The sequence below is a fragment of the Bacteroides sp. AM16-13 genome, assembly GCF_003602705.1.
Taxonomy (GTDB): domain Bacteria; phylum Bacteroidota; class Bacteroidia; order Bacteroidales; family Bacteroidaceae; genus Bacteroides; species Bacteroides xylanisolvens.
Map to the genome: position 1 here is coordinate 1 of NZ_QTLK01000021.1, position 57,671 is coordinate 57,671.

Here is a 57,671-nt window from a genome sequence, read left to right on the forward strand (position 1 = left end):
TTGACTTTCTTATTTACCGGGCGTAAAAAATCTGTTTTTTTATATACCTTTGTCTACATTTCAATTTTATAAGAATAGGCATTATGGATACTACTGATACTACTTTCAGAATATACCCGATAGGGATACAGAATTTTGAAGACTTACGCAATAATAACAACGTTTATGTAGATAAGACGGAGTTGATTTATCGTTTGGCTAATACCAATAAGGTTTATTTTTTGAGTCGTCCCCGTCGTTTTGGAAAAAGTTTGCTGGTGTCCACTCTTGATGCTTATTTTCGGGGGAAGAAGGACTTGTTTCAAGGTTTGGCAATGGAGCGTTTGGAGAAAGAGTGGAATGTCTATCCGGTGTTGCACCTTGATTTCAGTATGACAAAGTACACAGCACTTTCCGACCTTTTGGGACAGTTGAATCTGAACCTATACGATTGGGAAAAACTCTATGGAAAGGAAGAAGTAGAAGGTACGCCTGCGGAACGTTTCCGGGGAGTGATTCGTCGTGCTTATGAACAGACGGGCAAACCGGTAGTAGTACTTATCGACGAATACGATGCTCCTTTATTAGACAGTAACCATTTGCCGGAACTGCAAAATGAACTTCGAGAAGAAATGCGGAAATTCTTTAGTCCCTTGAAAGCGCAAGGAGAATATCTTCGTTTCCTTTTCCTGACAGGTATTAGCAAATTCAGTCAAATGAGTATTTTCAGTGAACTGAATAATTTGCAGAATATCAGCATGAGAGATGATTATAGTGCTATCTGTGGCATAACCGAACGGGAATTGCGTACACAATTGAAAACTGATATTGAAATGATGGCACAGGCTAATAATGAAACCTACGAGGAGGCTTGTACGCATTTGAAGCAGCAGTATGACGGGTATCATTTTAGTGAGAACTGCGAAGACATTTACAATCCATTCAGTTTGTTCAATGCTTTTGCACAGAAGAAATATGCCAATTTCTGGTTTTCTACCGGGACACCTACTTTTTTAATTAATATATTGCAGCAGAGTAATTTTGATATTCGCGAATTGGATGGTGCAACGGCTACTGCAGAACAGTTTGATGCGCCAACGAGTGTTATTACCGATCCTCTTCCTGTACTTTATCAAAGCGGCTATCTTACCATCAAGGGATATGATCCGGAGTTCCAACTCTACACATTGGCTTATCCTAACAAAGAAGTGCGGAAAGGATTCATAGAATCTCTTATGCCCGCGTATGTGCATTTACCTGCCCGTGAGAATACCTTTTATGTAGTCTCTTTTATCAAGGATTTGCGTGCCGGAAAACTGACCGAATGTCTGGAGAGAATAAGGTCTTTCTTTGCTTCAATTCCCAATGATTTGGAAAATAAGCAGGAAAAACATTATCAGACAATTTTCTATTTGTTGTTCCGTTTGATGGGGCAGTATGTAGATACAGAGGTGAAAAGTGCAATCGGACGGGCAGACGTGGTAGTAAAGATGCAAGATGCCATTTATGTCTTTGAATTTAAGGTAGATGGAACTCCGGAGGAAGCACTGGAGCAAATAAATAGTAAGGGGTATATTATTCCTTATCAGCCTGATCATCGGAAAGTTGTAAAAGTAGGAGTTAACTTCGATAGTGCGACAAGAAGTATTGGTGATTGGAAAATTGTAGAGGAAGTATAATTCTTTCTTTCCCTATTGATTTTGTCAATACCTCTTTCAACCTATCACCATCGTTCTGAAACTCTTTATTCATTGTATTTACAGAGTGGTGATAGATTGAAAGAGGATTTTCATTTTTATGTATGAGAGAGCTTGCTGGCGCAGTCTGGAAATTGGGGGATTTGATTCAGGACAATCACATCCTTAAAAATAGATTTATTTCGGTGCATAAATGAACTGTTTCACCACAGAGGACACGGAGGACGCAGAGGTTTCAAAGTTCTAATTCATAGATAATTATAACCTCTGTGTCCTCCGTGTCCTCTGTGGTGAAAAGAATCAAAACGGTACGGAAATGAGTAAAATCGTGTAGGAATGAGCTGAAATATAATCTCACAACACTTTACTAGAGATTTAAAAAGGTTCTTCTTCAAATTCCGTGCTAGTAAAGCTCATTGAAAGGTTGATGGATAAAGGGATATCGGCATATTAGAAATAGCAAATAAATTATCCAAGCTATATGCATCTTAAAGTACCCCGGAATAGCCATGAATAAGGTTATTGAACATAAATAAGTAGCACGGAATTTGAAGAAGAACCTTTTTAAATCTCTAGTGAAATATTGTGAGATCATATTTCGGCTCAAATCAGTGCAGGAATGAATCTAATTTTAGGGATATGGCTGTGCTAAACCAAATCCTCCAAGAATTACAATTGAGTCGGCTTGTTGAATATACATAACTTCCAGCATTTATTTCCATATTTCCACCACATTTAAAAAAATATGTATATCTTTGTCATACGGTTTCTGCTCATCAGCGTGATGAAATTAGTAGAAAGCGGTATATATTACTAAATGGAATATGTAATGTATTGTCTCTCCCACTCGAAACTTAGCAATTTCATATAGAGGAGAGATGATTCAACAGATATTCCACGCGAACGGCTTTATATCAACATATCCGTTGGAGATGTGTTATATATAAACGATTGGCGTGGATGTCTGTTGTTATCATTGTCTTTCTATAGGGTATGCTAAGACCTCGAGTGGAGATAATGGTGCAACAGCATTCACGTCTTTTTTATGTCCGGTCGGTTATGATTACCCCTAAAAGTCTAACCTAAACAATTCCCCGTCCGCCCGAAATACAGAAAACGTGGATGCACGTTGTGCCACATAAACAAAATAATACTCCATTTTTATTGTGGAACACATTAAAACAAAAGCATTATGCCAAAATGGATTAGCGTAGAAGAAGCGGCGGCCAAGTATGGAATCAACAAAGAAGTAATCTGGCTTTGGGCGGATATGAAAAGATTCCCAATGTCGTATGAGAAAGGTATCACCACTGTTGATGAAGAAAGCCTTATCGGATTCCTGCATCAGAATAAGGATCGAGTTACAGCCGAGTATATCGACACATTGGAAGACCTATGTATTGAAAAAGCAAATATCTGTAACTTATATGCTGAAATTATTGGCTGTCAAGACAAAGAACTCTTGTATCAAAGAGAGCAAATAGCTCGAATGAAAGAGATACAAACAGCTATGAAAAGGCAAAACAGCCGGCTCCGGGATTGTGAGAAAGTGTTCACGAAATATGAAGAGAACTTTAGTACCTGCTGGGTTGGAAGAATCTGCGCTCACTTAAGGCGGCTGATATGGTTGATACGACGGTAAATACCATTCTATCTCCTTTTAAATAAGGAATAACCGATACCGTTGAGCGGAAATGTCTAAAAGTACTCTTGAATAGAAAATTTAAAGATGCCCATGAATAGATATATTTAAAGATATCCCTAAATAGAAATGTTTAAAAATACTAGAAATATACTGTAGTAAGATTTTTTATCCATTCGTTTTATATTCTTAACTCCGAAAAATTCGTAAGTGTAGATAAACCAACTACTTTTGGCTCTCGAATTTGCAGCATTTTTGAATGTCTTGCGTCTAATAAACATAAACTAATATATTTCTAGTCATGAAACACAGACTGTTACTACTAATTCTATTCGTATTCGCTACCTCCGTGGCGGGGTGGGCACAAAAATCCACAGCTCCTTCTTATACAGTCAAAGGAGTACTTATTGATTCTTTAACACAAGAGGGAGAACCGTATGCTACCATCAAAATAGCAAAGAAAAATGCTCCGGATAAAGCAGTCAAGATGGCGGTGACTGGGGCGAATGGTAAATTTCAGGAGAAACTGAATGTCGCTGCGGGCAATTACATCATCACCATTTCTTCGATTGGTAAAGCGCCGATAGTAAAGGAATTTACTCTAAAACCGTCCGTGAAGGAGGTTGACTTGGGCACAATGATTTCTTCAGAAGCCAATAACGTATTGAAAGGAGTGGAGGTAGTTGCACAAAAACCTTTGGTAAAGGTAGATGTGGATAAGATTGAATATAATATTGAAGATGACCCGGACTCAAAATCGAACAGTATATTGGAGATGCTTCGGAAAGTGCCTTTGGTAACGGTGGATGGAGAAGACAATGTACAAGTAAACGGCAGTAGCAGTTTCAAGATACATGTGAATGGAAAGCCCAATAATATGATGAGCAATAATCCGAAGGAAGTGCTGAAAAGTATGCCGGCAAACACAATCAAATATATTGAAGTGATAACTTCACCGGGAGCTAAATATGATGCGGAAGGTATCGGAGGTATTCTGAATATCGTCACAGTAGGTTCCGGATTTGAAGGATACACGGCTACTTTCAGAGGAAATGCTAATAATAACGGAGTAGGTGCCGGCACTTACGCAATGGTGAAACAAGGTAAACTGACTGTTTCTGCCAACTATAACTACAATTATAATAATAGCCCGCGCAGCTATTCCGATAGTTATCGCGAAAACTACGAACCGGATAAAGAGAATGAAAAATATCTGGAATCGGAAAGTAGCTCCAAGTCGAAAGGGAATTTCCAGTATGGCAATTTGGAAGCCAGTTACGAGATTGATACGTTGAGGCTGCTGACCGTGGCTTTCGGAATGTACGGCAGTAGTGACAAAAGTAACAGTGACGGAAATACAATTATGCACGGAGCTGACCGACAGGATTTTGCGTACCGTTATAGAACCGACAATCATGGAAAAGGGTCATGGTATTCTATCAACGGAAATATAGACTATCAACGTACTTCCCGAAAAAATAAAGAACGGATGATTACGTTTTCTTATAAAATCAATTCCCAACCCCAAACGAATGATTCATATAATACTTATCTGGACATCGAGCCTGATGAGAATAAACTGGATATCATCAAAGAATTGTCATTAAAGAATTTCCATTCGGACGGAAAGACAAATACGATGGAACAGACTTTCCAAGTGGATTATACTACTCCGATTGGAAAGTTGCATACAATTGAAACCGGTGCCAAATATATTTTCCGACGTAACTCCAGTGATAATCGGTTTTATGAAGCCGAGGGAGCAAGTGAAAACTATGCATATAATGAGAATCGTAGTAGCGAGTACCGTCATTTGAATCATATTCTCTCTGCTTATGCCGGATATACGCTGAAATACAAGGGATTTACTTTCAAACCGGGATTACGTTATGAGCAAACTATACAAGAGGTGAAGTATCTGGTCGGTCCGGGCGAGAACTTTGATTCGAATTTTAGTGATCTGGTTCCTTCCGTTTCCTTGGGAATAAAACTAGGAAAGACGCAGAATTTGCGTGGTGGATATAATATGCGTATCTGGCGTCCGGGTATCTGGAATTTGAATCCTTATTTCGATAATCAGAATCCGATGTTTATCAGTCAGGGAAATCCGAACTTGAAGAGTGAGAAGAGTCATTCGTTCGACTTGTCTTACAGCAGTTTTACGTCCAAGTTCAACATCAATCTTTCTTTGCGTCATTCTTTCAATAACAATGGAATTGAAAGAATCAGTCGCTTGATTACTGATAAAGACGGAGAAATCTTTGAAGGTGGGCATAAAGCTCCCTACGGTGCACTGTATAGCACATACGGTAATATCGGAAAGAGCCGGGAAACAGGATTGAACTTTTATTTGAACTGGAACGCTTCTCCTAAAACGAGAATTTATGTCAATGGACGTGGCAATTATAGCGATTTGCGGAGTCCTGCCCAAGAGTTGCACAATTATGGATGGAATGCTTCTGCTTATGGAGGAATTCAGCAGACCTTACCGGGAAAAGTACGTTTGAGCCTGAACGGCGGAGGTAGCACACCCCGAATCAGTTTGCAGGGAAAAGGTTCAGGATATAGTTATTATAGTTTGGGATTGAGCCGTTCTTTCCTGAAAGAAGAACGTCTTTCTTTGAATATTTATTGCAGCAATGTTCTGGAGAAATACAGAACTTACAATAACCACACAGAAGGAGCTAACTTTATTTCGAAGAGTTCGAGCAAATATCCGAGCCGGTATTACGGTTTCAGTATTAGCTATCGGCTTGGAGAGTTGAAAGCCAGTGTAAAGAAAGCCGCACGAAGCATCGACAATGACGATGTGAAAGGTGGCGGCGGAGGAGGTGGAAACACCGGTGGTGGAGGTGGTCAGTAGACCACTTCCGCACACCGAGATTCCCTCTTATTTCTGTCTCACGTCTTGCTTGTTGGTGTTAAAACCAAGTTTGGTTAATCCGGCCTGTACGTCGGGATGGCTCATGAAGAGTTTCCACAATAATCCGCTCCGGTAGTTTTCGATCATGACAGCAATAGGACCCTGGTCGATAGCCAGATAACGTTGCGGATACCAATTGTCCGTTTCGCTGAAAGCATCGTAGAATCCGAAAGGGCCGAACACTTTATCTCCCATACCATATAGATGGCGCATCACTTGCATGGAATATTCCGGTGTATAGACAATGGATGAAAGTGCGGCGGTAGGGGAGATCACTCCTTTGTCCTCCTGCTCATTGGGCGAATGAGCCGCATATCCATCGACGGAGTAGCTGGCGGTCAGTCCCCAACAATCCGGTCCGAAACCTTTGTAATGTTTAGGGTTGCGGATGCAGTAAGCACGGTTCACCAGTGTCAGGTTGCGCATTTCGTGGAAGTAGCTGGGGCAGTATTCATCTTTTAGTCCCACCGGGTCAAGTCCGAGGAAAGAGTATTGAGCCCAGAAAAGCGGTCCGGCTTCGGTGCCCTGATAGCGGAGGTGCAACTCGATTCCTTCCACTTTATGCGGAGAAACGATGGCCCCGTTCTGTGCCCAACCGTCATGATAGACAGCCGCAGGTACTCCATGGGTAGGAGAAGCAGCGGCAAGAATATACATAATCATACATTCGTTGTAGCCGTGTACAGGGAAATTCATTTCCCAGCCATACGTCGGACTCCAATGCCAGTAAAGAACGTTTTGCCCGCCTTGCCGATACCAGTTCCAGTCGACATCCCGCCAAATCTGGTCGATCCGTTGGGCGAGGGCTTTCTCTTTCTCGTTTCCGTTGATGTAATATTGGTGTACGGCCAGCAGCCCTTGGATGAGGAAAGCGGTCTCTACCAGATCGCCCCCATTATCTTTCTGGCCGAATGGTTTCACTTTGCCCGTATCACCATACCACCAATGAGGGTAGGCTCCGTGGAAACGGTCTGCCTTTTCGAGGAAAGAAACGATGCGTTCCATTCGTGCCAGTCCCTCTTCGCGGGTGACGTAACCGCGGTCGATTCCCGCAAGGATAGCCATGATGCCGAAACCGCTGCCGCCGGAAGTGACTACGTTGGCATCGTTTTCTGGATAAACGCCGTCCACATGATAACGTTCGGGAGCTAAGCCGCTATTCGGCTCGGCACCTTCCCAGAAATAGAGGAAAGTCCGTCGCTGGACGGTATCCATCAGGGCGTCGTCCGATAACGAGTCGGTGGCTGTGGAAAGGTTGTTGCTTTTGCTTTTCCCTTTACAGCTCTGGAAAGTCAGGGCAACGGCGGATAGAAATAGTAACATGAGCGGAAGTGTACTCATTTCTATTATTCTTTTATATTTATCGTTCATAATCAAGGTGATAAAAGTTTAGTTTAACGTGAACTTCGCGGTTTTCACATCACGGCTGTTCGTACCGATCATCACTTCAAAGTCGCCCGGTTCGGCAACCAGTTGCAAGTCATAATTATAGTATCGAAGCATTTCCGGAGCAATCTTGAAACGGACAATCTTCATTTCTCCCGGTTCCAGGAATATCTTTTGGAAACCTTTCAGCTCTTTGACGGGACGGGTACTGCTACCCACAACGTCGCGGATATAAAGCTGTACCACTTCCGAGCCGGGCCATGTTCCGGTATTGGTAACCTCCACTGCCGCGGTCAACGAACCGTTCATGTCCATGGAAGAATGACTCAAGTCGATGTCACTGTAAGAGAACGTCGTATAAGAAAGGCCGTAACCGAACGGATAAAGCGGATCATTATCCACATCGAGATAGTTGCTGCGGAATTTCTCGAACCATTTGCCATCTTTCAATGGGCGTCCGGTATTTTTGTGCGCATAATAAAGAGGTATCTGGCCGACATTCTTCGGGAAAGTCATAGTCAGTTTACCACCCGGATTGACGTAACCAAAGAGGGCGTCACCAATGGCATAAGCGGCTTCACTACCTCCGAACCATACATTTAGAATGGCAGGCACATGCTCCTGTTCCCAATTCAGCGTAAGCGGACGTCCGGTAAATAACACCAGTACCACCGGTTTGTCTGTCTTTAAAAGTTCTTTCAACAGATTCTGTTGTACGTCGGGAATATTCAAGTCCGTACGGCTGCTGCTTTCACCGCTCATTTCAGAAGATTCGCCTAGCGCTGCGATGATGATATCCGAACGACGGGCTACGTTCAATGCTTCGTCCAGCAACTGCTGGTCGGTGCGGTTGTCACGGTTCAGGGAACGGCCGAACATCGTTGCCCGTTCTTCGTAACTTGCATCACTAATCAGGTTGCTTCCTTTAGCGTACATGATATTCGCTTTTCCGGCTGTCATCTCTTTCAATCCTTCTACCAAAGAAGGGCAACGGTCGAGCACAGCTGCTACGCTCCATGTACCCGGCATATTGCTACGGCTGTTTGCCAACGGACCGATAACTGCAATATTTCCTTTTGGGTTGAAAGGCAACAACGGATTTCCGTTCGGATTACCGTCGGGACTGTCATTCTTCAGAAGAACGAAACTTTCTGCTGCAATTCTGCGGGCTGCATCACGATGGGCTTTGGTAAAGATGTCGCGTGCCGGACGTTTCGGATCGCAATATTTATAAGGATTATCAAACAATCCCAGTTTATATTTGGCTTCCAGAATACGACGGCAAGCCGTATTCAATGTTTCCATAGAGACTTTTCCTTCCTGAACGGATTTCTTCAGTGTCCCTACAAAACCCTCGCTTACCATATCCATATCCACTCCGGCGTTGATGGCACGGGCGGATACTGTCTGAAGATCGCCGATACCGTGGTCGATCATTTCTGAAATGCCCGTATAATCAGTCACTACAAAACCGTTGAATCCCCACTGTCCGCGGAGAATATCCGTCATCAGCCATTTATTGGCAGTGGCCGGAATACCGTCTACTTCATTAAAAGAAGCCATCACGCTGCCTACACCCGCTTCAACGGCTGCTTCATACGGCAGCATATAATCATTGAACATTCGTTGGCGGCTCATATCCACGGTGTTATAGTCGCGGCCGGCTTCGCCTGCCCCATATAACGCAAAGTGTTTTACGCAGGCCATGATTTCATCATTCCGTTCCATGTTTTTCCCCTGATAGCCGCGCACCATTGCTTCGGCAATCATGGCACCGAGAAACGGGTCTTCGCCACTACCTTCGGATACGCGTCCCCAACGAGGGTCACGTGAAATATCCACCATCGGGCTGAAAGTCCATGAGATTCCATCGGCACTTGCCTCTACGGCTGCAATGCGGGCAGACTCTTCAATGGCTGTCATGTCCCAGGTGCAAGACAAACCGAGCGGGATAGGGAACATCGTTTCGTATCCGTGAATAACGTCCATCCCGAACAATAACGGAATACCCAGCCGGGAATCTTCCACAGCTTGTTTCTGTACTTCACGTATTTTCTCTACTCCTTTCAGATTGAACAATCCTCCCACTTCGCCTTTCTTGATTTTTGCGGCGATGTCGCTGCTTTTAGCTTGTCCCGTAGTGATCTCTCCGGTGACAGGAAGGTTTAACTGTCCGATTTTTTCTTCCAGCGTCATTTTATTCATCAATACGTCGATGAAACGATCCATATCCTGTGGCGACTTTTGTGCCGACGCGGTTAGAAAACCTGCGGCAAACAACAGGACGGATAGACTTAACTTTTTGTATATCATATTATTATAGTTGCTTTTATCTCTATTCATATAAAGTCCTCCTGATGCGTTGAATGTTCGGCACCGAGGAGGACATTGTTCGACACCGAGAAACAGTAGTTTCGGCACCGAGGAAACAACCGTTCGGCACCGAGGAACTTTCTTATTGGTAGTCGGGGTTCTGTACTAACACTCCCTTAGACTTGTCGATCTCTGTCTGCGGCAGTGGAAGCAGTGCGTTTTTGTCCTGATAATTGGTTTTACCGGCTGCGTGCAACACTTCTTTTGCAATGCCCCAACGAACGAGGTCATAGAAACGGTCGAATTCCAACCCTAATTCCACACGGCGTTCGTGGCGGATGGCCTCACGCAATTCTCCCTGATCGGTAGTCGTCACTTTAGGTAATATATTGGTATTGGTGCCTCTGGCGCGTGCGCGTACTTGTTCCAAATAGTCGATTGCTTCACCCGGAATACCTTTTTCATTAGCTGATTCGGCTCCCATCAGCAGTACATCTGCGTAGCGGATCAGACGAATGTTTACCCAGAATCCTTTGTTGGTATATTCTTTACGCAAAGCCGGGTCGGTATAGGCTTTCTTGTTAAAGTAAGCACCCATTGCTGGAGAAACCGGAGATTCGCCGTATGGCTCGTTGGTGTTTTCCGGAGTGATAGGCTCGCTGTCCGAGTGGCGGAAGTAGAGTAGGGTGGAATTTTTGCGTGGATCACCCTGTTCGTAGGCTTGCGCCATGTATTCTGTTGCCATGTGCCATCCCCAGCCCAAGTCCCATTGACCTGCTCCGCGCACACCCTGTACTTCACAGAACTGGCTACCGATAACATCGCTTTGAGGAAGGGCGGCAGTGGCTGTACATTGCAACTCGAATATGGAACCTCCGTTATTTTCACCATCATCCGTGAAAATCTCATTATACGGAGTCTTTAAGTTGTAGAGCCCCTTTTTGATGACATCGGTGGAGGCTGTGTACATATTGTTCCAGTCGTTGCGCATCATATAAGTACGCGCGTGTAAGGAACGGGCAGCTCCCCAAGTCAGTCGTCCGGTGTATTCGCTACTCCATGTTTCCGGCAATGACTCTTCTGCTGTTTTCAGGTCCTTGTCAATCTGCTCATAGATTTTATCAGCGGTTGTCTTCGGGATATTGGCTTCCGAAGCGTCGTTGATTTTGTAAGTCACCAAAGGAACTTCGCCGAAAGCTCTTACCAGATTGAAGTAACAATAAGCGCGGAAGAAAGAGGCTTCTCCTTTGTTGATAATATCTTCAGCTTCTGTCTGTCCGGCTGTCTCTTTCTCTGCAATAGCGGTAAGGATGTCATTACATTGGTAAATGATGGCATAATTCCTTCCCCAATAAGCACCCAGCAGGCCGTTGGTCGGTGTGTATACGAAGTCGTCGTACATTTCGGCCACGTCAGAACCGTCACTGGAAATACTTCCTTTTTCCGAGTCTTCGGAACGGAAACAGTGGATGGCAAGCGCAGGAGGTCCGGCAGTGACATCATAGTTACGCATCAGCGTATACACATTATAAATCTTACCGTTGACCAGTGCGTTCGGATTATCATCTTCCGTGAACTGTCCTTGCGGACTACGATCCAGAAAGTCACTACAACTACCTAGAAATAATGTAGTTGAAGTAATAAGGGTTGCAAATATATATTTATTCAGTTTCATATAATGATAGTTTTAAAGATTAAAGTTGTGTTCCGCATGGAAAACTGGCAGTGGCACCTTGTCACTAGAATGTTAGGTTGATACCGAAGGTATAGACTGCAGGTACAGGATAACTGCCGTTATCTACTCCGAATGCGGTGGCAGTTCCTCCAAGTTCGGGAGTATATCCGGTGTTATGTTTCCATGTCTTCAAGTTCTGTATGTTGACATAGACTTTCAGAGCTTGCAGACGTATTTTGGAAATTAAGCTCTTGTCGAACGTATATGCTAACTGTACATTACGGATACGGAAGAATTTGCCGTCCTCAATGTAATAGTCAGAGTTGAGGTTGTTGATGGAATGTTTGGTGTTCAGCAACGGTTGGGTGTTGGACGTACCTTCTCCGTGCCAGCGGTCCAAACGTTGTTCCAGGTAGTTGAACTGGGCAAAATTGTAGTTATCCCATGTACGGAAAATCTTGTTTCCGCCTTGTCCCATCATGTCGATGCCTAATGACCAATTCTTGTAGTCTACTCCGAGAGAAAAACCGTAAGTGACCTTTGGAGTCGGGTTGCCTATCATGGTACGGTCTTCCGGGGTGATTTCTCCGTCACCGTTCACATCGGCGAATTTCAGGTCACCGGGGGTAACGGTAGCCAGTGTATTTTTGGGTGATGCGTCAATATCTGCTTGTGACTGATAAACGCCTGCCACTTTGTAACCATAGAAATATCCGATAGGATAACCTGCCATTGTGTAACTTTGCTGCTTATCTCCGGCAATGATGGAATATCCTTCCTGAACAAGACTTTTTACCTCATTCTTGATAGTAGTCAGGTTGGCACTGACGGAATATCCCCAATCACCAATCTGATCGCGCCAGGTTACAGCCATTTCCACTCCTTTATTCTGAATCTCTCCCAAGTTTCCGATACCGGGGATAGTTCCGGAAATCCCGGGAACTTCGGCTAACAAATCTTTGGTGTTCTTCTTATAGTAAACACCCTCAAAATGCAAGCGGTTGCGAAGCAGGTTCGTTTCAAATCCGGCTTCCCAGGCTTCTACTTTTTCCCAACGCAGGTTAGGATTAGGAAGATAGGCAAGCTGGTATCCGGGATAAATGATGGACGGTTTACCGAATACGGCCGAATAAGCATTGGTCAATAAGGGTTCGGCAGGATAGGCTTTATCCAGGTTCTGGTTTCCTAACGTACCGTAAGATGCTTTGATTTTCAACATATCCAGCCATTTGATGTCTTTCATAAATTCTTCTTCAGACATCAACCAACCTCCACCCAGTGAGAAGAAGTTCTGCCATTCATTGCCTGTGTAGGAGAAAGCGGAAGAACCATCCCGGCGGAAAGATCCGTTGAACAGATATTTACCTTTATAGTTGTAGATCACACGTGCAAGTACGGATAATGTACTGCGTTCCCATTGAGTACTTCCATTGGTAGCGGTAGCCGCATCGCCGATGCTAACAAACCATTTGTCCGGATTATCCGGAATAACCAGTCCGACCCCCTGCTTGCGTGCTCCGTCCAATCGGCTCAACGAATTATAATAGGTAGTAAAACCGGCGGTAGCTGTCAGGTTATGATTTCCATTATCAAAGCTGTTGGTGTATGTCAATAAATAGTCGCTCTGAACTTTTGTTTCATTCTCTTTAAACTGGCTGACCTCGGTCTTGCCTGTTCCCAAAGTAGAGATCCCTCCGTTGACAGCGGCATCGTATACTTTTACGATCGGTGTATACGTCCGTCCGTTGTTCGACGCATAATCCATGGAGAACATTGCTTTGAACGTGAAATGTTTCAGGAAGTCTACCTCACCATAAATGTTACCGGAGGCCCGGTAGTTCTCCGCTTTGGTAGTATTCGCTTTCAATTCGACGTCTACCATCGGGTTGTTGATCTGCGCTTTCTGGAATTCGGGCAGAGCCGTATATAATCCGTATTCGTTATTATACACCGGAGCGATAGGAGTTGCACGTAGAGCATTCAACACCTGTTTGGAATCTGCAGGAAGCATACGTGCACCGTTGAATTGGAAACCGACTTTCAAAAAGTCCGTAATCTTATAATCATTACTTGCGTTGATGGTTACCTTGCTGAATTTCTCATGCTCGATGTTGCCTTGTTCGTAAGAGTAGCCTACACCCAGATAGAAACTATGTTTGGGCGAAGCCCCTGTAATACTGATGTTATTGTTTGTAATGAAAGCAGTTTGGAAAATTTCGTCTTGCCAGTCGGTATTGGCATCCCAGCCGGTATAATCGAAAGGGTCATCTTTCTGATTGGCGAGCTGTTCGTTATATAGTTCCTTGAATTGTGAACCATTCACCAGTTTCACTTTATCCACTACTTTCTTGAAACCGAAAGAAGTATTAATATTGACCAGTGTCTGTCCCTCTTTGGCTTTCTTTGTGGTAATGATGATGACACCATTCGCACCGCGAACACCGAAGATAGCCAGAGATGACGGGTCTTTCAGGATTTCCATAGATTCGATGTCCTCCGGATTCAGGAAATTGATGTTGTCATTGAATAATCCGTCGACAATGTACAGCGGTTTATATCCGTTGATGGAGTTTGTTCCGCGAATACGGATTTCCGGGTCCGATCCGGCTCGTCCGGAGTTTACAATCTGCACACCTGCCACTTTCCCCTGAAGGGAAGACAGCGGATTCATTGCCGGTTTGTTGGCTAACTCTTCTCCTTTGACATTGGTGATAGAACCTGTCAAGTCTCTTTTCTTTGCACTACCGTATCCGATAACGACTGTTTCGGCTAGTACTTGTGAATCTTCTTTTAAAGTGACATTGATGACATTCTGTGCCCCCACCTTAATGGTTTGCGAAGTCATCCCCACGTATGAAAATACCAATACGTCCTCCGGAGTGACAGAGATTGAATATTTACCGTCCATGTCTGTGATGGTTCCGGTGGAAGTTCCTTGTACGAGTACCGATGCGCCGATCAATGGTTCATTGGCAGCGTCCGTCACTGTTCCTGTCACCGTCTTTGTCTGTGCAAAGGCTGATGCAGAGGCCAGTAGCAGGCAAACAAGCGTCATGATGCTCCTTGACCTGATGGCTTTTTTCTGAAGATGTTGTAAAAGTCTAGTCCTCATTGCATTAAATTTTTCCATTTGTTATTATTTAGGTTGAAGTCTTTTTTCTGCCGTCTTTTGGCGAGAGTAACAAAGGAAACAAACGAAATTCAAAAAAGATTTTGGAAAAAAGAGGGAATGGTTGATTTTAACACTAAAAGGGAGGTGACTGTTGAAAAAGGTTCAGGCACGAACCGGTGTTGTTCGTGCCTGAATAATAGGATGAGGATTACCCGTCGGGGAAGGTATATCCTATGTATACGCTGTTCGTTCTGTGATTTCCTGTTTTAAAACATCTGTTCCGCAGTGGTCATACATTGAATGACATCTTCTTTGCTGCCATTGAAAGGACCTGATTTCTCTATTTTTAAAGTTGACATGGCGGCTGCAAAACGTCCTGCTTCTTCAATGCCGGCTCCTGATACCCGTTGGTATAGATATCCGATGGTATATGTGTCTCCACACCCTGTTGCATCTATCACTTCTTTGGGTTTATAAGCCGGAATACGATAGAAGTCTTTTCCGTCGAAAATAAGTGATCCCATGCTTCCCAAGGTGACAAGCACTTCTTTCACGCCCCATTCGTATAATTGACGGGCAGCTTCATGCGGATCGGAAAGACCTGTCAGCACTTCCATCTCGTGCTCGTTGACTTTCAGGAAATGGATATATTGCAAAGCTTCCCGCTTATCTGTCCAGTCCACCGGATAGACGTGAGTGTCACGCACTTCACGTAAATAGCCTTGTGAGTCTACTGCAATCAACCCTTTTTGAGATAGGTCTTTGATAACTTCCAACGAGAAGTCATCTGCCAGCAGAGAGCCGAGATGGTAGATTTGCGCATCTATATCTTTCAGCTGACCGGCAGTGAACGGATCGGCTTTCGCTAATACACGTTGAGTACGGTCGTCCGGATTGGCGCCATAGATATTCTCGAAGTATACGGAATATTTGCTTGGCAGGGCGGTTACATGAATACCCATTTCACGTAGTTGCTCCACGACGTTCATTTCAGTGGCACCAACTGCTGTTACTAAAGCGTAATTGATGTCGTTAAAATGGCGGATGGCATGTGAACAATAAAAAGCCGTTCCTCCCGGCATATAGACAGTGTTTTGGGGAGTGACTACTTTGTCTAATGTGATGTGACCGATGCAGCAAAGTTGATGTTTATTCATGTCTAACCAATTAAAAAGCCTCCAAGATAGTATCTTGAAGGCTTCTAGTTTATTTTTAGTGCGGATGATAGGACTCGAACCTACACGCCTCACGGCACCAGATCCTAAGTCTGGCGCGGCTACCAATTACGCCACATCCGCATGTGTAGCTTTTTTGTTTAGCGGTGCAAAGATAGGAAGATTTTCTGATTTGGCAAATAATTCGGCAATAAAGTTATTCACTTAAGATTTCGAATGCCTTTTCAATCAGTGGATCTTTCTTTTGTGATTCTATGTCGCCCTGCTCTATCCCTTCTTCCAGAATCTTATCCATATTTACATATACATCAGGTTTTATTCCATCCTCCAATGACTTTCCATACTTATCAAAGTGGGGGCTGGCAGAGAAGCGGACGCTCCAGCCATTGGGTAATTCTGATGAAAATGGCAGCCCTGATCCACCACCAGTCTGATCGCCCAGCTGGATGATTCTTTTATCCTCGTTATCATTGTTTAAGCTGCGCATTATGTTAACAAAATCATTTGTGGCACTATAACATCGACGATTGGTTAGTATCACGACCTTTTTTTGCCAACGAATACTGTTGGAGGGTTCTAAATAAATGGGTTCCATCTCTGAGAAATCATTGTGTCCCGGACCTGTCTTATGTTGGATATATCCTGTTAGTGCCAGTTTATCAGTGAACCGGGCAGCTATGCGTGAAGAATTGGTTAGATTACCTCCTCCGTTATCACGGACATCGATAATTAATCCATTGCAGATTTGTAAATAGTAAAGGACCTCATCCAAATTGCCATCTCCAACTCCGGCACTGAAACTTTCATAACGTATGTATCCTATGTTATTGTCGAATATTTTATATTTAAGACCAGCGGATGTGCGATAGCCTGAATTGGCACTACCCAGATAATAGTTATAAAGAATATCTTCTCTATAATTCCAGGGGTAGCCCTGATACCATGCATCGTAATAAGAAATACGACTGGCAGAAGATAGATTGACATGCCCGTCTTTCAAGATATAAAGCATTTGACTTAGGATGTCGAACAGGTCATCATTGGACATCGACGGAATAATCAGTCTGCTGTATTTGTCATGAACAGCATCCCAGTCAATACCTTTCGTATCCAGGAAACAATACTGTTCGTCAATGATCTTCCATAGTTGTTCGAAATTACCTCTGGGATCATTGGCGTAGTCATCTTCCCCAATGCAACCAGTCAGCACCGGAAGGCAGCAGAGCAGCCAAAGTATTTGTTTGATCTTATTTCTCATCATTAATTGATCTCTCACTTGAAGTTTCAACATTAAATTTTGTTCTCTTAGTAAGCTCTAACCGATGAAGGAAGAGCGGTTCCTTTCTTATTTCGGATACGGTATAGGTCTTTCACAAATCCTACCATGAATACGTGTGAGTAGGTATGTGTCTTGATATTGTTAACGTTGGATTGCTGCAAATCAGCCAGGTAGCTGAAGCGCATTTTCGTATATCCTATCGGCAGATCGACGGAGAGCATCTGTCGCAACGAAGGTTGATTGTGCAGGGAGGTGAATTTTATCACTCCGCTCGAATTTCCCAAAGAGAATATCTCGTAATAAGATTGTCCGTAGTGGGGAGAGAACATCACTCCCATAACCGGCAGATTGACCTGATAACGAAGTACCATCGGATACCGTTTGATTTTCAGGTGCCAAATAGCCATTCCGGAGGCATCCAGATTGACGTATGCCCGTGCGGATGCCGGATTGTTGGTGTTCCGGAGATTATAGACAAAGCCTCCGTTGACATCTATCAATCCTCCGGCTAATAATTTGAAATTATCTGTCAGGCGGAACTGGTAATGTAATCCATAGTTCCAGTTGACTAATCCGGAGAAAGTGTTATTGTTATCAGCCCGGTTGTGCGTATAGCCGATGTCTGCTTGAAAGAAGTTCTGCACAGATACATTTCCATCAAACAACTTGGTCATCCGAATCAACTCACGGGAAACACGGAAGTCGATACCTTTGTATTCCTGCGGTGAAAGATAGGTGTCGAAAACGTTAGTAAATCCGATACCATACATGGTGGCACGTGTTACATACCGATGGGCTTGCAGACTGTCGATCTGCGCTTGTAATCTTGTGCAAAGGGCGAACAGGATGCAACCTGTCAGCCCCAAGTATATTAGTTTTTTCTTCATCAGAATAATTTCATCTGCCCGGTGATTTCATCAATAATATCGCCTTCGCTTTTGCCGCTGTCCGGATCCAGATTTTCCGGCTCCTCTTCAGGAGCTTCCTGTTGTTCTTGTGAGGGTTCGGGGAAGCGAGTTGGTTCAAGCTCATTGATCGTCTCCACTGCATAGGTAGTGATACGTTTTCCCTTGGCTTTGAAACCTTTGACAGCAATGAATTCATCCGCATCGATATTCAACGGATCACGGAAATTGTCGTGTCCGCCAAATATAACTTCCAGGCGAGGATAGTACTCGTCGGTCAGCAGGATCAGACGGTTGTTCTTATTTTCTCCCAAGTAGTTCTGTTTACGGTTAGAGGCCTCAAAACAGAAACGTTTCAGATACGGATAATTCTGTTGGTCGGCATCGTAAAGCGCGGCAGTCCATATCTTGTTAGGATCAAATTTCTCCACGATGCTTACATTATCTTCATAGTGGTTGCTCAAGTCGAAGTTGGTAGTATAGAAATCACCGTTGTTCAGAACAATCAATATGCTGTCGTCGCTTTGGAATTCACCCAGATATTCACCTCGTCCGTCATAGTTGAGGCGGAGTATGTCACGGTCAAACCATACTTTACGTCCACCGAGCGTAGAACCTCCTTTTTGTTTCAGGGATATCTTATGTACCGGCAAGCGGGTAAGAATCACGCCTCGTGCCTGACGTCCCTTGATGCTGACCTCACTGAAATCATGCTCGAAAATGATACGGCGTACACGCGGATTCGGTTTCAGTGTCACCTTGATGATTTCGGCTTCTCCATTCGGGTTGGCGCTGAAATAGGTAATCCGTGATTCGGGAGTTCCCTGTGTGACATCATATTCGCGGTCGCGAACTACAGAGGTCACGGCGAAACGTTTTACGTATGTCGTTCCTTCTTTTCCGTCGCGGTAGGCTACATTGTAGATCGTACGTTTATCGTTCTTCTTGAATACATTGACATAGAGAACGTTTTTGCCGACGAATTTCTTGTCGGCAACAGGAGTAACGATATACTTACCGTCGCGGAAGAAGATAATGACATCATCGATATCCGAACAACATGCCACGAACTCGTCTTTTTTCAAGGCTGTTCCGATAAATCCTTCTTCGCGGTTGATATAAAGTTTCTCGTTTGCTTCTACTACTTTGGCAGCTTCGATGGTGTCGAAGTTACGCAGTTCCGTACGGCGCGGGAAGTTCTTACCGTATTTGTTTTTTAACATCTGATACCAGTTGACGGTATAATCTACGATGTGAGCCAGATGATTATCAATCTCGGCCACTTCTTCTTTCATCCTGGCAATTAGTTCATCCGCTTTGTCCGAATTGAATTTCAGAATACGTCCCATTTTGATTTCCATCAGTTTGAGAATATCCTCTTTGGTTACTTCACGGATAAATTTCGGATAATAAGGCGTCAGGCGTTCGTCAATATGAGCACAAGCTGCGTCCATATCTTTGGATTGTTCGAACTCTTTGTCCTTATAGATGCGTTCTTCGATAAATATCTTTTCGAGCGAAGCAAAGTGCAACGCTTCCAGTATTTCGTTTTTCTTGATTTCCAGTTCCTGCTTTAGCAAATCCAGCGTGTTGTCTGCCGACTTTTTCAAGACTTTGCTGACAGTGAGGAAATGAGGTTTGCTGTCGTCAATCACGCAGCAGTTGGGTGAGATACTTACTTCGCAATCGGTGAATGCGTACAATGCATCGATTGTTTTGTCCGATGATGTACCTGGTGCCAGATGCACTAATATTTCTACGTTGGCAGCTGTGTTATCGTCTACCTTGCGAATTTTGATTTTTCCTTTATCAACAGCTTTCAGGATAGAGTCGATCACTGTTGTAGTGGTTTTCCCATAAGGGATCTCTGTGATTGCAAGTGTTTTGTTATCAATCTTGTTGATCTTGGCACGTACTTTCACTGCTCCGCCACGTTCTCCGTCGTTGTATTTGGCTACATCAATCGAGCCGCCTGTCTGGAAATCGGGATACAGTTGGAATTCTTCCCCACGCAGATAGCTGATGGAAGCATCACAAAGTTCGTTGAAGTTATGCGGCAATATCTTGGAAGAAAGTCCAACGGCGATACCTTCCACTCCCTGCGCCAGTAATAACGGGAATTTCACAGGAAGAGTGACTGGTTCCTTATTTCGTCCGTCGTATGATAATTTCCATTCGGTAGTTTTGGGATTGAAGACAACATCCAGCGCAAACTTGGATAAACGCGCCTCGATATAACGGGGAGCAGCCGCACCGTCTCCGGTGAGGATATTACCCCAGTTACCCTGACAGTCAATTAACAGGTCTTTTTGTCCCAACTGTACCAGGGCATCCCCGATAGAAGCATCACCGTGGGGGTGGAACTGCATGGTGTGTCCCACAATATTTGCCACTTTGTTATACCGCCCGTCATCCAGACGTTTCATAGAATGCAGGATACGACGTTGCACAGGCTTTAAACCGTCATTGATGTGAGGTACGGCACGTTCCAGAATAACATATGAAGCATAGTCCAGAAACCAATTCTGGTACATGCCTGTTAACTGATGTTTTACGCTTTCGTCCCGCGCGTCCGCCGGTTTGTAGTCTGAATGTTCTTCCGTTATCTCGTTGATTTCGTCACTCATAAAATTCGTATATACTATAATTTTAACGCATACGCACGCAAAAATACAAAAATAAAAGAGATTTCGATGAAAAACGGTGAATATTCCGTGTGTTAAAAGGGTATAAATCAGCTTTACGGAAGGAAAACAGAAAGGCATATCCTATCAAAGACATGCCTTTCTGTAAAATTATAACCTGATGAAAAAACGAGAAATGGGGACATGATTTAAACCCGTATTTCCCAACCTTTTTCGTACTCTCTTCCCCAAAGTTTATTGGCTTCCAAATCGTTGAGAATTCGTCCACTTCCCGGATCAATCTGTAATGAATGTCCGACACGTTGGGCAATGTTACCTAATTGTACCAACTGGGTACTGATACAGGCATCTACAATTCCGGAATTTAACTTTGTTCCTTTGCGAATGGCATCAAACCAGTTTCGGAAGTGGAAGGCATCCAGCTTTTCGGATGGATTCAACAGATTGCCGGTCTCAAATTTTAAATCACTTTTTACCTCTTTAATCGTTTTACCTTTTATATCTGCAATTTTATATTCATTGCCACCGCCAATGAAGAGAGTTCCGGTTTCTCCATAAAATGCGGTTCCTACTCCATATCCGTCTACCGGCATCGTATTACAACTACGTCCTTCCCATGAAAAAGATGCTTCGTCGCCAAATTGGAAGGTGATGAGTTGTGTGTCAGGAGTTTGCCAGTCGTCTTGAAAACGATACCGACCTCCGATAGAATCAACCTTTGTAGGATAATCTACGCCCAATCCCCAGCGGAGTATATCAACAAAGTGGGTTCCATTGTTGAGTGCTTCACCTGTTCCCCAATTCCAGAACCAATGCCAGTTATAATGGATGAAATTATCTTTGAAATCTGCAACACGTGGGGCAGGACCTTGCCATAAATCCCAATCCAGATAATCAGGTACAGGAACAACTTTCCCTGTTCCAATGGAAGGGCGATTATTGACATACCAAGATTTGGCATATCTCACTTTTCCGATAGAACCGGATTTTATTTCTTCCATAGCTTTAATTACATTGGGAAAGGAGCGGCGTTGGTTACCCACTTGAACAATCCGGTTATATTTCAAAGCGGCTCGAACCAGCATTTCATTTTCTGCCGGATTATGACTGGTCGGTTTTTCCAGATAAACATGCTTTCCGGCCTGCATAGCCATAATGGCCGCTTTGGCATGCCAATGGTCAGGGGTGGCAATCACCACTGCTTCAAAATCGTTCGACTCTAACATCTTACGAATGTCTTTTTCTCCTTTGGGAGTACGTCCGGTTATTTTGTGGATAGCAGCCTGGCATTTTTCTAATGCTCTTGAGTCCACATCACAAATGTAAGTTACTTCACAATCTGGAAGTTTGGCAAATCCTTGCGCCAGGGCCTTACCTCTCGAATTCACTCCAATGACTCCGATACGTATTTTTTCGTTAGCTCCCAGAATATCTTGATAACGGCTTGAACCGAATCCTGGAAGTATGCTTCCTAATGAAAGTGCAGCTGTACCTGCTACTGTTTTTTTGATAAAATCTCTTCTTGTTGTCATAGTATCTATTTTTCTCCAAAATTAGGTTGTTATTAGAATATGTGAATGAGCTTTTCCGTCAATTCTCCTTCAAAAAACGTAAATCTCTTATTTTTTTCTTCGGAAAAGGTGACTCAAGAATATCAGGATTCCTCGGGGAATCCATAAGATAAGATAGATGAAAAAACTAATCACGATGACATACCCGATTTGGGATATTATTTCAATCCATGGGCGGGAATAGATAATGATTGCAATTACGTTGATGATAAATGCAAGCAGGAAACTTAGAAGAAAGATATTCCTTTCTTGTTTCAACTTTTTTGAGGTGATAATAATATCTTTCATAGTTTAGAATTTCATATAGGGTATTTTATATTCGTCGGGGAAGAGGATATGGCGTTGTTCATCCATTGCTTGATTCCCAAGTAAGCAAAGGACCGTAGAACAATAAGCCTCTTCTACTACATTCTGTGCTTTCTCTCCAGTGATACAAGATTGGCAGAAAGAGGATAGAATGATATCCGATCCGTCTTTGTCTGCTCCGATCATACTTAAACCACTGTTAACGTGAATATCTCCGTCAATGATGAAATGTGGAGTGTATTCCATTTTCGTTTCCGGTCGCCAGCTGGGGCCTGCCGTTGGGATGGCGGCAAAAACTTTGTCTTTTACCTGATCGATTAATTGGCGGATACCCGAAGTAGAATGATCTTCTTCCAGGTAATAAATACCTTTAGCCATTTCCATTGTACCTTTGTGACCTAGAATCTGGTCTTCCATACCATTGAACTTATTGGAAATCAAAGATTCATAGGCAATCTTGGTTCCATCGGAATATCGGTAAGTCACATTTACACTATCGTATACTTCACGACCGTCTTTCCAGTAAACAATATCACCCATCCCCATGATACTTACCGGCATTCTTTTAGCTGCCCAGTTACATACTTCTAATTGATGACAAGCCAGTTCGGTCATTAGTCCGCCCGAACTGGCTTTATATAATCTCCAATTGATTTTGCGCTCCAATTCCGGTGAAGGAACAGGACGACGCCAGTCTGCATTTCTGAACCAATGACAGCGCATTCCTACCACATCTCCGATCAGTCCGGAATGAATCATTTGCATCCCTTTGATATACTTCTCGTCATACATTCGTTGCATACAAAAGTAGAGTACTTTTTCAGACTGGTTGTAAGTGTCATAGATAGCCTTGCACTCGTCAAGGGTGCGTGCCATTGCTTTTTCACAGAAGACATGTTTGCCGGCAGCTAATGCGTCCAACACAATAGGTGCGTGCCAGTTTAGTGGTGTGGATATGATGACTCCATCAATGTCTTTCGATTCCAGCAGCTTACGGTAGTCTGTATAGGACTTGGCATCCGGGCAAAGCTCCAATGCTTGCTGAAGATTGGGAGCATAATTGTCACACACGGCTACAATTTGTGCATGAGGTATTTCCTTGAGGTTATGGATGTGGTATTGCCCTCTGGAACCTGTGCCAATTAAAGCAATCCGTGCTTTTTCATGTTTAATCTCTTTCAATTTTTCGGGGGTACAGGAGGTAAGCCAGGGAGTGGTAGCTAATAAAGCGGTTCCTCCGGCAACATATCCCAGACTTTTTATAAATTGTCTGAGCCCTAAGTCTACTCCTTCTTTTTTATTGTCTTTCATGTTATAAATCATATAGGGTTGCTTGTATATCTTTAAAATTCTCTGTGAGTAATTGCTGTTGTTCTTTATTCGCAATCATCCATACGGTACTTAGAATTTCAGCCTCTAACGGATCTGTAGATATGATAGAGCTTGCTTTTCGTTGTTCATTAAATAAACCCGTAAGTGGATTCATAATGTGTCCGGTATATTGCAGCGTATTACCGGAAGTGGATAATGCTGTATTTTGAAGGTTGAACTCATTTAAAAGAGACTGGTTATACGGATTCAGAAAACTCACTTTCCAACTGTCTCCATAAGGATGATGTCCCATGCCCAGAATGGAGCTATTACCGAAATTGACAAATGCATGGTTGACGTTCTCTTGTTCAATGAATCTTTTGATTTTCTTCAAAGCATACCCTTTGGCAAAGCCTCCGAAATCGAGTGAAATAGTGGAAGATGCAAAGGAAATGCGTTGATGGTCGTGAATTTGTATTTTGGAGAAATCTTTTAATGTAATGTCAAATAGATGAAAGGTGTTTTCGTAATAATATTGGCAAAGTTGCAATATTTCCTCCAGTTCTTTGCTAATTTGAATATAACTTTGCAAAGCATGTTTATTAATTCCGGAGACCTCACTGTGGGGATCAAAACGGTTCAAGATCTTATCCAAACGTTCCAGCTCGTTGATGATATGGTACCAAAGTCCGTTTAAACGTTCTGCATCAGAATGAATAAGCAATATATCGAATCGTGTCCCCATGATATGAGGAATGAAGCCATGAAACATGGCTTCATCTTTATAATATTTACATCTTGTCTCTAACACCTATTGTCTTATTTATTTTCTTTCTTAGCCATTTCTACAGCAGTTGTAGTAATGTAATATTTGGTTAATGTATTTTCGTTTTCCCATTCCGGGATGTTTTTGTTACGTATATAATGCAGGAAAGCTTTTGCTACTTTACTGAAGTGCTCTTCATGTCCTAGTCTGTATTCCTGTGGTATATCAATAAGATAAATCCCGTTACTTTTATTTTTGACGGATAAGAACGGGTAGCTTTCTTGAAGTTGTTCTATCGTCTTTTGTAATTGAGTCTCAAAAGCATGGCTGTCAATGTTTGGCTTTTTCTGAATATACAATTCTTTCACAAAACCATTCTTCTCATTTTGAACAATTTTTAAAGTTGCTTTGCTACCTTTTTTGATAGAAGTAAACGTATCTCCTCCATGAACTGGTGGCATATAATTCCATGTGACTTTCATTCCCATATAAATTCCTTTGACGGTGTAGTTGAGACTTCCGTTTGCCATAACTTCCAATACATCATTTTTTATGTATTGATTCAGATAAATAGGGAAAGAGTCTGTTTGCGTTGATTGGCTGAACTCTGCCAATGTGATTGGGGTTGGCCAGTGTTTGGCCGAAAGTACTTTGACATCCGATTGATAATGAATTGCTTCATCTGGAAAACATTGCCAGTTGATAAGATCTATCAAATGTGTTGTTACATCTGCAATTCCTTCTCCTTGTTGTGCTATATCATAGTACCATGCAGGACGAACCAGCGGTTTACCGGAAACCTTTTTAAAGAAATGATGTACGCTTTCCATTATTACAGAAGGGTTGTCCGGTGAGCCTTTTTGTAATTCTCCAAATAATTCTGTTTGATGTAAGAGTTCTTTTTCTATGATGTTGAGAATATCATATCGCTCCGTCATCAAATCATATAAAAGGAGTCCCTTTTGTTGTGCTAGCTGATAAGCCTCTGTCAATAATTGGAAGTCCTGTGAGTTAATAGCCAGTGGCTTATCTGCAAGAACATTATATCCGGCTTTGATAGATTCTATAATATATCGTGTCTTCTTCTGATTATTTCCAGCCAGAATTACGACATCACCTTTATGATCTGAAAGCATTTTCTGGAGATAATCTTCGCCTGTATATACTTGTTTCTTCCATGTGGTGGGAGACTTTGGCCGATGGTTGTAAGAATCTATACTTTCCAGGTATTGATTGACGCCTATTCCTTCAGGAGCGTATATCCGGATGGTATCATTAATAACAGCTAATGCATCTTTCTGAAGCAGACTGGCATGGAAATGTCCTGGATCAAGAACGACTACTTCTATTTTACATGAATCATTGGCTTCCGCCTTATTCATAGTCTGTTTCTTGGAGAAAGAACATGAAGCAACTATAAATAAGATTGATATAAGCCCGATTCCTTTATATATAAATTTCATTTTCTTATTTATTATAGGTTTTGATTAATTTCCGGGCGTCTTTCCATCCTTTTTGGTAAGCTTCTTCCAATGTGACAATTCTTCCATTCTCTTCTTTACTCATATTGGATGCTTTCATGAAAGTGAATATTTCAATTGTTTCTTCTCTGGAGATAGGAGAGATTCCTGTTTGGAAAAAATTCAAAATTTGTTCAAGAAGTACTTTATATCCTTGATAACCTCCTACTTCAATAGCTTTTTTGGCGCCGAACGCTGTTCCTCCATAAATGGCAGGCCCTTTTTTTATTCCTCTGAAAGTTCCGATTCGTCCATCTTTCCAACGTCCGACCACAATGTCTGCATTTTCTGAAGACATTCGGTTGACTGATTCACATCCGGTTCCCATAATCGTATATAGAGTTTCTATTCCATGTATTCCGTAAAAACCGAAATCCGGATGTGTAGGTTCCACTTTATGCGGAGAGTAGCAGTCGGCTCCTATAATATCTCCAAATTCTCCGTTTCTTAATTTCTGATTTTGTGGAGAGTATCTTAATGCTGAAGAAGAAAAAATAGGGACCTTATATTTTTCTGCCATCTCGAAGATAGCAATGGCTTCGCCTAATGTTGAGCCGATCGGTTTATCAATATAGCAGATTTTTCCTGATTTGAAGACTTCGATAGCTTGTTCGAGATGAAGCCTGCCATCATTTGTTTCTAAAAGTACACAATCTACTTTATCCAATAACTCACTGATTGAAGATACAATCTCTACTCCTTGTTGTTCTACTTTCTTAATATAACCTGGAATACGTTTAGCGCTGGATTCAATAGTTTTTGAACCATACGGATAGGCCGCAACGATTCTAAAGCCTTTGGCAAAAGCATTGTCTTTATCTCCATTAATTAAATCTGTAAAGGCTACTGAATGGGAAGTATCTAGACCGATAATTCCTATCCGTATAGATTTTTGTGCATGAATATTCAAAACGAAACTTGATAAAATAAGAAGTAGACATAGTTTGTTTTTCATAATTCTTTTCAATTAAAATATTAGAAGTTATAAATTGAGTAACTGTGCACTTTCTGTGTCCAAATATAACGAAGATTTTTCTTTTCTCCGCAATATACTGGCCGGACATTTTTCAGAAATATCTCCATGGATTGTGCGATAGACAGCTTGAGCCTTATTCTTGAAAGGCACGATGCAAAACATCCATTTGGCTTTTAATAATGCCGGTATAGTAAGAGTTAAAGCTTCCGTAGGCACCTGTTCAAGTGTCTCAAAACATTTTTCATTGACTTGTTGCTGGCGGCACACATGATCAAGTTTTACTATCTTTACTAGTTTGTGATCGTTGAAATTGGCAACATCAGGGTCGTTGAAAGCAATGTGTCCATTTTCACCGATTCCTAAACAGACAATATCAGTGGGGAATTGTGACAATAAACTGGTGTATCGTGTACATTCCTCTTCCAGATCAGTAGCATGCCCGTTTAAATAATAGACATTCTTGAAAGGTACCTTATCAAAAATACGTATTCGGAGGAAGTTTCCGAAACTTTGCGGCGCATCAGGCAGCACTCCAATATATTCGTCCATGTGAAAAGCGTTGATTCTGTTCCAGCTAATTCGCTGATCGCTGATCAAGTGATGTAGAAATTCTTCTTGTGAAGGAGCTGCGGCAAATATCATATTGATTTCAGCTTTTCCTTCCAATAAATTGCATATTCTGTCAGCTACTTCTTGAGCGGCGGCTTTTCCCATTTGCTGAACGGTTGGGTAGATTTTGACAGTTAATTGATTTTGTTGAAATACTTTGGTTTCAGTTTCATTTACTATAGATAACATGGCCTTCTGATATTGTGTGAATGATATTAATTTGATTATCGAAAATAACGATGTCCGCATCTTTCCCGGCCTCCAGTGAACCTTTTGACTTGTCGATATGGAGGATACGGGCAGGAGTAAGTGTCATCATACGAATGGCATTGATGAGACTGACGTCGGCCAGTTGTATCATTGTTCTGACCAGACGGTTAGTGGTGGCTACACTTCCTGCAAATGCGGAACGGTCAGGCATTTTGGCTACTCCGTCTTCGATGATTACTTTTTGTCCGTTAGCCAGACTTCCTAATATGGATTCTCCGTCAGGCATACCTGCTCCCCGCATGGCGTCAGTACAGAGAGCTATCTTGTCAGCTCCTTTAAATTTGTAAACAAATTGTAGTAATGGTTTAGGGAGATGGATACCGTCGGCTATGATTTCCACTGTCATATCATCAATTAGGTATGCAGCTTCTACTACTCCTGCATAGCGAAAGGCATTTCTGCGTGTGACAGATGACATCGCTGAATATAAATGGGTTATATGCGTATAACCGGCTTTATATGCTTGTGTTACTTCTTCATAGATCGCATCGGTATGGGCAATAGAAGGAAGTATGTGGTGCTCTTGTAAAACATGTCCCATTTTAATAGCTCCCTCCAATTCAGGAGCGACACTCCAGCGTATAATATCTTCCGAAGATTCTAAAATGGCGTTATATTCTTCCGGTTGTGGCTTCTTCAAGTATGTAGGATCTTGTGCTCCGCTTTGTTTGGGGGAGAAGTAAGGTCCTTCTAAATGTAAACCGATGAACTTTGCTCCTTTTGTGTTGAGGACTTTAGCTTTCCGATAGGTAGCAAACGTATTCATTAATTCTGTGTCAGAGCATGTCAGTGTAGTGGGAACCATGGAAGTAGTTCCATATTTCGCATGAGTTTCTGCTATGCCTAGAAACGCCTCTACGGTGCCATCCATGAAATCGTGGCCGCCACCGCCATGAATGTGCATATCGATGAACCCAGGTGCTACGTAATTGCCGGCAGCATCTATTATTTGGTCATCGGGTTGAGGCATAAATTCATTGCTCGCTACAATTTGCCTGATTTTCTGATTTATACATATCAGTATTTTATCAGTTTCTATGCTTGTAGGTAAAATGATTTTTCCGTTGGTAATAATAAGTCTTTTCATTGTATGAAGTATGTCTTTTTATCAATAGTTTCGTTTCCAGGAATTGATTTTATGGCCTTTGGTTGCAAAGAATATCAGATAAAGGAAACACGGAATTAATATCCAGTAGCCAATGCGCAGATCATATACTTCAGCAAAATAACCGTATATCAATGGTAAAATGGCATTTCCGCAAAGTCCCATAATTAGTAGTGAAGAACCTGTCTTGGTGAACTTGCCCAGCCCGTGGATAGATAAAGGCCAAATCCCGGCATAGATTAAAGCATTCGGGAAGCCGAGTGCACAAAGCAGGAAGATGGAAATATTTGCTTGATGTCCGAATAGAGTCACGTTGAAATCAGCGAATACAACTCCGAATGAAAGCAACAATCCTAATACGGTACATATAATCAATGCCTTTGTCTGTGAGACATATTTGGGAATTATAAGGATGCCTAATATATAGCCAATCATAGTACAAGCTAATGTATATGAGGGGAATACTTTTGCTTCAAGCAAGTCTATTCCCATTGAATTGGCGTAGTTGATGATGGTATCTATAGCAATTACCTGTGTCCCTACATGGAAGAAAATAGCTAAAGCTCCTAATATAAGATAAGGAAAATCGAAAATACTTTTTTTAGAGTTATGCCCGTTCTCTTTTTCGTCAGTTGCATTTTGTTCATCTGTATTAATCTCCGGCAATATGGAATAGCGGATTCCGATTCCGGCTAATACTAATAGCCCCCCTAGTATGGCATAAGGTACAATGACGCGTTGTATTAACTCATCAAGTATGGCACTTTTAGTTATTGCATCCAATGTGCCAGATTCTATGAGGCTGAAAAGTTCACTGTCGTCTGCTTTTAAAATTAAAGCTGCGAAAATGAGTGGAGAAATAATCCCGGCGAACTTGTTGCATATTCCCATGATGCTGATTCGTCGGGCGGCGCTCTCAATAGGACCGATGATCGTTACATAGGGGTTGGCAGCGGTTTGTAAAATAGCCAAGCCTGTTCCAATAGAAAATAGGCCGATCAGGAATATTTCAAATTGTCGAACTAAAGCAGCCGGAACAAAAAGAAAAGCTCCTAATGCCGTCAACATAAAACCATACATGATTCCTCGTTTGAAACCTACTTTCTTCAGGAGGATTCCCGAAGGAATAGCCATGACAAAATAGGCTATATAAAAAGCAAAAGCCACGAAATAGGATTCGAAATGGGTTAGTTCGCAAGCGATACGGAAATAAGGAATCAGGATGGAGTTGACCCATGATACAAATCCGAATATAAAAAACATTCCGGCTAGAATCGTCAGCGATATGAAATATTGCTTTTGTTTACAAGAGTTTGGCATTCCTTTTCTATTTTATAAGTATGACAGTTTTGTTTTTATTATTGAAGACTGATTTGCATGGATAGTCGTGATGCATATACTCCTCCAGTGTAATCTTGTACTTTGAGCGTAAAGGTATCTGTTGTACCTTGACCGTTGTGGATGTACTTCACTATACCGGCTGCTATTTCGGCCTGTGTGAATTGTGCCGATTTGCCCATTGGAAGTCCGTTACGTACAAGTGTGCCATTGACTGGCAATTGCTCTATGATAAAAATAATATTGTTGTCATCATATGTATATTGTGCATTGGGCCCGGCAGACATCTGCAAGTGTGCTTTGGTTAATGTGATGATGCCGCCGATACTCCCTTTTATTATTTGATTATGATCTAGTTGAAGCTCACTGTCGGTGGCACCTTGTAATTTGATATAGGCAGCATTAGGACTATTATTTAAGTTTGTAGAAGATGTTTCACGCGGATGTATTTCTACTTGAGAATTACTGATTGTCTGACCGTTCAGCAATTTTAAACCGAAAGAGATTTCTGCTTCTGAATTGTCATAAGCATTTTTGATATATTGTGTGATATTGATTTCGTTCCAGTCCGTTGACAGGTCAGAGATAGAAATTTCCGCTCCGAATTCCGGACGATTACTGTAAGTCAGTGTTTTTTCCGTCCATTCGTTTGACGTTGCGTAAACACCGCACGAAGGAACGAATGAGCCTACTATTTTTTTGACATTAAAACATAATTTGGCCGAAAAAAGATTGTCGATAAGGTCTACTTGAGATAAGGCGAATTTGAAAAAAGAATATCTGTAACGCCCAGAACGGCTACATAGATAATTTAACTTGTTATACCCATTATAGTTGCCATTGGAAGCGCCGCTATATACATTGGCATCTTCAGTCACAGGCAGATTATAGGTGGGAGCTTGTGAGTGGTCGACACCTTCCGGAACAGGATCTGTTTCTTTCACCTTTTTGATATATAAAGGTAATTGGTCTACGACATGTGCTGCACCATCCTTAAAAAGGTAGTCTTGCCGGATGACAACAATAGATTGATTGTTGATTTCTTCGCTGTCATTTACATAGAGAAGAAACTTGTTACTTGTACTTTCTTTACGAGTTAAGAAAATAGGTTCTCCGGAGTCACTGATACCTTTTACACTTTGGTTGGTTTCCATTTCAATGGAACGGTAAGAACCGTCAAAAGTCAGATAGGAAAATAGGTAGCGGATGACCCCTTTGGACAGTTGGTTGATTTGCTCTACTCCGACACTGGATAATACACTCTTTATGGCATCGTTGGTTGGAATAATGCGTGTCCGGTTTCCGGTAGAGATTTGTTCTTCCAAACCGGCATATTTAATTGCTTCCAAATACATTGTAAGCGAACTTTCTTTTCCTTCTTCAAGGTACTCTATCAAGGACATCTCTTTCAGATAATTCGGATCGGTGTCTAACTTATAATCGGTTATCAAATTACAACCGGAAAAAAGTAGAGCTGCAATTAACAGCATATATTGAGTCAGTTTCATATTTTCAGCTTTTAATAAGTATAATTATTTATAATATTCGTTCTGCTCGATCAATTTGCTTCGGCGTAATTCATTGAGGTGAATCGGCCATACCAACGCTTTTGGATGTAGTTCGATAGCGGGAGACTCATCTTCTCCGATATCATTACCTCTATTTTTGACAGCTTCGAAAACTTTACCTGTGCGGATAAGGTCAAACCACCGATGTCCCTCATAGGCTAATTCATACTTGCGTTCATTGAGAACGATTTCTCTGATTCCTTCCTGATCATATTCTTCACGATTGAGAAACTGTTCTTCAGGAATCTCATAACCGCTTCCAGCAGCCCTTCTCCTTATTTGGTTCACTAACTTCATTATCGCCTTCCGGTTTTCGTCGGTGTCTTCTTGGTTGGCGATTGCTTCGGCCTTTAATAAAATTATATCTGCGAGGCGAAGCATTACAATGTTACGACTGTCGGCAGTATAATCGAATCCAATAGTGAATTTGGTAACTTTGTATCTTCCGCTAACTACCTCTTGTATTGCGGCTGATCTCCAAGAGCTTCCTTCAGTGTCGATAGCTTCTCCGAATCTTGTGCGCGGGCGTAGGATAGGGTATGTGCCGGATAAATAAGATGTCAGGTTCTTTTGGTCATCTCCATCGGCAACGCTGCTTGCCAATTCGAAAATCGACTCTTTACTGCGTCCGGCATTAAATATTTGTGCGTATTCACTGGCCTGTACGAATGCTTTGAAGTTTTTGTCTTTGGCATTATCTGTTACACCGGTATATTTTTCATCGTATAAATTTGCTAAAGTATAACCGGTATTAGCCAGCACTTTATCTGCCATACTGATTGTTTTCTCATATTGGTGTTCCCAAGCGTATACATGAGCATCAATGGCATAAGCAGCCGTCTGGGTGAAAGTAGTCCGTGAGGTCGAATTCTTATCAATCATTTTTGCGGCATTTTCCAGGTCAGAGTGTATCTGCTTGATAATTTCGGCTACACTAGTTCTAGGGCGGTCAAAATTATCGTTGGAATCCAGATAAGGTTCCGTTACCAAAGGGGCATCTCCCCAAATACGAATAATCCAAAAGTAAGCGAAAGCACGCAGGCAATAAGCTTGGCCCATTACGTCATTTGCCTTTTCTGTGCTTATGCCGCCTGCTTCGAGCACTTGTGGGGTGAATTTGATAACAATATTTGCTTGTTTGATAGCGCGGTAATAATTATACCATGAAGCTTGAGATATATTATTGTCAAGTGAATTATTAACCACTTTATCAGTATTTACGTTAAATGCATTATTATAGAAAGCATCCCCTCTCATTTCACCATAGATCAGGAAGTTAATACTCAAATCAGATTGAAGAGTATTATATCCTCCATACAGGATGCCATATAGATGTGATTCCTCTTTGGGGGTGTTTTCTGTTGACCATGATGTTGTCGGTTCCAGTTCAAGAAGAGAACAGGCAGAAAAACCGGCGCTTATAAAACATATTAGATATATATATAGCGTTTTCATATTTGATAATATTTACAGGTGATTAGAATGTGAGGTTGACTCCTAGATTGTAAGAACGGCTTTTTGGAAAAGCACCGTTGTCTACTCCTCGGATAAATGCTGACGTCGCGGTATTTACTTCCGGATCGTATCCGCTATATTTGCTCCAAGTAAGGAGATTCGTTCCGGATATATATACATTGGCAGATTTTAAGAATGCTTTTTTGCACCATTTGCGAGGGATATTATAGCTTAAAGTCACCTCCTTGATACGTAGGAAAGAACCATCTTCCATGTTGAAAGAAGAAGGACGGAAGTTCTCCATTTTGTCTTGGTAACGAATCATGGGGAAATTGGTAATATCTCCTTGTGTTTTCCAGCGTGCTAATGCATCCTGTCCCAAATTACCGGTGGTCCTCATGGCATTACGTGTACGTCTGAACTCATTCATAACTTTATTTCCATAAGACCATTGCATCATGATATTCAGAGAAATACCCTTGTATGAGAATGTGTTGGACATACCACCGATAAATTTAGGATTGGGGTCACCAATGATGACACGGTCATTGTCATCAATGACTCCGTTTCCGTCAATATCCTCCCAGATCATGTCTCCACCTTTAAATGGGTCGCCAGTGGAGGCACCTTTGCGTATTTGATCTTTTTGGCCGTTAGGCAGTATATACACGTTATCCTCATCTTTGGAATAGACACCCAGTGCTCTGTGGGCATAGAATACTCCCATTGGTTCGCCAACCCTTCCCAGCGAAAAGTTTCCTATAATGATATCCTCATTATTGGGCAGTTCGGTGATTTTATTCCGGTTCATGGAAATATTGAAAGACGTTTTCCATTTGAATCTACCGGTCAGGTTGACTGTTTCGAGTAGAAATTCCAATCCTTTATTTTCTACACTGCCATAGTTTCTGGGGACAGCAGAGAAGCCGGTATAGTAGGAAACGGGGAAATCGAACAACAAGTCCTTCGTTTTCTTTACATATGCATCTGCGTTGAATACCACACGACCTTTGAAAAAAGAAAGATCTAAACCGATATTATATTGGGTTGTTTTTTCCCATCCGATGATGTCGTTGGGCATTGCGTTATACAGAATTTCCACATTTCCGTCATATTTGTTGGATGAGGCTGTATAAGAACCCAAAGCCGCATAATTAGAAATAGTCTGATTACCTGTTACGCCAATACTACCACGGATTTTAGCATCACGTAAGAAACCTTTGGCAAAATTCATGAATTTTTCATCGGAAAAGCGCCATCCCATAGAGACTGACGGGAATGTACCAAAACGTTTATTCTTACCAAAACGAGAGGAGCCATCGTTACGGATAGTGGCTGATGCAAGATAACGTCCTTTCCAATCATAGCTGACACGCCCGAAGAAGGAAAGTAGTGCTCTTTCCGATTCACTTCTGGATATATTGGTATAAGTGGATGCATTTTGAATGGTGATCACAGATTTATCAATGTATCCGTTTCCGTTTAATGTGATGGTTTCCGTTTTGTCTTGCTGTAATGATTGGCCGAGTACTACATTTAAACGATGTGATTTGAATTTTCCGCTATAAGATAAAGTGTTTTCATTTAAAAGAGTTTGTCCCTCACTCTGCCGGAACTTACCATTGTCGCGGGCTGGCGTATTGGAGTCGAATTCTTTCGGCATGAAGCTGTCTTGATTGGTTCTGCTGATATCCCCCGACACACTCACTCTCAAATCGAGCCCTTTCATCAGATTTACTTGTATATATTGGTTCATCGTAAACCAACGGCGTTTAAAGTGAATGGGCACTTTCGTCGCCACGGCCAACGGGTTGCGTTGTTCTCTCACTCCTAGCCAGTCTACCAATTCACCACTAAGAGGATCATAGGGAGAGAAACAAGGATTGGTGAATAGAGCGGCTCTTAATGCACTGTAATTGTTGCTACCCGAAGAAAGGATACGGGTATAATTCATATTACTGAATGAGACTTTGGTTCCTCCTGTGATACGTTTTCCTACCTTATACACGAAATTTGTTCTTAGATTAATCTGATTGTATTTCGTGTTGACCACTACTGGCTTAAGATCGCGATATCCGGCTGATACACCGTAAGAGAAACTATTGTTCCCACCACGTACACTTATGTCATTGCGGGTTTGATATGCTGTTCTGAATATGACGTCCTGCCAGTCCGTCGTGCGGTTGTAATAAGGGTGAAATGGGTTGACAATCCAACTTTGTTCGGCAGTCTGATTATTATTTTCACGAGCTTCTTTGTAGGCTGCACGAAATTGTTCGGCATTCATTGCATCCAGCTTGCGTGAAATGGAAACGATACTTGACGTATGACTAAGTGTAACAACAGGTGCCATTTTTTCAAACTTATTACCGCCTTTGGTTGTAATCATGACGATACCATTGGCAGCGCGTGAGCCGTAAATAGCGGCAGAAGCTGCATCTTTTAGTACCTCGATAGATTCGATGTCATTGGGATTAATACCTGCAATGGGGCTGAAGGTAGCATCACCGTCAATAGAGGATATATTTCCGCTTTCAATCGGTGTACCGTCTATAATGTAGAGAGGTTCGCTACTTCCGTTTATCGAAGAAGCACCACGGATTTGAATCAATGATCCGGCTCCTGGTTCACCGGACGTTGATATGATTTGCATACCCGGAATTTTTCCCTGCAAAGCAGTATTGATATTTCCTCCGGAATTAGAATCCAGGTCTTTGGATGAAATAGTAGTAATGGAACCGATAACATCTCGTTTGGCTTGAGTGCCATAACCTATAACTATGACGTCCTCCAGTGAATTGTATTCTTCTTCCAGTTCAATCACGTAACTGGATTTGTTGGCTTCCAGTTTGATTGTTTTCTTTTGCATTCCGACATAACTTATTTCAAGTTCTTTGTCAGATTGTCCAACAGAGATAGTAAACTTACCGTTGATGTTAGTTACTGTTCCCCGTCTCGTCCCTTTAATGATGACATTTGCTCCAATGATTAGTTCTTGGTCGTTTTCTCCTTTTACAATGCCGGATATTTTCCGTTCTTGTGCAAAAAGGTCCATAGAGCAGAGGATGACCCCGATAAAAAATAGAAGGACTTTGTTTTTCATACTATAAATTTGAATTAAACGATTTAAGTGCTTTATGTATCTAGCGTAAGTTTACAACAAAAATAGAGGATTTGCCATTTCTTCATCAGTGGAAATACGCAAATTAGTCCTCATTTCGCGTTAATAACATCTTATGGTTTCCTCATTTCAGGCAAAAGGGTGGAACCTGGTACTAATAATTCCATAGCCCATAGAGCGCTTAAAGCTGCATATTTTGATACCGTTAATGATTCTCCGTGTACAGCTTTAGGATAATTTTCAGATAAACGTTTCATTGAACCGAATGAACTTTCAGAACCGAATGCCCAGATATATTTTAGTAAAATGGCTCTAACCTCCGGTGAATCTTGAATATTGCGCTTGTAATATAGTAGTGGTAAGGCATTTAATGTGCAGCGCCCTCCTCGGAGATACATCTCATTTTCACATCCTTTTAATAGAGGAGGAATGAAAGTCCGTTTTAGATTGTTATCTATTATTTCATTCAGGTTGTGGTCATTTAATACAGACCGGACCCAGAACAAGGCTTCAGCTTGATAGTAGCCTGAAGCGGGATACACTGCTTTTACATAATAGTTGGCATTTCTTCTGGCAATTGCTTGGTATTGTATTCGGGTCGCATCTTTTTGTAGTGCTCCCATACAAAGTTGGACTGCCAGGATATCTGCTCCGACCCAGGAAGGACCTGTCAGTACTTTTTTTCTGCCATATTCTCCCAAGCCATACATTCCTTCGTAAGCATTCCCTTTTGTAAACTCTTGAGGATCACTTATCTTTAATTGGGCGGAGCGTATGCTGTCTATATAAAACGTTTCTGCCCAGTTGAGGAATCGTGAACATAGTTTCTGATATTTTTCTTTTCGGGCATAATCTGTTATATAAGGTAAAGATTGTGCTATGGCCAGGGTTATTTGTCCGCCGTCTGCAACATTGTATCCGTCCGAATGTTCCAGATATCCCATAGGAAGTTTGCCATCTTCAGTTTGCCTGTCAGCTAGCATATCGTAAAAACGAAATGCGCAATCTTCTATTTCTTTCGGAGTTACGAGCTGGAAGTCATCATTACTTTTTAAACTGCTCATTCCATTTTGTAAGAAATGTAGATAAGCGAACATAGCTCTTACTCCGTAGGCATCCCCAAAATAATGGTGGCTGATACGTCCGTCCGGGTAGAATTGCTGGTTACGTACTAGATGCCTGAAGGCATAGAGCATCGCTTTCTTTACATCTACCGAATCACAGAACACATCTGTCTCATTTCCATTGTTTTTTAGCGTTATTTGCCAGGTAAAATGTTGGAAAGGAAAGTCTTCCGGTATTTCGGGGAGAGGTATGTAGCATTCTTTGACTTCCAGGGGAGCAATGGTAAGATCAGCTTTTTGTGATAGTTTTCCGGCAATTTCGATATTCAGTTTGCCCCTCACAGTTTGAGATAAAGGGTTTTTGACAGTAATATGTAATTGTGGTCGTATTTTCTCATTGATTACGCAGGTATTGATCTTGGTCGCAATTATTTTAGGTTTCTCCAAGAGGTAATGTATGATGTTGGAAAGTGCTTGCTGACTTTCCGGCTTCTTGAGAGTTGCTGTTGGCGGAAGATCGAATGTTGCAACTGCCGAACCTTTATATTCTCCTCCGGCATATAACTCTAAATAACCGACAGGTTGCTCTGTTTTTTCGGAAGAAAGTTCTGACAGGATTGGAATGATACGACTTTCTCGTTTCTGTTTCGTATCATATTTGGCGTTGTGGTCACTTCCCATTTTGCTACCAGGATAAGTGGGGTAGTTGTTCCGTTCCCCCCGGAACGGGTCAAATAGCCATGCAGGGAAACATATATTATTTTCTTTAAAAGGAAGTTCCATTGGCTTCAAGGCAGAGGTTGGAGCATAAATATCTTTTTTATTTTTCGCTAAAGATAAACAACTGACTGCCCAGTACATTTCTTTTTCACGCCATACAGTTAGCAGGTTAACTCCGAGAGATATGGTCCTGATATTTTCAGGGCGTAGCAATGGATAAGCTTCATTCGGATTATTATAATCTTCGGGTATAAAATCAGCAAATGAAAGGGTGTATTTTTCCCATGTATCAGTTAGTTTTGTAAAGTTGTACCATTTCTTACCTGTATGATCTGTTATCTCCAACGCTAATAAATCCATATAGGGAGAACCTTTTGCATTGAATGTCAGCAGTGAGAGTTCCGGTTTTACTTTATCTTGAGTAGATATTTCTATCATCATACTGTGCATGGCCTTCTTTGTTGTAAAAAGTTCCAGAGCTTCTTTGTTATCAGGTGATGTTGTAACTTTGATTGTAGCCTTTTCCCGATAACCGGGCAGTTCTTTCTCTTTACGATTTATTTGGTAAGAAGACCGGTCGGAAAACTTAACCAATGGAACTTCATCCGTAGCTTGTGGAGCATAGTCGAATCCTTTATCGCCGATAACGATTACATTTCCTCCAGCTGATAAATAACGGTTAATCGCAATTCGGCTTTCGGGCGGCAGCGGTGTGCTACCGGACAATAAGAGTAATTGTCCGTCGGCTGCGGATACTGCATTTAATCCTGCTCGGGTTAAATGTTTAGTTTCGACGCCATTAACACCCCGATTGATTTTTTTTGCCAGACCTTTAAGCTCGTTACCATATATTGCAATCTTTTTCTTATCATGTTGATATGAGTTTGTCGACCGGTCAGTGGGATACATACGTATCGTCTTTAGAGCAGATGATTGTCCGGATATAAAGAATAATAAGCTGATGATAAAAAGTATTCGTTTCATAATATTAGGACGTTTGATGTTCGTTAGACAAAAGTGCGTAATTATCAGGATATTACTCATTGTAAAACCGAAAAATAATATTCAAAAAACGCATTATTTCAGTTCCTTGATCTTCACGTTTTTGAACCAAACTTCATCGCCGTGATCCTGAAGAAGTATATTCCCTTCTTTGGCATTCCCGAAATTAGGCCAGTCTCTATATTTACTATATGCTACTAATGCATTCCACATATCGCTGTTACGGGTATATTCTATCAATTTAACTCCATTCAACCAATGTTCCACATGGTTGCCTTTTACAATAATGGTAGCTGTATTGAATGCTTTTTTATTGAAAGGTTTATTTTCTGGGGCCGGAATCAAATCATATACCGATCCTAATTTCCTGTTTCCTTTCACACCCAATTTTGCGTCCGGATGTTTAGCGTCATCAAGTATCTGGAATTCACAACCGATAGCAGAACCTTCGCCTTTATTCAAGTCCGGATTAACGAAATATTTAATTCCGCTATTCGCTCCTTCGGTAATTCTGAAGTCTACTTTTAGAATAAAGTTCTTATATTTACGAGTAGTCACAATATCACCACCGTTGGCAGATTCGGCACCATTACTTTTTATAACTTTCAAGAGCCCATTCTCTATCTTCCAGCCTTTTGCAGGGAAAGTAGAGAGTTTAGCTCCTCTCCATCCGTCAGTTGTCTTACCATCCCATAATAGGGTCCATCCTTCTTTTGCCTCGTCGGGCGAAATTGTATTGGCAATCAGATTCACTTCAGGTGCAGATACCGGTGTCTGATAACGTTCTACATCCGTCGTACAAATGCGGATATTCTTCCAGCTGACTGTTTTTCCTTCATCTGCCTCATTTTTAATAGCATGCACTTGCAAAGCTATAAATCCGGAAGGCGACATATCATCCCAGATGTTAGCGCAAGGCACTCCGTTTATCCAAGTACGGATAGAATTGCCGACAGCTTCAACACGAGCCTTATTCCATGCATTGTTTTTGAAAGCGGTTTGAGCTGACGGGTTTAGCGTCAGAGGATATAGCCAGCCTCTACGTGCTTCATCGTAGATACCACCCGACCAGGCTCTTTGGGAAGGATCAATTTCAAACTGATAACCATGTACACGCCCCTTTTTAAACTCCTTTTTACTTTCACTGCGAAGCTGTACGCCGGAATTTAAACCGTCGTCTATCTTGAAGTCAAATTCAAGAATAAAGTCTCCATAGTTTTTGGATGTTGTCAGAAAAGTATTGGGAGTCCCCATTTTAGATATGCCGACAATGGTGTTATCCACAATTTTATACTCGGCTTTGCCGTTCAGTTTCTTCCATCCTTTCAGATTCTTTCCGTTGAAAAGAGGTTCCCAGTTTTGTGCACCCAAAGAAGCGGCGCAGAATAAAAGCAACGTTAATACGATATTTTTTTTCATCTATTTATGTTATTATGATAATAAATATTCTTGTTATTTCCTGTTGAATCAGCACTATAGCTTATAGAACTCATCCCAACCCTTACGAGGGGGAAGGCCCGTTAACATTGCATTGGCAAATGCATTGTTTGTAATCTGCTTTGTGCGACTGTCAAAGAACAGCTGTGTGTTGAGCCGCTGGGCCATTACCCCCAATGAGAACACCTGGCTCAAGACGCCGTTGATCTCGAAAGGCGAGCGTGTTTTTTCAACTCCTTTACAAGCCAACAGGAAGTTCTCGAAGTGGTTGGAAGGACTTTGGGGAACTTCCGGCAGTTTACCCGCCATTTCTTTGGCCTTTTCTTCGGGAATAATAGACAGGGTGCTTCCGTGACTGCCACCTTTGAAAATCAGATCTTTGGTATAAATGATCTTTCCCGGGTTCAACTTTGATTTGGGTGTATTCCCTTGATTTGTTACAGGAATGTTCGGATCCAGCCCTGAAACTCCATAACCGGCAGGGATCGGAGGGAGATTGTCCAGACCGTCATACCAGGTAATATCTACCGGAGGCATTCCTTTACGTTGCGGGAAGCGGAAGAGAATCGTGGAAGAATAAGGGAAGAAATAATCATTGTGCCCTTCTTGATACTGTAAGGTCACTTCATAAGGCAGTCCCAGTTCAAGGAACTCGTGCACTGTATCCAGGATATGTGCTCCCCAGTCACCTAATGCACCCATTCCGAAGTCATACCAGCAGCGCCATTGTCCCTGATGATAATCCTTGTTGTATTCGTGGTAAGGAACAGCCCCGAGCCAGGTATCCCATTCCAAATCCTTCGGTAGTTGCTGCCCGGCGGGAAGTTTGTAAATGTTTGTATCCCATTTGTGCCAACGGCGCGGATTGTTCATGTGGGCGTCGACAGCAGTCACATCTTTGATGATACCTGCATCCATCCAAGCCTTAAACTGGAAATAGTTTGCTTCAGAGTGTCCCTGGTTTCCCACCTGAGTAGCCAGGTTGGGACGTTTGAGCGCGGCCTGCATCAGCAACTCCGCTTCATAGAACGTACGTGCAAGTGGTTTCTCCACATATACATGTTTCCCGGAGGCCAAAGCCAGCATACTGATCGGGAAATGCGAATGGTCGGGAGTGGCAATTGCCACGGCATCAAATTCATTTCCGGCTTTGTCAAACATCTGACGGAAGTCCCGGAAACGTTTCGCTTTTGGATATTTAGCCATCACCTTTTGCGTGTGTTTGGCTCCCATATCTACATCACACAAGGCTACCACTTCTACCATACCTGTCCGTTCAAAATCGCTGATGATCTGTCCCCCGCGGTTTCCGATGCCGACATAGGCAATCTTTACCTTTTCACCCTTTGCTTTTTTGGAGGAAAGAGTTTGAGCATTCAGTACGTCACCGGCTCCCAGTGCCAACCCGGCAGAAGCCATAGACATTGTTTTCAAAAAATCTCTTCGTGTTACCATTGTTTCAGTTGTCTTTTTATAAAATCAGATATTTCATTCATATAGTTGAGTGCAACGTAATTGTATTCGGCATGTCCTCTGTTTTTCATGATATATAGCATTGAATTTGTATTCCCAATATCTTTCATTCGTTGTTGGATGGCATATCCGTATTTTACACTGATTAATTTATCCCGGTCTCCGTGAAGGGTAAGTACTGGAGGTGAGGAAGCTGTTATAATTTCAGGATTTTCTATTGCTCCCCATAGATTAATTACAGCTTTAATTTTGATTGTTTTCGGTTGCCGGACGTAAACTGTGTGAAGTGCTGTTATAGCACCCGCAGATCCTCCGCAGAGTGCTACGGAATGAGAATCCAAATGATATTTGTCTGCATTCTTTTTTAACCATTTCAATGCTTTAGCGGCATCTGCCGAGGCGTCTTCGATAGATTTTTGTATTAACGGATGAAACTTCTTGTCAGAAGGGAGTCCGTTGCTCATTTGTGATTGGCATGAAAGACCACTTATCTTGTGGTACTTCATTCTTAGGTAGTAATTTATAGAGACTACGGCAAATCCTCTGTCTATCATTGCTTTGCAAATAGGACTAAGACCTGATTTTCCATATTTATCTCCACCTGAAAAACCGCCGCCATGGATGAAGATAAAAACGGGGAATCCATTTTGAGGTGGTTTCTGATTTGGGAGATAAATATCTAGTAATCTGTCAGAGGAACGATCTTTGGGAGAAATATCACTTCTTTGGTTTCCGTAGCGGATGTCCTTGATATATCGTCCCGGTTCTGTATATGTTCCGTCTGCTTTCGTTATTCCTTGTGCAAAACAATTGAAAGTACACATTAAAAGAATAATAAATAGAGAGGCGGTTAACCTGGGTTTCCATTGGGTGTTTTTCATTGCATGATATTTTTATATTAAATTGTTGATTTGGAAATTTAATTTTCTGGTAATAGTCTCTTTAGAACGGCTGACTGGTTAATGATACAAAAGTATCCTGTTTCAAAGACAATGGCAGTGGCAAAAACGAAAATCTATCTTCAAAAAGCGACTTATTTAATGCGGTTTGAAGAACTCTCTATGACTATGTGCACTTTTGATAGGAAAATGAACGCCTATAAAACGAAAAATGCAAGTACATTACTTTTCGGGTATCTGTCTTGCTTTAGTTGTTTTGGCCTTTTTCTCACGGTATTCCAGAGGAGAACAGCCTTTGAACTTCTTGAAAATACGCGAGATATTGTTATAGTCTTTGAATCCTGCGTCTACTGCGATGTCTGCCAATGGGCGATTGGTCGTAAGCAGTAAGTCTGCCAGATGATCAACTCGGCAATTCAGAATATACTGATATATAGAAGTATTCATCGCATGTTTGAATTTCACCTCAAAGTTTCTGCGCGATAACGGAATGTTGGCAAGCAAAGATTCTATCGTCAGGTCGGAGCTGTAATGTGCATCTATATATTTCACTACTTCGAGGATATAAGGGTCTTTGATATTGTGTTTTTCCGTCGATTGGCGTAGTTCGATACGTATGGGGTTGATAACAATATTGAAAGTGCCTTCATGTTCCTTTTTTATTTGTTGGTGGATGAGTCTGCCGATAGAATAGCCTCCTCTTTCTACTTCCAGCTCTATGGATGAAATAGGCGGGTCGGAAATATTACACATCAGTTCGTCGTTATCTACACCCAATAGAGCGATTTCTTCGGGGATATGAATGTTGTTCATCCGGCAAGTTTCAGAAATGAACAGGGCGTGCGCATCATCACAACAAAATAGAGCGACTGGCTTTGGGAGTTGCTGCAACCATTGGCTTACTTCCATTCTTATCTCGTCTTCCTGCTTATCCGATTCGAAACTGAAAAATTCGCCTCCGATACGTTTTACCTCCTGCCGATAACCTTCGCAGCGTTCGTCAGACCAAACAACTCCTTTAACACCGAAATAAGCAAAATTGCGAAACATTCTTTTGGCAAAAAACTGGGCTGCCATTCTTCCCGTACCTTTATAATCACCTGTCAGATTAGAGTAAGTGACGCTCCGGTGATGGTAGTTTTGTAGTACTACCGGAATATTCAGCTCCTTCTGCAAATCGATCGTATCGTTATTCCACTGACCGATAATGGCGTCGGCTTTCCATTCTTTGGCCCATTTCAAAATGCCTTGTTCACCATGCATTGCGCTATAATAAGAAGGCAGTCGGTAAAAGAGCCAGGGGCCGTTTTCTTTGGAGTATTGGACAAGTCCCCGTAGCAGTTTCCTGTCAAATTCGCTTGAATAGTCTATCAATAGAAGAATCTTAATCATAGTTCTATGTTTTTCTTTAGTATAATGTAGGGATGCACAAATATAGAAGAATTCCTTTGTTTTCCTATAATAAAGACTTATTTTTGTTGCAGCCAACACTTATCTGACACCCGGGTCTCATGAGCACTGACACCCGGGTGTTGGTATGTTTGACACCCGGGTGTCAACACCATTGAGACCCGGGTGTCAGATAGAACGCGAGTATAAACGAAAAAAGAAAGGAGTATAAACGATGGCAGTGCCTTATGTAGTGAGAAAAAAAGCCGATTTAACATCGGGAGAAAGAAAAGAATTATGGTATGGTGTACCCAAAAAACTGATAGATCCGATTCGGAATAGAGAATTTGCCGAGTACATGGAAAAACGGAGTGGATTTCATCGCGGGCAGATAGATGGTATATTGACGGAAATGGTTGATGCTATCCGTAGTCTGTTGTCTATCGGACAGCCGGTTACTATCGAAGGACTTGGCACATTCCATACGTCACTGACCAGTCCGGGATTTGAACGCCCCGAACAGGTAACCCCGGGAAAGGTGTCCGTTTCACGTGTCTATTTCGTGGCTTGTCCTGAATTTAGCCGGGAAGTGAAAAAAATGAAATGCATGCGTATTCCTTTTAATCTGTATATGCCCGAAGAGATGCTGACCAAAGAAATGAAGAAAGCGGACCGGGAGCAGGAGCGGGAAGAATATGACCGTATGGTGGCACCGGAAATCGAGGAAGAAGTTCAGGAATAAGATAAATTAATACCCTCCCTGTCTTATTTATGAGATAAATCCCTATCTTTGTGGCACTTTTTACGAAAAAAGCAAATTCAAATTAATAGATATAGAAAAGAAAATGGCACAAGAAGACGTTTTTAAGAAGCTTGTATCGCATTGCAAAGAGTATGGTTTCGTATTCCCTTCGAGCGATATCTACGACGGACTAGGCGCTGTGTATGACTACGGTCAGATGGGCGTTGAATTGAAAAATAACATCAAGAAATACTGGTGGGACAGCATGGTGCTGTTGCACGAGAACATTGTCGGTATCGACTCTGCCATCTTTATGCATCCTACTATCTGGAAGGCTTCCGGACACGTAGACGCATTCAATGACCCTTTGATTGACAATAAAGACTCTAAGAAACGTTATCGTGCTGACGTGTTGATCGAAGATCAGCTGGCTAAGTATGACGATAAAATCAATAAAGAAGTAGCGAAAGCTGCCAAGAGATTCGGCGAATCTTTTGATGAGGCTCAATTCCGTTCTACCAATGGACGTGTATTGGAGCATCAGGCAAAACGTGACGCACTTCACACTCGCTTTGCTAAGGCTCTGAACGACGGTAATCTGGAAGAATTGCGTCAGATCATTATTGATGAAGAAATCGTATGCCCGATCTCCGGTACAAAGAACTGGACAGAAGTTCGTCAGTTTAATCTGATGTTCTCTACTGAAATGGGTTCTACTTCCGAAGGAGCCATGAAGATTTATCTTCGTCCGGAAACTGCACAAGGTATTTTTGTAAACTACCTCAATGTACAGAAGACGGGTCGTATGAAAGTTCCTTTCGGTATCGCACAGATTGGTAAGGCTTTCCGTAACGAAATCGTTGCCCGTCAGTTCATCTTCCGTATGCGTGAGTTCGAACAGATGGAAATGCAGTTTTTTGTAAAACCGGGAACTGAACTTGACTGGTTCAAGAAATGGAAAGAAATCCGTTTGAAATGGCATAAAGCTCTTGGATTCGGCGATGCAAGCTATCGTTATCACGATCACGATAAACTGGCTCATTACGCAAATGCCGCTACTGATATCGAATTCCTGATGCCGTTCGGATTCAAAGAAGTGGAAGGTATCCACTCTCGTACTAACTTCGACTTGTCTCAACATGAGAAGTTCTCCGGCAAGAGCATCAAATATTTCGATCCGGAACTGAACGAGTCTTATACTCCGTACGTAATCGAAACTTCTATCGGTGTTGACCGTATGTTCCTTAGCATCATGAGCGCATCTTATTGCGAAGAGCAATTGGAGAATGGTGAAAGCCGTGTGGTTCTGAAATTGCCTGCTGCTTTGGCTCCGGTGAAACTGGCAGTTATGCCGTTGGTAAAGAAAGACGGTCTGCCTGAAAAAGCCCGTGAGGTTATTGACAGCCTGAAGTTCCACTTCCATTGCCAATATGACGAAAAGGATAGTATCGGTAAGCGTTATCGCCGTCAGGATGCTATTGGTACTCCGTACTGTGTAACAGTCGATCATCAGACATTAGAAGATAACTGTGTGACATTGCGTAACCGCGATACCATGCAACAAGAGCGTGTAGCTATCTCTGAACTGAATAACATCATCGCAGACAGAGTAAGCATCACTTCTCTATTGAAAACTTTACAATAAACCTTTGACGAATGAGTAAAAAGATCTATTTATTCTCCTTAGTATTGCTGGCTTTGGCGTTCACTGCTTGTAGTGAAACGGAAACAGTAGACAAGTATGATAATTGGCGTTCACGCAATGAATCATTTATTGATTCTTTGGCAAATGTGTTTGAAGCGGGAACTGACCCTCTGTTACTACGGATTAAAGTGGAACAAGGCAATGATTATATTTATTATAAGACGAAAACTCCGATCACTGTGAATAGCGTACATACGGAAGTTCTCGGAGAGAAGCCGACATCCACAGCGGTTGTGAAGGCTTTCTATAAAGGTACGAATATATTGGGTGAACGTTTCGATGGTTTTGAGGGAGCTGATCCGGTGGATGGAGATTCGAATGCCTCTCAACCGGATACCCCTCCAGTGTCATTCGATTTGTCCGGTAGTGTAATAGAAGGCTGGAAAGAAGCAATACCTCATATGAAAGTTGGTGAACGTTGGTTGATATATATACCTTGGAAATATTGTTATGGCAGTACCGGAAATAGTAATACAACTCTCATTCCTGGTTATTCAGCTTTGATTTTTGATATTCAACTGCTTGATGCAGATAGTATTCAGAAGAAGTCGGAGCCGTCAAAAGATTAAAAAATATATTGTTATTTAAGAAAAAGTTGTTTGATTGTTTATAGAACGTCAAATAACTTTTTCTTTTTAGGTATAAATCGTGTCTTGTTTTTATTTTTTCTTGTCGTATTTTATACTACTCTCCCTAATCTGCAAATGTGTTGGAATCGTCACCTGTTTGATAGTCTTATCTCCTTTTATCTGGTCGATAAGTAGCTGGCAGGCAGTTTCTCCCATTTTATAAGTTTGATGTGATACAGCAGATAATTTCGGTTCCACATAATTAGCATGCTGCTCGTCTGTATACCCGATGATTGCCACATCATCCGGAATCTGGAGGCCATGATTTTTGATGACTTCCATTGCTGCGAAAGCCAATGTGTCATTCATGGCAAGAATAGCGTCCGGAGGCTGTGGAAGTGACAGTAAGGTTTCTGTGGCAATCTTGCCTTCCTCATAATCAATCTTCCGGCAAACAACTAGCTCCTTTTCGATAGGAATACGATTCTCACGCAAGGCTTCCAGATAACCATGTTTTCTTCTCTTTACAATATCCAAATGATTGGCTCCACCGATAAAGGCTACCCGTTTACTTCCATTATCCAACAGATGTTGTGTTGCCATTTGCGCTGATTGTACCCCATCCGCTACGACCGAAGAAAACTGGTCGGTCAGGCAAACACGGTCGAACAGGATAAGTGGCATATTAATGTCTTTCAAGGCGGAGATGTGGGAGAAATCGGTTGTTTCTTGAGACAGACAGGCAATGATGCCTTCCACACGCATATTGACCAGATTCTCAATATTTCTTTTTTCGTGCTCGTAAGACTCATGCGAGGTCGTGATAATCACAAAATACCCGTTGGCAATAGCCATATTCTCTATTCCATTCAGAATTGATGCAAAGAAATGAGTGACAATATCCGGAACGATCACTCCGATGATACGCGGCGCATTTTTCCGCAGGCTCATGGCAAAAGGATTGGGACGGTAGTTCATCTCTTTAGCCAGTGCCTTTGCTTTGGCGCAAAGTTCACGGCTGATTTCCGGACTATCTTTTAGTGCCCTGGATACAGTAGGAATCGACACCCCCAATGCTTGGGCGAGATCTTTGAGTGAAGTATGTTTCCGGTTTTCCATTTGAAAGTCTGCAACTTAGATTCTTTTTACAAAGAAAGCACATTCCCGGAAAATTAAAAGCATCTGAAGCAATATTTTTTACGTAAACCGTTACGTTGGTTTTTCGACCGCTCTCTGCTGCACTGAAACTATTACTGACCTATTTTTGTCGCATACAAAATGATTTAAAACCTAAAAGTATGCAATACCATGAAATCGGAAAGACAGGGATGAAAGTATCATCTCTTAGTTTTGGAGCTTCTTCTTTAGGAGGAGTTTTCCATGATTTGAAAGAAAAAGAAGGCATTCAGGCTGTGTTTACCGCTGTTGAGGCAGGAATGAACTTTATCGATGTGTCTCCTTATTACGGACATTATAAAGCGGAAACAGTTTTAGGGAAGGCACTTAAAGATCTTCCTCGCGACCGTTATTACCTTTCTACCAAAGTGGGACGTTATGGAAAAGATGGAGTGAATCTGTGGGATTACTCTGCAAAACGTGCGACAGAAAGTGTGTATGAGAGTATGGAACGTCTGAATATAGATTTTATCGATCTGATAAATGTACACGATGTGGAGTTTGCCGATTTGAATCAGGTAGTTAATGAAACTCTGCCTGCTTTGGTTGAGTTGCGTGAAAAAGGAGTGGTAGGACACGTTGGAATTACCGACTTGCAACTCGAAAACCTGAAATGGGTAATCGATCATTCACCAAGCGGTACGATTGAATCTGTGCTTAGCTTCTGCCATTATTGCCTGTGTGATGATAAATTAGCAGACTTCCTGGACTACTTCGAATCCAAAGAAATCGGTGTGATTAATGCTTCTCCGCTTTCAATGGGACTGTTGAGTGAACGTGGTGTTCCTGCCTGGCATCCGGCTCCCAAACCCTTGGTAGAGGCTTGCCGTAAAGCAATGGAACATTGCAAAGCTAAGAATTATCCGATTGAGAAGCTGGCTATGCAGTTCTCCGTCAGCAATCCCCGTATAGCAACGACTTTGTTTAGTACGACTAATCCGGAGAATGTGAAAAAGAACATCGCTTTCATCAAAGAACCTATTGACTGGGAACTCGTTCGGGAAGTGCAGGAGATTATCGGAGAGCAGAAACGTGTAAGTTGGGCAAACTCATAAAACAGCGTCATTCGTATGGACTATACAATTATTGATGCGCACGCCCATCTGTGGTTACGACAGGATACTGTTGTGGACGGATTGCCTATCCGGACTTTGGAAAATGGCCGTTCGGAATTTATGGGAGAAATCCGGCAAATGGTTCCGCCCTTTATGATAGACGGAGTGAATAGCGCGGAAGTTTTTCTTTCGAATATGGACTATGCGCAAGTGGCTGCGGCTGTCATTACTCAAGAGTTTATTGACGGTATTCAGAATGATTATTTGTCGGAAGTCGTTTCCCATTATCCCAACCGTTTCTTTGTTTGCGGAATGTGTGAGTTTCGCAAACCTGGATTTTTGGAGCAGGCGAAAGAGCTTATAGCCAAAGGTTTTAAGGCTATAAAAATACCTGCCCAACGCTTGTTGTTAAAAGAGGGACGGGTAATGCTGAATAATGAGGAAATGATGCAGATGTTTCATTCTATGGAAGAACAGAATGTCATGCTTTCCATCGATTTGGCTGACGGAGCAACACAGGTTCCCGAAATGGAAGAGATTATTCAGGAATGTCCCCGCCTAAAAATAGCTGTCGGGCACTTCGGAATGGTGACACGTCCGGGCTGGAAAGAACAAATCCGCCTGGCACGTCATCCCAATGTGATGATTGAATCCGGAGGAATCACCTGGCTTTTCAATGATGAATTTTATCCTTTCAAAGGAGCAGTGAAAGCCATTCGGGAAGCGGCGGATTTAGTTGGCATGGAGAAACTGATGTGGGGATCGGACTATCCGCGCACCATTACAGCAATCACCTACAAGATGTCATACGATTTTGTGGTGAAATCTTCCGAGTTGGCGGAAGAGGACAAAAGACTCTTTTTGGGAGAAAATGCCCGGAACTTCTATGGATTCACGGATCTCCCCGTACTTCCTTACATCAAGAACATGTCCGAATGATAGAGAAAACATCCTTATCGTAAAACTAGATTTATACCATGAAAAAGAATACATATACAATACCTTTAGCGTTAGTTTTCTGCCTTTTCTTTCTGTGGGCGATAAGCAGCAATCTGCTTCCCACGATGATCCGGCAATTGATGAAGACATGTGAACTGAATACCTTTGAAGCCTCTTTTACCGAGACTGCCTACTGGTTGGCTTATTTTATTTTCCCCATCCCCATAGCGATGTTTATGAAACGTTACAGCTATAAGGCGGGAATTATTTTCGGACTGGTATTAGCAGCAATCGGAGGCCTGCTTTTCTTTCCTGCCGCCATTTTAAAAGAATATTGGGCTTACCTCTGTATCTTCTTTATTATCGCTACGGGAATGTGCTTTCTGGAGACGGCTGCCAATCCGTATGTGACGGTTTTAGGAGCCCCCGAAACAGCTCCCCGCCGATTGAATCTGGCGCAGTCTTTCAATGGACTCGGAGCTTTTATCGCTGCCATGTTTTTGAGTAAGCTTATCCTTAGCGGAACTCATTACACGCGAGAGACCCTTCCTGTAGATTATCCGGGAGGCTGGCAGGCCTATATCCAATTGGAAACGGATGCCATGAAACTCCCTTATCTGATATTGGCTATACTGTTGATTGCCATAGCTGTTGTCTTCATCTTTTCAAAATTGCCAAAGATTGGGGACGAAGGAGAAACGGCTTCTTCCGATAAAACGACTTCTTCGGGTAAAACGAAAGAGGGCAGCCAGAAAGAAAAACTGATAGACTTCGGTGTATTGAAGCACTCACATTTGCGGTGGGGAGTGATTGCGCAATTCTTCTATAACGGCGGACAGACGGCGATAAACAGTTTGTTCCTGGTTTACTGTTGCACTTATGCCGGATTGCCGGAAGATACAGCGACTACCTTCTTCGGATTGTATATGCTCGCATTTCTTTTGGGGCGTTGGATCGGTACCGGATTGATGGTGAAATTCCGTCCACAGGATATGCTACTGGTTTACGCCTTGATGAATATTCTTTTGTGCGGGGTAGTGATGATATGGGGAGGTATGATCGGGCTATACGCAATGTTGGCTATCTCTTTCTTTATGTCTATAATGTACCCCACGCAGTTCTCATTGGCGCTAAAAGGACTGGGGAATCAGACAAAGAGCGGTTCGGCATTTCTGGTAATGGCTATTGTCGGCAATGCCTGCCTGCCACAGTTGACGGCTTATTTCATGCATGCCAATGAGCATATCTATTATATGGCCTATTGTGTACCGATGATTTGTTTTGTCTTCTGTGCATATTACGGCTGGAAAGGTTATAAAGTAATCGATTAATAAATTTATTTATCAAACATATCCAATGAAAGCAGTTCAAATTGTCAATCCCTCCGAAATGAAGGTGGTTGAACTGGAAAAACCGACCGTTGGTGTCGGTGAAGTATTAGTAAGAATCAAGTATGTGGGTTTCTGTGGCTCCGACCTGAATACCTTTTTAGGACGTAACCCAATGGTGAAGTTACCGGTAATCCCGGGACATGAGGTAGGAGCGGTGATTGAGGAGATTGGTCCGAATGTTCCGGCTGGCTTTGAAAAAGGGATGAACGTGACATTGAATCCATATACCAATTGTGGTAAATGTGCTTCCTGTCGTAATGGTCGTGTCAATGCCTGTGAGCATAATGAAACGTTAGGGGTACAGCGCAATGGAGTGATGTGCGAATATGCAGTTTTACCTTGGACGAAGATTATTCCGGCTGGTAATATCTCTCCTCGCGATTGTGCGTTGATTGAGCCGATGAGTGTCGGATTCCATGCGGTATCTCGTGCGCAGGTGATCGATAATGAGTTGGTGATGGTTATTGGCTGCGGTATGATTGGTATCGGTGCCATTGTACGTGCTGCTTTGAGAGGAGCAACAGTCATTGCTGTCGACTTGGATGACGAGAAACTGGAACTGGCGAAAAAGGTAGGTGCTTCTTATGTGATTAACTCCAAGACAGAAAATGTACACGAACGGATGCAACAGATAACAGAGGGCTTCGGTGCCGATGTGGTGATTGAAGCTGTCGGCAGTCCGGTCACTTATGTGATGGCGGTGGATGAAGTCGGATTCACGGGGCGTGTGGTTTGCATCGGCTATGCCAAGAGCGAAGTAGCTTTCCAAACGAAATATTTCGTTCAGAAAGAACTGGATATCCGTGGTTCCAGAAATGCGTTGCCGGCAGATTTCCGTGCGGTTATTAATTATATGAAAGAAGGCAACTGTCCGGTGGAAGAACTGATTTCGAAGATTGCCAAACCGGAAGGAGCTTTGGACGCTATGCAGGAATGGACGGCTAATCCGGGAAAGGTGTTCCGTATACTGGTTGAGTTCTGATAAGTTCTTGTAATAAGAATAGTTGTTGATACCTGTTGTTCGGGTATGTAATAAGTGAGAGGAGGCTGAATACAGTCTCCTCTCTTTGGGAGATAGGGTGATGTAACATGAGTAAATATAGATGTAACATTCTTCATTCGATATGTAGCATCACAAAGAAATCATGTAGCATACTTTGGGCAATATATCTGTTTGCATTTTCTATTTTTGTGATGTGGAAGATAACAAGGAACATTTTAAATAATTAGCTTTCAAATAATAGATAATGTAGCCAGTTAATAAAAAAACGATGATTATGCTGAAAACAAAAATCAACACTATTCTGCTGTGTACTCTTTTTACATTGTTCTTCCCGCTATCAGCCGGAGCACAATACCGTAATCCTATTCTTTATGCTGACGTGCCCGATATGTCAGTATGTCGCGCAGGCGATTACTTTTACATGGTTTCCACTACTATGCACCTGATGCCGGGGGCGCCTATCATGCGTTCGCCGGACATGAAACATTGGGAAACTATCAGCTACGTATTTTCTCGCATTGACGATGGTCCTCGTTATGATTTGCTCGAAGGCACTGCTTACGGGCAAGGACAATGGGCATCATCTATCCGCTATCATGACGGTAAATTCTATGTCTGGTTTACAGCCAATGGCGCGCCCGGACGTGGGTTTGTCTATACTGCGACAGATCCGGCCGGTCCCTGGAAACTTCTTTCGCGTCCTCCGCATTTCCATGACGGTTCGCTTCTGTTTGATGATGACGGGCGGGTGTATCTCTTTCACAGTACGGGACAGCTTACGGAGTTGAAAACCGATTTGACCGATGTACTTCCCGGTGGCATCAATCAGCAAATATTTGAACGGGATGCTGACGAACAAGGTCTGTTGGAAGGTAGTTCCGTCATCAAGTATAATGGGAAATATTACTTGCTGATGATTTCTATGGATTGGAGTATTCCCGGCCGTCTGCGTCGTGAAGTATGCTATCGTGCCGATAAGATTACCGGACCTTACGAAAAGCGTGTCATTCTTGAAACGGAGTTCGACGGGCATGGCGGTGTTGGTCAGGGATGCATCGTAGACGGGAAAAACGGTGAATGGTACGGACTGATTTTTCAGGATCGTGGTGGCGTAGGACGTGTGCCGTGTCTTATGCCTTGTACATGGACGGAAGATGGTTGGCCTATGCTGGGAGACAAGGATGGGCGCATTCCGAATGATACCACTTTGTCGTATATGTCAATGGATGGTATCTGCGGTTCGGATGATTTTTCCGCTTCCGGGCTTTCCCTCTATTGGCAGTGGAATCATAACCCCGTCGATCAGGCATGGAGTCTTACCGACCGTCCCGGATTTCTGCGTTTGAAAACCTCCCGTGTGGTAGATAACCTGTTTGTTGCTCCCAATACGTTGACCCAACGTATGGTAGGACCGAAATGTATGGGCACTGTCAGTCTCTCTCTGGGGGGGATGAAAGATGGTGACCGTGCAGGATTATCGGCTTTTAATGGTGACAGCGGTGTGCTTACGATTGAAAAGAACGGAAATAAACTGTCTCTTGTGATGAGTGAACAGAAAAGCGTGTTTGAGAAAACGAAGCGTGCCATTAGCCGTGTGGATATGACCGAACAAGCCCGTATACCTCTTAACAAAGAGCTTGTCTACTTGCGTGTGGAAGGTGACTTTACCAATGGACGGGATGAGGCTCGTTTTTCTTATAGTCTTGATGGGAAAGCATGGATACCTGTTGGTCTGCCTGTCAAGATGAAATTTGACTACACCCGTATGTTTATGGGCAGTAAGTTTGCCATATTTAACTATGCTACACGTTCTGTAGGCGGTTATGTAGATGTGGACTCTTTTGATTATTCGTTCTGTGATGCGTCAATGTAACAAACAAATATGTATTTGTAACCAATGAAACATTGTTTTATTGGAAAATAGGCTATTTTTGTTTCCAAATTAATCATAACTAATAAGTATAATATTATGAAAAGAGGTTGGATACCGATTATGGGTGTTTGTTTGGTGTTATCGTTTTCGGCATGTAAGCAATTGCTGCCTTACCAGGACACTTCTTTAACGGCGGAACAACGGGCGGAGGATTTGTTGCCCCGGTTGACTTTGGAAGAAAAAGTATCATTAATGCAAAATGCGTCACCTGCTATCCCTCGACTGGGAATTAAAGAATATGAGTGGTGGAATGAAGCGTTGCACGGTGTGGGACGTGCCGGATTGGCTACTGTTTTTCCCCAGTCTATCGGTATGGGAGCTTCTTTTAATGATTCATTATTATATGAAGTGTTCAATGCCACTTCCGATGAGGCTCGCGTAAAATCGCGTATTTTCGGTGAAAGCGGCGTGCTGAAACGCTATCAGGGATTAACATTCTGGACACCGAATGTCAATATATTCCGTGACCCTCGTTGGGGACGCGGTCAGGAAACTTATGGTGAAGACCCTTATCTGACAGGACAAATGGGAATGGCTGTAGTCCGTGGTTTGCAAGGACCGGAAGATGCCGGGTATGATAAGCTGCACGCATGTGCCAAGCACTTTGCCGTTCATTCAGGACCGGAGTGGAACCGGCATAGTTTTGATGCGGAGAATATAGATCCCCGGGATTTATGGGAAACCTATCTGCCTGCTTTTAAAGATTTGGTACAGAAAGCGCATGTAAAGGAAGTGATGTGTGCCTATAATCGTTTTGAGGGAGAGCCTTGTTGTGGCAGTAATCGCCTGTTGATGCAAATATTGCGGGATGAATGGGGATACAAAGGCATTGTAGTCTCTGACTGTGGAGCGATTTCCGATTTCTATAGACCGGGAACGCATGAGACTCACCCGGATAAGGAACACGCCTCGGCTGGTGCCGTGCGGGCAGGTACAGACCTTGAATGTGGAAGTGAATATGCATCACTGGCGGATGCTGTAAAAGCCGGTTTGATTGACGAAAAAGAAATAGATATTTCATTGAAACGTTTGTTGACGGCACGTTTTGAACTGGGAGAAATGGACGAACAACCGGCTTGGTCGGAAATTCCAACCTCTGTGTTGAATAGTAAGGAACATCAGGCATTGGCTTTGCGTATGGCCCGTGAATCATTGGTGCTCTTGCAGAATAAAAACAACATCCTGCCTCTGAATACCCATCTGAAAGTAGCTGTTATGGGACCTAATGCCAATGACTCCGTGATGCAGTGGGGAAATTATAACGGTATTCCGGCACATACGGTTACCTTATTGGAAGCTGTCCGTGCCAAACTACCGGAAGGACAAATCATATACGAACCGGGTTGTGACCGTGTGGACGGAAAGACACTTCAAAGCCTGTTTGATGAATGTAGCATAAATGGTAAACCCGGTTTCTTGGCAGAATATTGGAATAATCGTGATCGTGAAGGGGAAGTGGTCACTACTGACCAGATTTCTACTCCGTTCCATTTTGCAACAACAGGGGCTACTACGTTTGCGCCTGGTGTGGAAATTACTAATTTCTCGGCTCGTTATGAATCTGTCTTTCGTCCTTCGCAGTCCGGTGATGTTGCTTTCCGTTTCCAACTGGATGGTGAAGTGACTCTTATTATAAATGGTGAGCAAGTGGCTCAGAAAATATATGTTAAGAATCCGACGAACCTCTATACGTTACAGGCGAAAGCTGGAAAAGAGTATCATATCGAGATTTTATTCAAACAACGGAATGAAAGGGCTACACTTGATTTTGATTTGGGCAAAGAGGTCGGGATCGACTTGAACTTCGCAGTGAAGAGAGTAATGGATGCTGATGTGATTCTTTTTGCTGGTGGAATTTCTCCAAGTCTGGAAGGTGAGGAAATGCCGGTAGAAGTTCCCGGATTTAAGGGTGGTGACCGTACGGATATTGAACTTCCGGACGTTCAACGTGATTTGTTGAAAGCTTTGAAGAAGGCTGGTAAAAAGGTTGTCTTTATCAATTATTCCGGTTCAGCTATCGGACTAGTGCCCGAAACGACTACTTGTGAAGCGATTCTGCAGGCATGGTATCCGGGACAGGCGGGTGGTACAGCTATCGTTGATGCTCTTTGGGGAGAGTATAATCCCGGTGGACGCCTGCCGGTCACTTTCTATAAGGATGTGAATCAATTGCCGGACTTTGAAGACTATTCTATGAAGGGGCGTACCTATCGATATATGCAACAGCAACCACTTTTCCCATTCGGTCATGGGTTGAGTTATACTACGTTTACTTATGGAGAAGCTAAATTGAGCAAGAATACAATCGCGAAAGGTGAAAATGTAGTATTGACTATTCCGGTAAGCAATGTCGGGCAACGTGATGGAGAAGAGGTGGTTCAGGTTTATTTGAGACGTCCGGGTGATAAGGAAGGTCCCCGTTATACTTTGCGTGCTTTCAAACGCGTTCATATTCCGGCAGGGAAAACTGAATCAGTAGCTATTCCTCTTACCGGTGAGAACTTTGAATGGTTTGATGCAGAGTCGA

At 42.5% G+C, this 57,671-nt stretch carries 38 protein-coding genes and 1 tRNA gene (1 of these 39 running past the window's edge); 12 read left to right on the forward strand and 27 right to left on the reverse strand.

Annotated elements, in window-relative coordinates; genetic code table 11:
- Nucleotides 1-83 precede the first annotated feature (83 nt).
- The 3 genes from DW173_RS16460 to DW173_RS16470 all read left to right on the forward strand — a co-directional run bounded on the left by DW173_RS16460 (nucleotide 84) and on the right by DW173_RS16470 (nucleotide 6,181).
- Complete coding sequence (locus DW173_RS16460) at nucleotides 84-1,658, forward strand: ATP-binding protein (RefSeq protein WP_004313876.1); 1,575 nt, start codon at nucleotides 84-86, stop codon at nucleotides 1,656-1,658.
- 1,210 nt (nucleotides 1,659-2,868) lie between these two features.
- Nucleotides 2,869-3,318 (forward strand): hypothetical protein, encoded by a 450-nt coding sequence (locus tag DW173_RS16465; RefSeq protein WP_004305184.1) that lies wholly within the window; start codon nucleotides 2,869-2,871, stop codon nucleotides 3,316-3,318.
- Nucleotides 3,319-3,619: 301 nt separating this feature from the next.
- The gene (locus DW173_RS16470; RefSeq protein WP_118196167.1) at nucleotides 3,620-6,181 is read left to right on the forward strand and encodes an outer membrane beta-barrel family protein; all 2,562 of its coding nucleotides are present in this window, start codon (nucleotides 3,620-3,622) and stop codon (nucleotides 6,179-6,181) included.
- A 27-nt stretch (nucleotides 6,182-6,208) separates the two neighbouring features.
- On the opposite strand, the gene DW173_RS16475 is transcribed toward DW173_RS16470, so the two are convergent.
- The 26 genes from DW173_RS16475 to DW173_RS16600 all read right to left on the reverse strand — a co-directional run bounded on the left by DW173_RS16475 (nucleotide 6,209) and on the right by DW173_RS16600 (nucleotide 44,634).
- A complete protein-coding gene (locus DW173_RS16475; protein WP_182429362.1) occupies nucleotides 6,209-7,612 on the reverse strand; it encodes a glucoamylase family protein in 1,404 nt (467 codons plus the stop codon).
- Between the two features lie 18 nt (nucleotides 7,613-7,630).
- A complete protein-coding gene (gene bglX / locus DW173_RS16480; RefSeq protein WP_120144798.1) occupies nucleotides 7,631-9,940 on the reverse strand; it encodes a beta-glucosidase BglX in 2,310 nt (769 codons plus the stop codon).
- A 142-nt stretch (nucleotides 9,941-10,082) separates the two neighbouring features.
- Nucleotides 10,083-11,615, reverse strand: a complete 1,533-nt coding sequence (locus DW173_RS16485; RefSeq protein WP_055279595.1) for a RagB/SusD family nutrient uptake outer membrane protein — start codon at nucleotides 11,613-11,615, stop codon at nucleotides 10,083-10,085.
- Between the two features lie 64 nt (nucleotides 11,616-11,679).
- Nucleotides 11,680-14,745, reverse strand: a complete 3,066-nt coding sequence (locus DW173_RS16490) for a SusC/RagA family TonB-linked outer membrane protein (RefSeq protein WP_120144799.1) — start codon at nucleotides 14,743-14,745, stop codon at nucleotides 11,680-11,682.
- A gap of 248 nt (nucleotides 14,746-14,993) precedes the next feature.
- A complete protein-coding gene (locus DW173_RS16495) occupies nucleotides 14,994-15,884 on the reverse strand; it encodes a carbohydrate kinase family protein (protein ID WP_120144800.1) in 891 nt (296 codons plus the stop codon).
- 59 nt (nucleotides 15,885-15,943) lie between these two features.
- Nucleotides 15,944-16,025: transfer RNA gene (locus DW173_RS16500), tRNA-Leu, on the reverse strand.
- Between the two features lie 73 nt (nucleotides 16,026-16,098).
- Nucleotides 16,099-17,160, reverse strand: coding sequence for a S41 family peptidase (locus tag DW173_RS16505; RefSeq protein ID WP_049702273.1), 1,062 nt, complete (start codon nucleotides 17,158-17,160; stop codon nucleotides 16,099-16,101).
- Between the two features lie 47 nt (nucleotides 17,161-17,207).
- Complete coding sequence (locus tag DW173_RS16510) at nucleotides 17,208-18,068, reverse strand: DUF3316 domain-containing protein (RefSeq protein ID WP_049701705.1); 861 nt, start codon at nucleotides 18,066-18,068, stop codon at nucleotides 17,208-17,210.
- Nucleotides 18,068-20,713 (reverse strand): DNA gyrase/topoisomerase IV subunit A, encoded by a 2,646-nt coding sequence (locus DW173_RS16515; protein WP_120144801.1) that lies wholly within the window; start codon nucleotides 20,711-20,713, stop codon nucleotides 18,068-18,070. Before DW173_RS16515 ends, DW173_RS16510 begins: the two co-directional genes overlap by 1 nt.
- 206 nt (nucleotides 20,714-20,919) lie before the next feature.
- Complete coding sequence (locus tag DW173_RS16520) at nucleotides 20,920-22,263, reverse strand: Gfo/Idh/MocA family oxidoreductase (RefSeq protein ID WP_008024306.1); 1,344 nt, start codon at nucleotides 22,261-22,263, stop codon at nucleotides 20,920-20,922.
- A gap of 87 nt (nucleotides 22,264-22,350) precedes the next feature.
- Nucleotides 22,351-22,590 carry a hypothetical protein gene (locus DW173_RS24185; RefSeq protein ID WP_004299591.1) on the reverse strand — a complete coding sequence of 80 codons (240 nt, stop codon included), beginning with the start codon at nucleotides 22,588-22,590 and terminating at the stop codon, nucleotides 22,351-22,353.
- A 3-nt stretch (nucleotides 22,591-22,593) separates the two neighbouring features.
- Nucleotides 22,594-23,919: a Gfo/Idh/MocA family protein gene (locus DW173_RS16530; RefSeq protein WP_120144841.1), complete on the reverse strand. Its 1,326-nt coding sequence runs from the start codon at nucleotides 23,917-23,919 to the stop codon at nucleotides 22,594-22,596.
- A 1-nt stretch (nucleotide 23,920) separates the two neighbouring features.
- A complete protein-coding gene (locus DW173_RS16535; RefSeq protein WP_164497217.1) occupies nucleotides 23,921-24,691 on the reverse strand; it encodes an FAD:protein FMN transferase in 771 nt (256 codons plus the stop codon).
- A 47-nt stretch (nucleotides 24,692-24,738) separates the two neighbouring features.
- On the reverse strand, nucleotides 24,739-26,148 hold the full coding sequence (locus DW173_RS16540) for a putative oxidoreductase C-terminal domain-containing protein (protein WP_120144802.1): 1,410 nt from the start codon (nucleotides 26,146-26,148) through the stop codon (nucleotides 24,739-24,741).
- A gap of 4 nt (nucleotides 26,149-26,152) precedes the next feature.
- Nucleotides 26,153-27,160, reverse strand: coding sequence for a Gfo/Idh/MocA family protein (locus DW173_RS16545; protein WP_120144803.1), 1,008 nt, complete (start codon nucleotides 27,158-27,160; stop codon nucleotides 26,153-26,155).
- A 27-nt stretch (nucleotides 27,161-27,187) separates the two neighbouring features.
- Entirely contained in the window at nucleotides 27,188-27,979 is a 792-nt protein-coding gene (locus DW173_RS16550; RefSeq protein ID WP_120144804.1) for a glucosamine-6-phosphate deaminase, read from the reverse strand.
- On the reverse strand, nucleotides 27,960-29,147 hold the full coding sequence (gene nagA / locus DW173_RS16555; RefSeq protein WP_120144805.1) for an N-acetylglucosamine-6-phosphate deacetylase: 1,188 nt from the start codon (nucleotides 29,145-29,147) through the stop codon (nucleotides 27,960-27,962). The genes DW173_RS16550 and nagA overlap by 20 nt, the downstream gene beginning before the upstream one ends.
- Before the next feature lie 21 nt (nucleotides 29,148-29,168).
- Entirely contained in the window at nucleotides 29,169-30,485 is a 1,317-nt protein-coding gene (locus DW173_RS16560) for a sugar MFS transporter (RefSeq protein WP_120144806.1), read from the reverse strand.
- Nucleotides 30,486-30,523: 38 nt separating this feature from the next.
- Complete coding sequence (locus tag DW173_RS16565; protein ID WP_120144807.1) at nucleotides 30,524-32,011, reverse strand: DNRLRE domain-containing protein; 1,488 nt, start codon at nucleotides 32,009-32,011, stop codon at nucleotides 30,524-30,526.
- Nucleotides 32,012-32,035: 24 nt separating this feature from the next.
- Nucleotides 32,036-33,526 carry a RagB/SusD family nutrient uptake outer membrane protein gene (locus tag DW173_RS16570; protein WP_120144808.1) on the reverse strand — a complete coding sequence of 497 codons (1,491 nt, stop codon included), beginning with the start codon at nucleotides 33,524-33,526 and terminating at the stop codon, nucleotides 32,036-32,038.
- 22 nt (nucleotides 33,527-33,548) lie between these two features.
- A complete protein-coding gene (locus tag DW173_RS16575; RefSeq protein WP_120144809.1) occupies nucleotides 33,549-36,629 on the reverse strand; it encodes a SusC/RagA family TonB-linked outer membrane protein in 3,081 nt (1,026 codons plus the stop codon).
- Between the two features lie 131 nt (nucleotides 36,630-36,760).
- The gene (locus DW173_RS16580; RefSeq protein ID WP_147402055.1) at nucleotides 36,761-39,415 is read right to left on the reverse strand and encodes a hypothetical protein; all 2,655 of its coding nucleotides are present in this window, start codon (nucleotides 39,413-39,415) and stop codon (nucleotides 36,761-36,763) included.
- A gap of 93 nt (nucleotides 39,416-39,508) precedes the next feature.
- Nucleotides 39,509-40,852, reverse strand: coding sequence for a DUF1080 domain-containing protein (locus DW173_RS16585; RefSeq protein WP_120144811.1), 1,344 nt, complete (start codon nucleotides 40,850-40,852; stop codon nucleotides 39,509-39,511).
- 54 nt (nucleotides 40,853-40,906) lie between these two features.
- The gene (locus DW173_RS16590; RefSeq protein ID WP_120144812.1) at nucleotides 40,907-42,325 is read right to left on the reverse strand and encodes a Gfo/Idh/MocA family oxidoreductase; all 1,419 of its coding nucleotides are present in this window, start codon (nucleotides 42,323-42,325) and stop codon (nucleotides 40,907-40,909) included.
- Entirely contained in the window at nucleotides 42,319-43,224 is a 906-nt protein-coding gene (locus tag DW173_RS16595) for an alpha/beta hydrolase (protein WP_120144813.1), read from the reverse strand. The genes DW173_RS16590 and DW173_RS16595 overlap by 7 nt, the downstream gene beginning before the upstream one ends.
- A gap of 240 nt (nucleotides 43,225-43,464) precedes the next feature.
- Nucleotides 43,465-44,634 carry a xylose operon transcription regulator XylR gene (locus DW173_RS16600; protein ID WP_120144814.1) on the reverse strand — a complete coding sequence of 390 codons (1,170 nt, stop codon included), beginning with the start codon at nucleotides 44,632-44,634 and terminating at the stop codon, nucleotides 43,465-43,467.
- Nucleotides 44,635-44,866: 232 nt separating this feature from the next.
- On the opposite strand from DW173_RS16600, the gene DW173_RS16605 reads away from it, so the two are divergent.
- From DW173_RS16605 to DW173_RS16615, 3 genes are all read left to right on the forward strand, one after another.
- On the forward strand, nucleotides 44,867-45,373 hold the full coding sequence (locus tag DW173_RS16605; RefSeq protein WP_004314067.1) for an HU family DNA-binding protein: 507 nt from the start codon (nucleotides 44,867-44,869) through the stop codon (nucleotides 45,371-45,373).
- Between the two features lie 103 nt (nucleotides 45,374-45,476).
- Complete coding sequence (locus DW173_RS16610; protein WP_004299629.1) at nucleotides 45,477-47,018, forward strand: glycine--tRNA ligase; 1,542 nt, start codon at nucleotides 45,477-45,479, stop codon at nucleotides 47,016-47,018.
- 11 nt (nucleotides 47,019-47,029) lie between these two features.
- Nucleotides 47,030-47,647 (forward strand): FKBP-type peptidyl-prolyl cis-trans isomerase, encoded by a 618-nt coding sequence (locus DW173_RS16615; RefSeq protein WP_004324510.1) that lies wholly within the window; start codon nucleotides 47,030-47,032, stop codon nucleotides 47,645-47,647.
- Nucleotides 47,648-47,737: 90 nt separating this feature from the next.
- Here DW173_RS16615 and DW173_RS16620 read toward each other — a convergent pair whose 3' ends face one another.
- Nucleotides 47,738-48,766, reverse strand: coding sequence for a LacI family DNA-binding transcriptional regulator (locus DW173_RS16620; protein ID WP_120144815.1), 1,029 nt, complete (start codon nucleotides 48,764-48,766; stop codon nucleotides 47,738-47,740).
- 179 nt (nucleotides 48,767-48,945) lie between these two features.
- Between DW173_RS16620 and DW173_RS16625 the strand changes: the two genes are divergently transcribed.
- The 6 genes from DW173_RS16625 to xyl3A all read left to right on the forward strand — a co-directional run.
- Nucleotides 48,946-49,878, forward strand: coding sequence for an aldo/keto reductase (locus DW173_RS16625; protein WP_117610632.1), 933 nt, complete (start codon nucleotides 48,946-48,948; stop codon nucleotides 49,876-49,878).
- 15 nt (nucleotides 49,879-49,893) lie between these two features.
- Nucleotides 49,894-50,817, forward strand: coding sequence for an amidohydrolase family protein (locus tag DW173_RS16630; protein WP_120144816.1), 924 nt, complete (start codon nucleotides 49,894-49,896; stop codon nucleotides 50,815-50,817).
- Nucleotides 50,818-50,855: 38 nt separating this feature from the next.
- Nucleotides 50,856-52,148, forward strand: coding sequence for an L-fucose:H+ symporter permease (fucP, locus tag DW173_RS16635; RefSeq protein ID WP_120144817.1), 1,293 nt, complete (start codon nucleotides 50,856-50,858; stop codon nucleotides 52,146-52,148).
- 25 nt (nucleotides 52,149-52,173) lie between these two features.
- Nucleotides 52,174-53,190 carry a zinc-binding alcohol dehydrogenase family protein gene (locus tag DW173_RS16640; protein WP_120144818.1) on the forward strand — a complete coding sequence of 339 codons (1,017 nt, stop codon included), beginning with the start codon at nucleotides 52,174-52,176 and terminating at the stop codon, nucleotides 53,188-53,190.
- 295 nt (nucleotides 53,191-53,485) lie between these two features.
- Nucleotides 53,486-55,084, forward strand: coding sequence for a glycoside hydrolase 43 family protein (locus DW173_RS16645; protein ID WP_120067149.1), 1,599 nt, complete (start codon nucleotides 53,486-53,488; stop codon nucleotides 55,082-55,084).
- 96 nt (nucleotides 55,085-55,180) lie between these two features.
- On the forward strand, nucleotides 55,181-57,671 hold the 5' portion of the coding sequence (gene xyl3A, locus DW173_RS16650) for a xylan 1,4-beta-xylosidase (RefSeq protein ID WP_120144819.1). The gene runs 95 nt beyond the window's last position; the window shows 2,491 of its 2,586 coding nt (coding positions 1-2,491); it begins with the start codon at nucleotides 55,181-55,183; its stop codon lies beyond the right edge, outside the window.

Bases quoted from the DNA above. Each gene is read 5' to 3' on its own strand.
- DW173_RS16530 (WP_120144841.1), bottom strand. From the start codon at position 23,919: ATGAAAGACAATAAAAAAGAAGGAGTAGACTTAGGGCTCAGACAATTT.
- DW173_RS16580 (WP_147402055.1), bottom strand. From the start codon at position 39,415: ATGAAACGAATACTTTTTATCATCAGCTTATTATTCTTTATATCCGGA.
- DW173_RS24185 (WP_004299591.1), bottom strand. From the start codon at position 22,590: ATGAAAGATATTATTATCACCTCAAAAAAGTTGAAACAAGAAAGGAAT.
- DW173_RS16485 (WP_055279595.1), bottom strand. From the start codon at position 11,615: ATGAAACTGAATAAATATATATTTGCAACCCTTATTACTTCAACTACA.
- DW173_RS16465 (WP_004305184.1), top strand. From the start codon at position 2,869: ATGCCAAAATGGATTAGCGTAGAAGAAGCGGCGGCCAAGTATGGAATC.
- DW173_RS16535 (WP_164497217.1), bottom strand. From the start codon at position 24,691: ATGTTTCATGGCTTCATTCCTCATATCATGGGGACACGATTCGATATA.
- DW173_RS16545 (WP_120144803.1), bottom strand. From the start codon at position 27,160: ATGAAAAACAAACTATGTCTACTTCTTATTTTATCAAGTTTCGTTTTG.
- DW173_RS16495 (WP_120144800.1), bottom strand. From the start codon at position 15,884: ATGAATAAACATCAACTTTGCTGCATCGGTCACATCACATTAGACAAA.
- fucP (WP_120144817.1), top strand. From the start codon at position 50,856: ATGAAAAAGAATACATATACAATACCTTTAGCGTTAGTTTTCTGCCTT.
- DW173_RS16615 (WP_004324510.1), top strand. From the start codon at position 47,030: ATGAGTAAAAAGATCTATTTATTCTCCTTAGTATTGCTGGCTTTGGCG.
- DW173_RS16630 (WP_120144816.1), top strand. From the start codon at position 49,894: ATGGACTATACAATTATTGATGCGCACGCCCATCTGTGGTTACGACAG.
- DW173_RS16640 (WP_120144818.1), top strand. From the start codon at position 52,174: ATGAAAGCAGTTCAAATTGTCAATCCCTCCGAAATGAAGGTGGTTGAA.
- bglX (WP_120144798.1), bottom strand. From the start codon at position 9,940: ATGATATACAAAAAGTTAAGTCTATCCGTCCTGTTGTTTGCCGCAGGT.
- DW173_RS16595 (WP_120144813.1), bottom strand. From the start codon at position 43,224: ATGAAAAACACCCAATGGAAACCCAGGTTAACCGCCTCTCTATTTATT.
- DW173_RS16590 (WP_120144812.1), bottom strand. From the start codon at position 42,325: ATGGTAACACGAAGAGATTTTTTGAAAACAATGTCTATGGCTTCTGCC.
- DW173_RS16610 (WP_004299629.1), top strand. From the start codon at position 45,477: ATGGCACAAGAAGACGTTTTTAAGAAGCTTGTATCGCATTGCAAAGAG.
- DW173_RS16625 (WP_117610632.1), top strand. From the start codon at position 48,946: ATGCAATACCATGAAATCGGAAAGACAGGGATGAAAGTATCATCTCTT.
- DW173_RS16605 (WP_004314067.1), top strand. From the start codon at position 44,867: ATGGCAGTGCCTTATGTAGTGAGAAAAAAAGCCGATTTAACATCGGGA.
- DW173_RS16570 (WP_120144808.1), bottom strand. From the start codon at position 33,526: ATGAAAACGCTATATATATATCTAATATGTTTTATAAGCGCCGGTTTT.
- DW173_RS16560 (WP_120144806.1), bottom strand. From the start codon at position 30,485: ATGCCAAACTCTTGTAAACAAAAGCAATATTTCATATCGCTGACGATT.
- DW173_RS16505 (WP_049702273.1), bottom strand. From the start codon at position 17,160: ATGAGAAATAAGATCAAACAAATACTTTGGCTGCTCTGCTGCCTTCCG.
- DW173_RS16475 (WP_182429362.1), bottom strand. From the start codon at position 7,612: ATGAACGATAAATATAAAAGAATAATAGAAATGAGTACACTTCCGCTC.
- DW173_RS16515 (WP_120144801.1), bottom strand. From the start codon at position 20,713: ATGAGTGACGAAATCAACGAGATAACGGAAGAACATTCAGACTACAAA.
- DW173_RS16645 (WP_120067149.1), top strand. From the start codon at position 53,486: ATGCTGAAAACAAAAATCAACACTATTCTGCTGTGTACTCTTTTTACA.
- DW173_RS16520 (WP_008024306.1), bottom strand. From the start codon at position 22,263: ATGACAACAAGAAGAGATTTTATCAAAAAAACAGTAGCAGGTACAGCT.
- DW173_RS16470 (WP_118196167.1), top strand. From the start codon at position 3,620: ATGAAACACAGACTGTTACTACTAATTCTATTCGTATTCGCTACCTCC.
- nagA (WP_120144805.1), bottom strand. From the start codon at position 29,147: ATGAAAAGACTTATTATTACCAACGGAAAAATCATTTTACCTACAAGC.
- DW173_RS16460 (WP_004313876.1), top strand. From the start codon at position 84: ATGGATACTACTGATACTACTTTCAGAATATACCCGATAGGGATACAG.
- DW173_RS16550 (WP_120144804.1), bottom strand. From the start codon at position 27,979: ATGTTATCTATAGTAAATGAAACTGAAACCAAAGTATTTCAACAAAAT.
- DW173_RS16585 (WP_120144811.1), bottom strand. From the start codon at position 40,852: ATGAAAAAAAATATCGTATTAACGTTGCTTTTATTCTGCGCCGCTTCT.
- DW173_RS16510 (WP_049701705.1), bottom strand. From the start codon at position 18,068: ATGAAGAAAAAACTAATATACTTGGGGCTGACAGGTTGCATCCTGTTC.
- DW173_RS16540 (WP_120144802.1), bottom strand. From the start codon at position 26,148: ATGAAATTTATATATAAAGGAATCGGGCTTATATCAATCTTATTTATA.
- DW173_RS16575 (WP_120144809.1), bottom strand. From the start codon at position 36,629: ATGAAAAACAAAGTCCTTCTATTTTTTATCGGGGTCATCCTCTGCTCT.
- DW173_RS16600 (WP_120144814.1), bottom strand. From the start codon at position 44,634: ATGATTAAGATTCTTCTATTGATAGACTATTCAAGCGAATTTGACAGG.
- DW173_RS16620 (WP_120144815.1), bottom strand. From the start codon at position 48,766: ATGGAAAACCGGAAACATACTTCACTCAAAGATCTCGCCCAAGCATTG.
- DW173_RS16490 (WP_120144799.1), bottom strand. From the start codon at position 14,745: ATGGAAAAATTTAATGCAATGAGGACTAGACTTTTACAACATCTTCAG.
- DW173_RS16565 (WP_120144807.1), bottom strand. From the start codon at position 32,011: ATGAAACTGACTCAATATATGCTGTTAATTGCAGCTCTACTTTTTTCC.